The organism is Mesorhizobium sp. FG116 (assembly GCF_057809835.1).
Genome location: NZ_JBMDKS010000035.1, coordinates 1 through 41,300 on the forward strand (window position 1 = coordinate 1; position 41,300 = coordinate 41,300).

The 41,300-nt window shown below is 59.4% G+C and carries 41 protein-coding genes, 1 pseudogene and 2 riboswitches; of the genes and pseudogenes, 14 read left to right on the top strand and 28 right to left on the bottom strand.

Annotated elements, in window-relative coordinates:
• Positions 1–210: 210 nt before the first annotated feature.
• From ACODTY_RS20895 to ACODTY_RS20905, 3 genes are all read right to left on the bottom strand, one after another.
• Complete coding sequence (locus ACODTY_RS20895; RefSeq protein ID WP_488996121.1) at positions 211–669, bottom strand: hypothetical protein; 459 nt, start codon at positions 667–669, stop codon at positions 211–213.
• A gap of 845 nt (positions 670–1,514) precedes the next feature.
• On the bottom strand, positions 1,515–3,587 hold the full coding sequence (locus ACODTY_RS20900) for a tape measure protein (RefSeq protein ID WP_488996122.1): 2,073 nt from the start codon (positions 3,585–3,587) through the stop codon (positions 1,515–1,517).
• Positions 3,577–3,771, bottom strand: a complete 195-nt coding sequence (locus ACODTY_RS20905) for a hypothetical protein (RefSeq protein ID WP_488996123.1) — start codon at positions 3,769–3,771, stop codon at positions 3,577–3,579. The genes ACODTY_RS20900 and ACODTY_RS20905 overlap by 11 nt, the downstream gene beginning before the upstream one ends.
• 119 nt (positions 3,772–3,890) lie before the next feature.
• Between ACODTY_RS20905 and ACODTY_RS20910 the strand changes: the two genes are divergently transcribed.
• Positions 3,891–4,154, top strand: coding sequence for a DUF982 domain-containing protein (locus ACODTY_RS20910; protein ID WP_488996124.1), 264 nt, complete (start codon positions 3,891–3,893; stop codon positions 4,152–4,154).
• Between the two features lie 103 nt (positions 4,155–4,257).
• On the opposite strand, the gene ACODTY_RS20915 is transcribed toward ACODTY_RS20910, so the two are convergent.
• The 6 genes from ACODTY_RS20915 to ACODTY_RS20940 form a co-directional block, all read right to left on the bottom strand.
• Positions 4,258–4,434: a hypothetical protein gene (locus ACODTY_RS20915; protein WP_488996125.1), complete on the bottom strand. Its 177-nt coding sequence runs from the start codon at positions 4,432–4,434 to the stop codon at positions 4,258–4,260.
• Positions 4,421–4,663, bottom strand: coding sequence for a cold-shock protein (locus ACODTY_RS20920; RefSeq protein ID WP_488996126.1), 243 nt, complete (start codon positions 4,661–4,663; stop codon positions 4,421–4,423). Before ACODTY_RS20920 ends, ACODTY_RS20915 begins: the two co-directional genes overlap by 14 nt.
• Entirely contained in the window at positions 4,663–5,313 is a 651-nt protein-coding gene (locus ACODTY_RS20925) for an HK97 family phage prohead protease (protein ID WP_488996127.1), read from the bottom strand. The genes ACODTY_RS20920 and ACODTY_RS20925 overlap by 1 nt, the downstream gene beginning before the upstream one ends.
• Positions 5,313–5,918 (bottom strand): hypothetical protein, encoded by a 606-nt coding sequence (locus ACODTY_RS20930; RefSeq protein WP_488996128.1) that lies wholly within the window; start codon positions 5,916–5,918, stop codon positions 5,313–5,315. The genes ACODTY_RS20925 and ACODTY_RS20930 overlap by 1 nt, the downstream gene beginning before the upstream one ends.
• Positions 5,899–6,447 (bottom strand): hypothetical protein, encoded by a 549-nt coding sequence (locus ACODTY_RS20935; RefSeq protein WP_488996129.1) that lies wholly within the window; start codon positions 6,445–6,447, stop codon positions 5,899–5,901. Before ACODTY_RS20935 ends, ACODTY_RS20930 begins: the two co-directional genes overlap by 20 nt.
• 116 nt (positions 6,448–6,563) lie before the next feature.
• Positions 6,564–7,223 (bottom strand): hypothetical protein, encoded by a 660-nt coding sequence (locus ACODTY_RS20940; protein WP_488996130.1) that lies wholly within the window; start codon positions 7,221–7,223, stop codon positions 6,564–6,566.
• Between the two features lie 1,033 nt (positions 7,224–8,256).
• Here ACODTY_RS20940 and ACODTY_RS20945 point away from each other — a divergent pair.
• Positions 8,257–8,745, top strand: coding sequence for a hypothetical protein (locus ACODTY_RS20945; protein ID WP_488996131.1), 489 nt, complete (start codon positions 8,257–8,259; stop codon positions 8,743–8,745).
• 442 nt (positions 8,746–9,187) lie between these two features.
• Here the strand turns inward: ACODTY_RS20945 and ACODTY_RS20950 are convergent, their stop codons facing one another.
• From ACODTY_RS20950 to ACODTY_RS20980, 7 genes are all read right to left on the bottom strand, one after another.
• The gene (locus tag ACODTY_RS20950) at positions 9,188–11,551 is read right to left on the bottom strand and encodes a bifunctional DNA primase/polymerase (RefSeq protein ID WP_488996132.1); all 2,364 of its coding nucleotides are present in this window, start codon (positions 11,549–11,551) and stop codon (positions 9,188–9,190) included.
• Positions 11,535–11,786 carry a hypothetical protein gene (locus ACODTY_RS20955; RefSeq protein ID WP_488996133.1) on the bottom strand — a complete coding sequence of 84 codons (252 nt, stop codon included), beginning with the start codon at positions 11,784–11,786 and terminating at the stop codon, positions 11,535–11,537. The genes ACODTY_RS20950 and ACODTY_RS20955 overlap by 17 nt, the downstream gene beginning before the upstream one ends.
• 133 nt (positions 11,787–11,919) lie before the next feature.
• Positions 11,920–12,204: a hypothetical protein gene (locus tag ACODTY_RS20960; RefSeq protein ID WP_488996134.1), complete on the bottom strand. Its 285-nt coding sequence runs from the start codon at positions 12,202–12,204 to the stop codon at positions 11,920–11,922.
• Positions 12,201–12,839, bottom strand: coding sequence for a hypothetical protein (locus ACODTY_RS20965; protein WP_488996135.1), 639 nt, complete (start codon positions 12,837–12,839; stop codon positions 12,201–12,203). The genes ACODTY_RS20960 and ACODTY_RS20965 overlap by 4 nt, the downstream gene beginning before the upstream one ends.
• Before the next feature lies 1 nt (position 12,840).
• The gene (locus ACODTY_RS20970) at positions 12,841–12,990 is read right to left on the bottom strand and encodes a hypothetical protein (RefSeq protein WP_488996136.1); all 150 of its coding nucleotides are present in this window, start codon (positions 12,988–12,990) and stop codon (positions 12,841–12,843) included.
• Positions 12,987–13,169, bottom strand: coding sequence for a helix-turn-helix transcriptional regulator (locus ACODTY_RS20975; RefSeq protein ID WP_488996160.1), 183 nt, complete (start codon positions 13,167–13,169; stop codon positions 12,987–12,989). Before ACODTY_RS20975 ends, ACODTY_RS20970 begins: the two co-directional genes overlap by 4 nt.
• Before the next feature lie 285 nt (positions 13,170–13,454).
• Positions 13,455–14,654, bottom strand: a complete 1,200-nt coding sequence (locus ACODTY_RS20980; RefSeq protein WP_488996137.1) for a tyrosine-type recombinase/integrase — start codon at positions 14,652–14,654, stop codon at positions 13,455–13,457.
• 371 nt (positions 14,655–15,025) lie between these two features.
• Between ACODTY_RS20980 and ACODTY_RS20985 the strand changes: the two genes are divergently transcribed.
• From ACODTY_RS20985 to gcvP, 6 genes are all read left to right on the top strand, one after another.
• Complete coding sequence (locus tag ACODTY_RS20985) at positions 15,026–15,529, top strand: type III secretion system chaperone family protein (RefSeq protein WP_488996138.1); 504 nt, start codon at positions 15,026–15,028, stop codon at positions 15,527–15,529.
• A 183-nt stretch (positions 15,530–15,712) separates the two neighbouring features.
• Positions 15,713–16,576, top strand: coding sequence for a cytochrome b/b6 domain-containing protein (locus ACODTY_RS20990; RefSeq protein WP_488996139.1), 864 nt, complete (start codon positions 15,713–15,715; stop codon positions 16,574–16,576).
• Between the two features lies 1 nt (position 16,577).
• Positions 16,578–17,369: a molybdopterin-binding protein gene (locus ACODTY_RS20995; protein WP_488996140.1), complete on the top strand. Its 792-nt coding sequence runs from the start codon at positions 16,578–16,580 to the stop codon at positions 17,367–17,369.
• A gap of 117 nt (positions 17,370–17,486) precedes the next feature.
• Positions 17,487–17,573: riboswitch (glycine riboswitch) on the top strand.
• A 152-nt stretch (positions 17,574–17,725) separates the two neighbouring features.
• The gene (gcvT, locus tag ACODTY_RS21000; protein WP_488996141.1) at positions 17,726–18,826 is read left to right on the top strand and encodes a glycine cleavage system aminomethyltransferase GcvT; all 1,101 of its coding nucleotides are present in this window, start codon (positions 17,726–17,728) and stop codon (positions 18,824–18,826) included.
• Between the two features lie 6 nt (positions 18,827–18,832).
• Positions 18,833–19,201 (top strand): glycine cleavage system protein GcvH, encoded by a 369-nt coding sequence (gene gcvH / locus ACODTY_RS21005; protein WP_488996142.1) that lies wholly within the window; start codon positions 18,833–18,835, stop codon positions 19,199–19,201.
• An 8-nt stretch (positions 19,202–19,209) separates the two neighbouring features.
• A complete protein-coding gene (gene gcvP / locus ACODTY_RS21010; protein WP_488996161.1) occupies positions 19,210–22,020 on the top strand; it encodes an aminomethyl-transferring glycine dehydrogenase in 2,811 nt (936 codons plus the stop codon).
• A gap of 50 nt (positions 22,021–22,070) precedes the next feature.
• On the opposite strand, the gene ACODTY_RS21015 is transcribed toward gcvP, so the two are convergent.
• The 8 genes from ACODTY_RS21015 to cpaB all read right to left on the bottom strand — a co-directional run bounded on the left by ACODTY_RS21015 (position 22,071) and on the right by cpaB (position 29,929).
• Positions 22,071–22,541 carry a tetratricopeptide repeat protein gene (locus tag ACODTY_RS21015; RefSeq protein WP_488996143.1) on the bottom strand — a complete coding sequence of 157 codons (471 nt, stop codon included), beginning with the start codon at positions 22,539–22,541 and terminating at the stop codon, positions 22,071–22,073.
• A 128-nt stretch (positions 22,542–22,669) separates the two neighbouring features.
• Positions 22,670–23,632, bottom strand: coding sequence for a type II secretion system F family protein (locus tag ACODTY_RS21020; RefSeq protein WP_488996144.1), 963 nt, complete (start codon positions 23,630–23,632; stop codon positions 22,670–22,672).
• Position 23,633: 1 nt separating this feature from the next.
• Positions 23,634–24,596 carry a type II secretion system F family protein gene (locus ACODTY_RS21025; RefSeq protein WP_488996145.1) on the bottom strand — a complete coding sequence of 321 codons (963 nt, stop codon included), beginning with the start codon at positions 24,594–24,596 and terminating at the stop codon, positions 23,634–23,636.
• 4 nt (positions 24,597–24,600) lie between these two features.
• The gene (locus ACODTY_RS21030; RefSeq protein WP_488996146.1) at positions 24,601–26,019 is read right to left on the bottom strand and encodes a TadA family conjugal transfer-associated ATPase; all 1,419 of its coding nucleotides are present in this window, start codon (positions 26,017–26,019) and stop codon (positions 24,601–24,603) included.
• Positions 26,016–27,230: a CpaE/TadZ family protein gene (locus ACODTY_RS21035; RefSeq protein WP_488996147.1), complete on the bottom strand. Its 1,215-nt coding sequence runs from the start codon at positions 27,228–27,230 to the stop codon at positions 26,016–26,018. The genes ACODTY_RS21030 and ACODTY_RS21035 overlap by 4 nt, the downstream gene beginning before the upstream one ends.
• 6 nt (positions 27,231–27,236) lie before the next feature.
• Positions 27,237–27,506, bottom strand: coding sequence for a hypothetical protein (locus ACODTY_RS21040; protein ID WP_488996148.1), 270 nt, complete (start codon positions 27,504–27,506; stop codon positions 27,237–27,239).
• A gap of 5 nt (positions 27,507–27,511) precedes the next feature.
• Positions 27,512–28,924: a type II and III secretion system protein family protein gene (locus tag ACODTY_RS21045; protein ID WP_488996149.1), complete on the bottom strand. Its 1,413-nt coding sequence runs from the start codon at positions 28,922–28,924 to the stop codon at positions 27,512–27,514.
• Positions 28,925–28,957: 33 nt separating this feature from the next.
• On the bottom strand, positions 28,958–29,929 hold the full coding sequence (cpaB, locus tag ACODTY_RS21050) for a Flp pilus assembly protein CpaB (RefSeq protein WP_488996150.1): 972 nt from the start codon (positions 29,927–29,929) through the stop codon (positions 28,958–28,960).
• A 190-nt stretch (positions 29,930–30,119) separates the two neighbouring features.
• On the opposite strand from cpaB, the gene parE reads away from it, so the two are divergent.
• Positions 30,120–32,174, top strand: a complete 2,055-nt coding sequence (gene parE / locus ACODTY_RS21055) for a DNA topoisomerase IV subunit B (protein WP_488996151.1) — start codon at positions 30,120–30,122, stop codon at positions 32,172–32,174.
• Between the two features lie 14 nt (positions 32,175–32,188).
• Here parE and ACODTY_RS21060 read toward each other — a convergent pair whose 3' ends face one another.
• Entirely contained in the window at positions 32,189–33,319 is a 1,131-nt protein-coding gene (locus ACODTY_RS21060) for a DUF2336 domain-containing protein (protein WP_488996152.1), read from the bottom strand.
• A 160-nt stretch (positions 33,320–33,479) separates the two neighbouring features.
• On the opposite strand from ACODTY_RS21060, the gene ACODTY_RS21065 reads away from it, so the two are divergent.
• Positions 33,480–33,932 carry a MaoC family dehydratase gene (locus ACODTY_RS21065; protein ID WP_488996153.1) on the top strand — a complete coding sequence of 151 codons (453 nt, stop codon included), beginning with the start codon at positions 33,480–33,482 and terminating at the stop codon, positions 33,930–33,932.
• Complete coding sequence (locus ACODTY_RS21070; protein ID WP_488996154.1) at positions 33,932–34,813, top strand: HpcH/HpaI aldolase/citrate lyase family protein; 882 nt, start codon at positions 33,932–33,934, stop codon at positions 34,811–34,813. Before ACODTY_RS21065 ends, ACODTY_RS21070 begins: the two co-directional genes overlap by 1 nt.
• A 13-nt stretch (positions 34,814–34,826) precedes the next feature.
• Here ACODTY_RS21070 and ACODTY_RS21075 read toward each other — a convergent pair whose 3' ends face one another.
• On the bottom strand, positions 34,827–35,411 hold the full coding sequence (locus ACODTY_RS21075; RefSeq protein ID WP_488996155.1) for a nitroreductase family protein: 585 nt from the start codon (positions 35,409–35,411) through the stop codon (positions 34,827–34,829).
• A gap of 164 nt (positions 35,412–35,575) precedes the next feature.
• On the opposite strand from ACODTY_RS21075, the gene ACODTY_RS21080 reads away from it, so the two are divergent.
• Positions 35,576–36,559 carry a hypothetical protein gene (locus tag ACODTY_RS21080; RefSeq protein ID WP_488996156.1) on the top strand — a complete coding sequence of 328 codons (984 nt, stop codon included), beginning with the start codon at positions 35,576–35,578 and terminating at the stop codon, positions 36,557–36,559.
• A gap of 65 nt (positions 36,560–36,624) precedes the next feature.
• Positions 36,625–36,771, top strand: a riboswitch (FMN riboswitch).
• 82 nt (positions 36,772–36,853) lie between these two features.
• Positions 36,854–37,303, top strand: coding sequence for a 6,7-dimethyl-8-ribityllumazine synthase (locus ACODTY_RS21085; RefSeq protein WP_488996157.1), 450 nt, complete (start codon positions 36,854–36,856; stop codon positions 37,301–37,303).
• A gap of 66 nt (positions 37,304–37,369) precedes the next feature.
• On the opposite strand, the gene thrS is transcribed toward ACODTY_RS21085, so the two are convergent.
• Both thrS and yidD read right to left on the bottom strand, forming a co-directional pair.
• Positions 37,370–39,358, bottom strand: a complete 1,989-nt coding sequence (gene thrS / locus ACODTY_RS21090) for a threonine--tRNA ligase (RefSeq protein ID WP_488996158.1) — start codon at positions 39,356–39,358, stop codon at positions 37,370–37,372.
• 113 nt (positions 39,359–39,471) lie between these two features.
• Positions 39,472–39,846, bottom strand: a complete 375-nt coding sequence (gene yidD / locus ACODTY_RS21095; protein ID WP_488996159.1) for a membrane protein insertion efficiency factor YidD — start codon at positions 39,844–39,846, stop codon at positions 39,472–39,474.
• Positions 39,847–40,115: 269 nt separating this feature from the next.
• On the opposite strand from yidD, the pseudogene ACODTY_RS21100 reads away from it, so the two are divergent.
• Positions 40,116–41,159: pseudogene (locus ACODTY_RS21100) on the top strand (LLM class flavin-dependent oxidoreductase).
• The last annotated feature ends 141 nt before the right edge of the window (positions 41,160–41,300 follow it).

Below are 41,300 nucleotides of genomic sequence, written 5' to 3' on the forward strand. Positions count from 1 at the left end.
CCGGGGTCCCTTTTACATGAAAAAAAAGGGTCCCGATTCCGCGGTCATTGACAACCTGGGCTGCGGCAATCTCGCCGCGCAACAGGCCCACTGACCGCTCGATGCGCTCAAGCGTCAGTGTGCCTATGGAGGCGTGTCGCTTAGTTCGTGCCATAACACGAAATAGGAACGTATTCCTTGGAAAGTCAATGAATGTACACGGTGAACGCGCTATTGCTGTTTATTCGGGGTGATGGCATCTAGGCTCATCACTCGATACCCAAAAAGCGCACTATTTACCTGCTCTCGGGGAATGCCTGCCTGCTCAAATTTCGATGAAACCGAAGCATCCGCCGGGAATGCCCATACCGATCCGTCATAGACGGCGGCGTCGAAGACCTCGTTCGATTTCACTATTCCCAGCTTTGCAATGACTGCACCAAGATCAATCGAGGAGGCATCGATGCGAGTGCCAATTTTAGCCATAGATTGATCTAGCGTATCAAAGCGTTTCATCACTGCGCCTTCTAGTCGTGCGATAGCGGCGTCTACGCCATTTAATCTTTCCGTATGTTTACCGAGAGTCTCCGCTTGGCCCAGCATCTGAGTGAAAATAGCGGCTGCAATTGCAGCAGCAATTATTGACGCACCGCCTGTGATTATTTGATAGAGATTAAGTTTGTTGGCCATTTTTCCCATCCACCTTGAGCATCATGTTCGCTCACATTGTTTAAATTGAGAACAGCCAAGTCTCGCGGTCAACATGGACGTTTTCACCATTTACCACGAGCCCACGCCCACAGTTCGTCCCTCTTCGCCTCGCTTATCCCGCCACCAGCGGTTGACTCGATCTTGCCCATGTCTATCAGAACACACAGTGAACAAAATCCTTGTGGGAAAGACCCCCTCAGTGCGACACAGATGTGCGGCTTCCTATAGATTGATTGGTGCTGGCTGAGGTCTGCGGGGTCTTTGACACAGACTGGAACCGCAGACCTCACACGCCAGATGGCGCTACGCCCGCAGGCGGGAGATGGTTGCACCCATCTCCCGTTCGGGTGCACGACGATACTATATGGTGTTGCCATGATGACAACGGATAAGTCGCAAAACGCAACATTCCGTTGAGTTTCTACACAGCGATTGCAATTTCCACCCGCAACAATGCCGCTCCAATTTTACGAAACCATTCAATCGAGCTTTAGCCAGACCGGCGTATAACGCAGGCATGGCAAAAGAAGATTTCCAGGCAAATTGGCGAGGAGCGCGTCGGTTTCAGTTTGACGAGGAAACGCGCCGGAAACAGGACGCACATTCCGAGTGGCACCCATCACCTGCGGAAATCGGGCCATGGAATGCGCACCAATACAGCGATCGCATTGTGCAACTCCATCCAGAACGACCAGCAGTGCAAGAAGCCCATGAGGCACTGCCAGGGGACACGCCACCGGCAACACCACACAGGATCCGCTACATGCTATTGGTCGCAGCAGTAACGGTGCTTGCGTTTATCGCGGTGGTGGCCTCTTAGAAGCCTACCTTCCCAGTTTCACATTCCGCTGCTGCGCGCTGCGCACGCTCGCCTGAACGCGCGAATCCATCTCGCGATTAACCTTGTTCAAACCAGCCTCAAGTCTCGCCACAGCTGCAGCATCGGCGCCCCGTGCGTCTATGTGGTAGACAGGCGCGAAGGTGGTGCCGCTAGATGGGCTTTGCGCCCCTCTCGGCAACACAACCTCGCCTTTTTGCAAGATCGCAGGAACTTCGTCGGGCTTTAGCCCCGCAACGCCACCGCCATGGTAACGCGGTGCGCCAGCGAAGACGCCGGGATGAACCGTTGTCGACGAGCCGCCGCGGCCTACAGTCCCGCCTTTATGGAACAGGCCAACACGCGCGCCGGACAGGATGCCCGGAATGAACGACGACTGCCCGCCTCCGAACAACGCGCTAAGGAAGCCGCCGCCGGAGCCGCCGCCGCCGAACATGTCGTTCATGGCCATATCGAGCAGCTTGTCACCGATCTTGCCGAGCGCACCCGCTAGCGCATCGGCGGCCGACTTGCCGTCGAGAAGGTCATGGATAAAGCCCCCCATGACATCCTTGCCCAGATCGCGCATTTCTTCAGCGGTCTGGCGTGCTTTGTCTTGGCTTTCAGCCAACTGCTCGGCCGCTACGCTGGCATTGGCATAGCCTTCAGCCAGCGAGTCTATCTGCGCTTCAAGCTGCGGCGTAACCGCAATACCGGCCTTCTGCGCAGCGGTCAGCAAGTCCTGCTTGGCGCGCGCTTTCTCGATCGCATAACCATAGTCATCGATCAGCGGATTGATGCCGGCCATCGCAGCCGTTTCAGCCTGAATGGCAGCCGTGCGCTCCTTGATCTGCTCAATCTCGCGCTGCAGGTCGTCTTGGCGGTCGGCGCGGGAACGGCCGGACTTGCCGCCGGTGACAGGGTAGTCTGCGAGCGTGATTGGCTTAACGACCGAGCCATTGCTCACCGTCAGTTCAGTTCCGGCTCGACTGGATTTAGGCGCTGCGGTGCCTGCAAAAGCGCCATCGATACGATCCTGTATGCGGCCCTGGCCGATGTATGGCTTGGCGCCGAACCGCTCGCCAATCTTCGCAAGTCCGGTGGCTTGGCCGAGGTCCGCGGATGCCTGCACGGCCGCATCAACCGCCTTGTTCAAGTAGTCGATAAACTGGCCAATCGGTCCTTCGGCCGCCCAAGAAAATATCCCGCCGACGTCGCGGATCGCATCAGACAGAGGGCCACTCAGAAAGTTTGCCAGTATCTGGCTGGCGTCGGTGCTGTCGTTGATGCGGGTAGCCACGTCAACAAGCACATTCTGCAACCGGGCGAAGCCGGCAGAGACCGTTATCTCCGATCCCGCCACCTTGTCCCTGAGGATCGCCGCGCCGGTCTCGAATCCATCGAAAAAGGCTTTCGATGATACCTGTCCGTCAACGACCAGTTGTTTGAGCTTTGCGACCGAACCGCCGGCGGCATCGATACCTGCGGCCGCAGCCTGAACGATAGTCGGTGCGCCTTCCAGGATCGAGCTGAATTCTTCAGCGTGGACGGTGCCGGATCCCAGCGCCTGACCAAGCTGGAGCAACGCCCCCGATGCTGTTGTTGCGTCCGTGCCGGCCACGCGCAGTGCAAGCCCAATGTTGTCTGTGAACTTGACGAGGTCGGCGCTCGATACACCAAGTTCCTTCTGCTGCTGAGCGGCCCTACCGTACAAGGTAACAAGTGCTTCAAGTGGAACAGCATTCTTTTGTGCCGACACGAACAGGGAGTCGTAAACCTGCTCAAGCTCCTTGCCGGAAATGCCCGTGGACTTCAACGAGTTCTGAATTTTCGTCGCGCTGTCGAGCAACTGTTGAACGCCCTGTGCGGAGAATCCTGCAGCCACGCCACCGACCAATCCGCGGCCGAAGCTGCCGCTGAACGACATCGACGACGCGACGCGCCTGTTCATCTTGGCGAACCGGCTCTCAATGGCCTTGGCCTGCCGGTTGGTTACGCCCATCGCCTTGTTAAGCGCATTCTCGTATTTCTTGATGTCGGCGCTCAGGCTGACCACGAGTTTTTCAAGGTCAGCGGCCATCACGGACTCCCGCCCAAATCGTCAGAAGATCGATGGCGTCGGGAAGCCGGGCGGTTTCAGACGCCCAAAGGGCAAGCGCGACGGTTATCAGCGCGTCTGCGGTGATTGTCGGATCAATGCCAAGCGCAACACACGCGCCGGCGATGCGCGACGCAGAAGCGTGCGCGATGTCAAAGTGGTCCATGTTTTATCCTATGAAAAAGCCCGCAGCCGACTGGCCAATGTTGTCGGTTCAACAAACCGCGAGCGTGAAACTTCCGACCGGATTGCGCGTTTCAGACACCAAGAGTTGGAGTCGCTGCCATGTCTGAAGGTTGGTTTTCGGCCCCCGTGCCGGTCACAGTGGGGCTATTCGGAAGCATTCGAAACATATTCAACGCCCGCGATGCGGATGAGATCTTACGGGAGCGGATGGCCGCAAACGGTTCCATGACCGTTCGTGCTGCACACCACGCCTGTCGTGCGGCAATGGAAGACGCAACGAAGGCAACTGCCGCCAGAAATGCTTTCATCGCTGCCGCGAAGGAGACGCATATTCTGGCGAATGATGAGCTATCAACGGAATAGTTTGTGGCACATAGGGTCAACATTTGAATTGTGGATGCGCACACAATGCTCCCACGCCGGTCCTAGGGACCACGAGGTCTGGAAGATCGAGGTCCGGGGTGGGTCATGCCGGTCGATCCGACCTCCACCATCGACGGCCTCCCTCGCCGCTGCGGTGAGCAAGGTCGCGTAGCGCGTTGACGATCTCGGCCTTGTCGATATGGAAACGCTCAGGATCGCCGTGCGACGGCACCAGGAACTGAACTGCAGTGGCGAGCCGTTCCAATTCAGCCGCAAACACGACGCGCCTCGGTCACCGCTGCGGATATGAGCCGCACGTTTCGCGCATACTTGCGGCCACGGGAATCCCGTTCGATATCGAACGAGAACTCGTCACCGTGGAGAGGCGCTGTCCGCCGCGGCATTTTGGAGATGTGAACAAACACGCCGCCGGCACTGAAATCGTCCAACGTTTTGAACCAGCCGAAGCCCCGCGCCTCGTCCCATGAGGTTATGCGTCCTTCCGCCATTAGTTATCTCCCAATTTCTGGAGCGCCCGCATCAGGGCGACGTGCGCACCATCGGCCAGAACGCGGCGAGCCTTCACGTCATCCCTCAGACTCCCGCGCTGGCGGGTGTCGATTACGTCAATAAACGCCTGCCGCACCGCACCCGCCCGGCAGATGGAAATCTCATCGAGGTCGCATTCGTGGATGAACTGGACACGCTCGCCCGCGACCGTCTTGAATTCCCGCGCCAGCAGCTTGTAACCGGCCGACATCGCAGTGAGCTTGCGATTTCGCACCTCGGTGGTCAGGATCGCCGGCGGATTGTTGAGCCTAAAAGCCAGACCCGTGTCGTCAGACATCAGTTCAAGATTTCCGTCTGTCGATGCGATCTCGCTGCCCTTTTCGTGGGCAATCCAGAAACCGACGCGCTTCCGGCTCGCAAGGCTAGCGTCAAAACACCCCTTCACAAAGACGTCGACGCCGCCATTGAAAGCATGGGGCTTATTGTAGCGGACAACGTAGCCCTGCAGCGCGTCGTTGACGCTGCTCGACTTGACGACCGACAATCCGCCGCGGACCTTTTGAGACACTCCGCCGACCGAAAGGATTGGACCTACCGAGTATTGAATCTCCGGCAACTCCGCGCGGGTTTCATAGTACTCTCTCGCCATCACAAGTAACCTTCCGGGACCTCTTTTTCCTTGACGTATCCGCGCTTCACCGCATCGCGAAACGCATAGGCAGCGTGGTCGTCACGCTTGCCGGCAACGCCGAAAAGGTCACGGCCAAAATCGTGCAGCACGCCGCTCTCGATGCCCGCGCGCTCCAGCCGCTGGCGCATGCACGCGAAGCGAACATGAGCGCGGGCAGCGTTGGCGATGTGAAGGTAAAACTCAGCGGCGCATTCGCGTTGCTCCGGCAGAAATTCTGACGCAACCAAACGCGAGGCGCGCGAACGCTCCTCTCGGATCTGGGCAGATATCTCATGCAACGCGTCGTTGACCAGTCGACGGCGTTTCGCGATCTGGGACATCTTCTCCCGCGTGGCCAGAGGCGGCTCGTACTCGACGCCGCGCAGGAGTGCGTCGACGGCATCACGGTGCGCGTCGCGATTCATTTCCAGGTTGATTTCATCGCGGATGGTGGACGATTCTTGGTCGAGGCGGGACAGTTCGGCGCGTAGAGTCGCTTCGCGCTCCAGGAGTTTCCGAAGCTCCTCGGAAACGTCCTCGGCCGCGGGAATTGGCTTGTCGTAATTAATCGTGGCTTTTGCCATTTGTGGTCCTTTCTATCGGAAGGATGTCGCGCGCAATTCGAGCGACGACAGCCATTGGAATGTTGAAAAAGTAAGCGGCGCCCGCTGCTTTGCTCGGCGTCGCGCGGTAGTTCCGGATCAGCGTTTCTGCGCCGTAGTGTCGAATTCTGATGTCGACCATCTCCGCGTCGGGTGCGATCAGGATTGAACCTTCCCGAAAATTGATATCGCCATCGCGCCAGCCTGCGGCCCGTTCGATAATGGCGACGATCTCGCCCTCTGCGGAAGGTTCGCCGTCGCCAAGCAGTAGCGGCAACGAGCCGACGCGGTCGCCGGTGTCGACCGCCTTGCCGGGTGTGCCTGCGGAAAGCGCTAGCAATATTCGGGCAATGTCCCGTGGCGTCGTCGGTGGTGAGATGGGGCGCCCTGTGCCGATCCTGTCGCGAGCCTTTAAGGCTGCGACGACTTGCCGGATAAGCGCGGGCGCCAGTTGAGTTTCGCGCGCAACAATAGAGATGACATCGCGCGAAAGAACGCGCTGCTTTTCCATTTTCTGGCTTTCGTAAATTGGAGAGGAAAAGAAAAGCCGCCCGAAGGCGGCTGAGGTGCTGCTACTAGGGAAGATGACTTCCTATTGTTACCGTAATGGCAACCGATGAAACGGCACTAGGCCGCCGACTTTTCTTTCAGTTTTGGCATTTTTTCGCCGGTGATGCGGGAGACTACCTCCCACGCCTCGCGAATTGCGGCTTTCATCGCTTTTTTGGCGCCGTTCCTAGACGTCCCGTCAATCGCCGCTATTCCGGTGTAGCTGTTTCGTGCGAGTGCGGCATCGATGAGCATCATCGAGCGTTCCGACATTCCGGCCCGAAACTCTTTTTCCATTTCCGACCTGCGCACCTCTTGCGCAACATGGTGCTCAGGGGCGGTTGCTTTGCCTTCGCCGATACCTTTGGCTTCGCTATAGATGCTCAACGCCCCGTACACGCGAGCACCCATTGCGCGGTACTTTATCCACGTCACTCGCCCCCAATCGGTGCGGTCGCACGCCGCAGCGAGCTCCCGTATATTCGCCCCGTTCATTGGCGCCAACGAGCGCCACCATGTGGATCCGTCGCTGAAATATTGCTGAGTCGGTAACGCAGCTACGCCGCGAAGTGCGAGGTAGCGGTCGGTGTAAAGCCCCTCCCGTTCTTCCCTCCGATGCTTCGCTGCCAGCTTGCATCCACCAGCGCCGCTGCGCTGGCGAAATTTGAAGGCTCCGTCGGGAAGACGCCCTGTATCGGAATACAAGTCGACGACAGCCTCTGCTTCGTCCTGCTCCATGGCGTAGTCCAATCCAAAGCCGTCACCAGCTTCGAGGTCGGCGCCATCCGCTAGGTTGTCGTTGGCCGCTGCGGTCCCAGATGGCGACAACAACTGGCCCACTGAACGAAGGACAAAAGCCGACTCGACGTCTCCTTCGGCCACAAGCCTGGATAGGATGTCACCTTCATATTGCCGACTGGCGCCCGGGTTGGCCTTTCGCGCGATGTAGTCGTCGTCGGGGCCGTAGTTTGGCTCGCCGGTCCAGCGAGCGCTCGGTCGATTGTCGTTGGCAGCGGTCGAGCCTATCCAGTATTGCCTATCCGTCTGAGGCTCCGTCCGTGCAACCTTACGATTAAGACTTTGCGATGTAGTCCAATCACCCGGCACCGTTGGCCATGTGCACGGCCTACCGCGTGACTCGTAGTTGTCGTTGGCAGCACACGCTTCGCGCCAGCCCCTTAGGGTGGATGGCGACGTGTACAGGCGATGGCCCGCCGGCAGCGCGGCAGTTCGGTTGAATGTCAATGAAGTCCCTCTTAGTAGCTTTGCCGTTCGTAGCCGGCGCGCCGCCTGCTTGGCAGGTCGGCTGTGATGGTGGTGTATGTGGGGGAGTTAGGGTCGCAAGAGGCCAAACGGCAACGGCGGTGGAGAAATAAACTTGGGCTGCGGTTTGATTAAAAATCAAAACTGAGAAAAAAAGTTGCGCGTGGCTACCACGCCGGTCCTTAGCCAAACCGATCTCCAAAGATCGGATGGGGGGGGCTAGGTCCACACCCCGGCAGGCATCGCCCGCTCCTCCCGCTGCTTCGCGCCATCGTGTTGGTGGGTAGCTCATTCCTTTTGTCAGACCATGACAATATCTTGGGTAAGAATTCCAAGACCGTGGTTCAGTTTCAGGTATTGGGCAGGAAAAAAGCGTAGTATATGGAAGGTCGCCTTTTTCGGAGGATGACCGAATGACCTACCTTCAAATCGCTTATCTTATGATTGGAATTTCTTACTTGGCCGCAACGGCGGCGTTATGGCTGGGTCATTGAAATAGCAAAGCGTTATGGAAACTGAGAAAGAATACGATAGCCGGATCAGGAGTGCCGAGCGCGAGCATGATGCGCGCCGTAAGGCCATTGAATCTACTGGCAACCAAGTGCTGTCTTTCGCCAATGCAGCCATGCGTGCGCCAGCGTTAGTGGCTGCAGGCGGTGTCGCCGCTGCACTTGGCTTTTACAGTGCTAACTTCTCCCGCCTGGCAAGTGATCCGACTAATTTGGCTACCTTTAACAGTATCCTTTTCTGGCTTTTCATGAGTCTTCTGCTCACTGTGATAGCTCCGGGCCTAGCTTATTTTAGTCAGATCTTCTTTTCCGAAGCATTTTCCAAGGAAAAGTATCACTGGCAGCATCCATTCGTGGAGGAGACGACTGCATCAAAACGGTGGAATGTGGCCGCTCATGTAGCAAGAGTAGTGGCGATTCTCGCCGTTGTTGCTTCGATCGCGTGTCTAATCGCGGGCGGCTGGATGTTTTTGAGACTGGTCGGGTAGGTCCAAAATCCATTGCAGGTCGACACTAGGCCGCCTCGTTTCTCTTCCTCCCGTCATCATTATCAGGACGCAGATCCGGCCGCTGACGGAACAGCTCTTGCCAGCTAATGCGGCGGCCAAGCTTAGGTCTGGCCACAGTGACAGGGCGACCGGTCATGTCGCGTGGTTCATCGGTGGTAGCGTCAGGCATGCTGGCTCCTTGCGGGCAGTTTCTTCCTAAACTCAAAAAAGAAGAAACTGCCCTGATTTTATGTTGAATATCAATGGCTTAGAATGAGAAAGCCAGTTTCTTCTTTTTTCTGAGGGGTAGAAGAAAAACGAAATCTCCCCCAAATGCCAAAGAACAAGAAGAAACTACCTTTTAGAGAATTAACTCATTGATTATATGTTGTTTTCGCGTTTGAGTTTCTTCTTTTTGGGCAAAGAAGAAACCGGAAGAAACTCAACCTCTCCACACCAAGCGCAGCTTCTTCCGGCCGCCTTTGGTTCCCCCGGCAGACTGTTGTTCGACCTCTTTGACCCGACCGGACTCGATCATATCGCTCAGCACCTCCTCACGGAGTTGCCGCCCAAACCTCTTGGGAAGTTTGTCGATGACAACGCTTCGGGGCAGGCCAGCGTCTCCAGCCTTCTGCAACAGCGCTGCGATGCGCTTGTACATTTCCTCCCGTTCGTTATCGGCAACAAACTCCTCGACGGCGCGAACCATGTCGCCGACGCATACCGTCGCCAAGCCTGACGCCCACTGCCATTTTGGTAGGTCAATAAGCGGCCGCGTCCTGGTCTTGCCTTCTCGCTTGGTCGAGGCGATCGCCACGATCAGCGCCAGTTTGATGGCATGCTCGGTGAGCCGGTGAATGAACGGCGCTACAAGCTCTGTCGCTTTCCTCGCAGCATCGACTTCATGCTCCTTAAAGGTCTTGCGCGCGGCTTCGGCCTCGTCGGTCCATTGGACCACTGTGGCGGGCAGCGGCTTCTTGCCACCCTCGCGCTCGGCATCATCAAGTATCCGGCCAAGACTGCGAGGCCCGTCGATCTTCGTCTGTATTCCTGCGATCGGATACAGCCGCTCCACCAGCTCCCGCGGCACATCATCAACATGGCGCTGAGGCTCAACCATGTCCGACTCGCCCACAACGTTGAACAGCAAAAGCCGGGGCAGCAGGCCATCTTCGGAAGACGCAGATGACAAGGCTGACCAGAACTGCCCCGGCGTTGCCGTTCCGTAAATATTCAGATTGGGGTTTTCTATGCGTACCGCCTTCATTTTCGCATATTCGGCGCCTGCAAAGCTGGTTGCGGAAGCCGAAAAGAAATCGCGAAGATCCACGGATATGCCGCGTTTGTGCTCGCCAGCCCTCTTGTCCAGAATATCCTTCATCAATCCGCCGAACTCGTCGACCAGGCACACCAGCGAAGGCCAGCGCTCCAGAGCGCTACGCAATGCTGAGGCGGACATGATGCGTGCCGGTCCAAAGTAGCGGTCGAGATAGCCGTCGCCGTGAGTGCGAATTCGGTCGAGTTGATCCCGTGCGTGCTGCTTTCCAAAGCCAGACTCCGCAAGCGCAACGATGTAACAATTGGCACGAGTATCGCGCGCGGTTGTGCTGTACCGTCGACCTCCGAGCGCAGCGATAAATGCCAGTACGGCACCCAGCGCAAGCTCCCGTGATGGCTGTTCGGCTGACGACACAATCCAGTCGGTTAGGTCTTCGACAAGACCGCCTGGGTGGGTGAAGTCGGTAAGCGTGGTCCCTGTCTGCAGGATTGACGGAAGCTTTGTGTCTGCAAGTTCCGGCGGCTCATCGTCATTGTCTGCAGTCAGCGAAACCGACGCCCCACCGAACCGCACGGACACAGGCCGGCGCGCCTCCCAGCCCAAGTTCGCAGGATCGATGCCCATCTGGCTGCAGAGCCAGAACGCCGCGTCCTTCGGATTTGCGGCACCGCCATAGTCGACTACGAGTTGAATCGGTGTTGAGGGTTTCTCCTCGCCGAAGTCCTGTATCCCGTCAGGGTGAATGCTAATGTCTTCCTGAAGCGGTCGGCCAAGTTCCTTGCTGGTGACTCGCCAAGCGCCGGTTCCGGCTTCGCGAGTTGCGCCACTGTATAGGGTAGGCACCCACGCCTCTGGCCGCGCCAGGGCGGCGGTGTTGACGCGCTGCCAAAAACTGCCAGTTGGTGCGGCGTGGGTAGGTTTCGAGGCAACCTTGCGAACCGGCTCCCCAACCTCGGAGAGAATGGCTTCGGCGTCTGCCAAGAAGGCGTCGACGTCAGCCGGCTCAATCGCTGGCAGATCATCGAACGGAACAGTCAGCGGATCGCCACCCATCCACGTGTACGGCTTTCCGGTTCCGGCGTGGTTGCCGAAGGCGACGAACTGCTGCCCAACGCCGAGCACTTCGATCTGGCACTTTTCGCCGTTGACCATGTATTCGGCGGTCGCCAGCTTCTTACGCGGCTCGGTCGCACGGAACATAAAGAGGCACTTCGGAGCCTTCCCCGTTCGACAGGGTGCAGGTGATGCGCCGGGGATCTGGAGCAGGCGCTCGATGAGCTTCTCCGCGGTCGCAGGATCCGGCGCATCGATGTCTATGGCTACGACCTCGCCGGTGAGGATGCCTGTGCTCGGATGATCCTGGTGCTGATGGGCCTTGCGCGCTACCTCGGCAACATCCTGCGGGAAGTTCGGCCAGCCGGTGATCTTGGGGCCTTTGCCCTTCACAGGGACGTAACGATAGCCGTTCTCTATCAGGTTGACGCGAAGGTCGACGAGAGGGTCTGTTTTTTTAGCGATGGCGGTCATTGGCGGTCGCGCTCCCATATGCGTCGATGATGATTTGCTTCAATTCAGCGATGGCGCCAGGAGCGAAGCTTAGGGCTGAGGTGCCGTTGGCATTAGGTGAGTAGATGCGCATGTCGCCATTGGTCGCGCGGACCAGCCGAAGGCCGTTAACGCGAATGTCCGGCGTCACCTGTACGCAGGCGAGCGCAAGAGTGTTTCCCGGCCCGTTGAGCCGAGTCAGCGATAAAAGTTCCATGTGTTGCTTTTTCCGATTGTATTGAGCGCCCTATGGGCGCGGGATGGCCGCTTAGTGCGGCTCTTGGTTGTTATGGTAACAGTATCTCACATTTTTAGAATATTATTCTAATAATTCTCTTATAATTCCACTTCTAAAGAATACTATTCTTCATCGGTATGGGCCTCCCCCGCTTGTCGAATACCGTTCGCCGCTCCTTCTTTGCGATACCATCATGGCTCCTGATATCGGCGCGGCGGATTTCTGCTATCGTCTCTGGCGCAGATCCCGTGACCTTGTAATACTCAAACACCCAGCCCGTCTGCCAGTCGTAGTCCGCCTCCGCCAAGGCGCGCCGAATTATGGCGGGAAGCTGATCGAGGATTTCGAAGTGCCCCGGCTCGTACTGTCCGTACCTCATGTTTGCGTCCCGCTTCATCGCGGACTCTCCATCGTCTGCATGATGTAAGTTTCCGCCCCGATCTCGCGCAGGGCGTCAACACGCAGGCGTTCCGGCAGAACTCCCCAAGCGGCGTAAAAGTCCGACAGCACTAACTCGTCATCGGCGTTTTGATTGATATGTGGCTTCTCTGCCTTTCGACGTGCGGCTCTCATTGCGGCTTTCACCTCCCGCTCGACGTCCCACTCGGTCGCTGGCTTTTCGACGTTCGTGCGAGCGGCACGAACTTCGGCGGCGATCGTCGAAGTCTTGATTTTTTCTCCTCCGACGATGCGATCAACCAGCCGCTCGCGGACTTCATCAGGAACCGACGGAGCGGCCAGTTTCATCAGGTTGCTGGGAGAAGTTTGCGAAAAAATTTCGCGTCGCTCACCGAAAACTTCGGCAGCTCGAATAAAAAGCTGGGCCGATCGAACGCTAATTCCGCACTCCAATTCGCACCATCTGGCGAAGGTGGCGAGATTGACTGCGCCCCGTGCTTTCAGAAGGTCGCGTCCGGTCGCGATCATGTCGGTAGCCGTCCGCTTAAGCCGCTTGCGGATACCGACAGCGCACAGGCGCAGGACGGACGAAGCGTCCGGATCAAGGTCTGTGTAGAGGAAACAGAGCGCCATGCTATGCCTCCGCAGCCTCTTCTGCCATCTGCCTGATTTCCTCGTCCGTGAAAACGTGACAATCCTCCAGCATGTCGTCGAATTCGCCGGGTTCGGCTTCGCGAACGAAATGGCGGTCCTCGGTGGCGTCGAATCGTTGGGGAAGCTTCATGCCGCCGCCCTCTCCGCAATGCGCTGGTCAATCCAAGCCTCGACCTCGCTGCGCACGAAGGCGACGCGCCTCTCTCCAAGTGAGACTGCGACAGGGAACCGCCCCTCGGCACGATACCTATTCAACATGCTGCGGCTAAGCGAAGTCATCCTGGCGGCGTCGTTCAACGAAACGAGCACCGCGTTGTCATTTGCGTGTTGCAAGTGGTCCTCCTTTGAAGCGCACAGAATCCGAGCGGAATCAGGGCGCAGTACGGGTGTGATGAGTATCGGTGGAGAAAGCCGGACGGACTGTCCGGGTTAAACACCGACAGGAAGGGCCGGCGCCTCGTGCATCTGGAAGCACGTCCATCTCCAGGAGGAAGCCTCCCGACGCAGCGGGCATTCCCTTTCGGGCGCAAGGCTACGAATTCGCGAAAACATCGCTATGAACGATATAGGCGAAATGGACGAAAAAGGCAAAATTTATTTTTTCTTGCCCGAGCAGTACTCGGACCAATCCACCATAAGCGCCCTCCTCCGCTCCAACGCATCGGAACGCGCATAGCTTCTCTCGACGGCGTCTCCGACTGCGTGGGACAGTGCCGCCTCCGCAACCTCCCGTGGTGCTTGTGCTACCTCTGTCGCCCAATCACGGAACGTCGATCGAAAACCGTGGACGGTGAATGCGCCGCCCCCGGCTGATTTGAGCGCCTTCGCCAGCGACATATCGGAAAGCGGTCTCTTATCCCGTACGCCGGGAAAGACAATGTCGTTAAGGCGCTTCGTCTTCATGGCGCGCAAGATCGACATAGCAGCGTCGGAAAGCGGCACGCGATGTGCCTTTCCGCCTTTCATCCTGCCGGCGGGGATCGTCCAAACAGCGCCATCGAGATCAACCTCATCCCAGGTCGCGCCTCGCGCTTCGCCGCTGCGGCAGGCCGTCAGGATTGTAAACTCCAGCGCCCTCGCCCCGATTCCGTCGATTGCAGCTAGCTTCTTCATAAAGGGCGAAACCGCCACATGTGGCAACGCGGCATGGTGCGTCGTCCGTGTGAGCGCGTCGGGCTTGTGCAAGACATGCTCAAGATTGCCCTTCCACACGGCCGGATTCTCACCGCTGCGCAGCCCTTCGACACGCGCCGAGTCAAGAACGCGCTCCAGACGCTCGCGCAGCTTTTCCGCTGTCTCTTGTTTTTCACCCCAAAGCGGCCGAAGGACGGCAAGCACCTCCGTTACGCCAATGTCGGTCAGCGCCTTGCCACGGATCGCCGCCGCATGGTTGCCGAGCGAGTTTCGCCACCCCGCTTCGGTCTTCGCTCCGCGCCAGCGATGGGCTTTCACGGCAGCGTCAATATAGTCGTCGGCATACTGGCCGAACGTCTTCACGTTGGCAGCGGGGCGCGCAACTTCGATTGTCTCGACGGCACGATGTTCGGTTGGGTCAATGCCCTGCCGCAACAGATGCCGCGCAGCTTCAGCCTTCTGACGCGCTTCGGCAAGCCCGATGGTGTGCAGCGGTCCGATGCCCATTTCGCGGCGCTTACCGTTGTGGCGGTAGTCGAGGATCCAGTAACGGCCCTGCCCTTTCGTGACCAGCCATAGTCCGCCGCCATCGCGCAGCTTTTTCGCCTTGCTGGCGGTAATCTGCTTTACTGTCAGGACGTTCCGAGTATGGCTCCCCATCGTGCCTTTCCCCGCTTTTTCCCCGCTATTGGGTAATGCGCTAGCTGTAGACACTATGGACGCAATGGACAAGCAGAATGTTTATTTTCAGGTAGTTACAGGCAATATGGTGGACGTTATGGAACGTCATGGACGTTAAAAAATATCCGGCCCGGGGAGCCACTTCCGATCAGGAAGTTGATACTTTCCAGATTTGAACGACTAACCCCCTTCATTCGATGCGAGTTGCCGCGTCTTCGCTGCCATTTGGCCTGCACATGCCCAGTGCCCTAGCCGGTCCGATCTAGCCCAACATCACGCAGCCCGGAGGATGTGCATCTCTGCAAGCTGGTGCTAATATGGAGCTCGGCAATCCTTGAGGGGGGACGACGATGTCGCGGCATACCTTCCTGACAGTCTTGTTTGCTCTTGCTGTTCCAAGTGGTGCAGCCGCCGAAACCTTCACTCTTGTTCAGGACAAGCCAGCGGCTCCCGCCTTGCTCGACGGCGTAACGGTCGATGAAATGGAAGGCATAATGAGCAAAGCGGGCTACCAGGCCAAAGTCGGCGTGGACAGCGAGAATAAGCCCATCATCGACAGCAAGGCCTCCGGCTTGAATTTCTGGGTCTACTTCTACAATTGCGAAGGCGACCAGCAGAGATGCCGACGCGTCCAGTTCGAAACCAGTCTAAAGACCGACAAGGCGATGCAGGACAAGGCCCTCGAGTGGAACAACAAAAAGGTTGCAGGTCGCGCTACCAACAGCAAGGACAATACCTATTTCGACTATCTGATCGACTGCGGCGGCGGCGTCTCAGCCGATAACCTTTCGCAAAATCTCGAGCGCTTCGATACGCTGATGAGCGAATTTACGACCTATATCGGCTGGCATTGACTTCCAGCGCCGGAAACGATGCCCTTCATGGGCATCGAGGGACGCGCTTGGCGCAGCCTTCCTCTTCCACACATATTCGTGAATAACTGAAACAGCATCACCCCTTTGCACGTATTAAAGTGTCGGAACCACAAGGCATGGTTTCACCTGGCCGTCCGAGGGATTTTCGACATGAGTGCCACCTTGCGCAGCACCGAAATCGCCGAGTTAGACCCATTGGAAAAGGGGCCGCTCGTCTACCGGCAATCCGCATGGACGCGGCTTACCCACTGGCTCTGGGCCATCTCGCTGCTATTTCTGCTGCTCAGCGGCCTGCAGATATTCAACGCCCGTCCGCAGCTCTACATCGGCGCGGAATCAGGCTTTACCTATGACAATACGATCCTTCGCATAGGCGCGGTCGACTCTCCCGAAGGACCTCGCGGCTTCACCGAAATCTTCGGTAAGCGATTCGATACCACAGGTGTCTTCGGCTGGTCAGGACCGCCCGGCCAGGAACGGCAGAGAGCCTTCCCTTCGTGGCTAACGGTGCCCTCCTATTACGATCTTGGCACTGGACGCGTGATCCATTTCTTTTTCGCGTGGCTTTTATCAATAACACTTCTCGTTTGGCTGGTGGCCAGTTTGCTCAATGGACATTTCAGGCGTGACCTCGCGCCTCGCGCCAGTGACCTGCGCAAGCTACCACGCGATATTGCCGACCATGTCCGACTGAGATTCCATCACACCCACGACTACAACGTGCTGCAGAAGCTCGCTTACGCCGGTGTGCTGTTCATACTCATGCCGCTGATGATCCTCACCGGCTTGACCATGTCGCCAAGCATGAATTCCGTGCTGCCGTTCCTGCCTGATCTGTTTGGCGGCCGGCAGACCGCGCGGACCATCCACTTCGTCGTGATGCTGATGCTGGTCGCGTTCTTCTTCATTCACATGGCGATGATCCTGGCTGCCGGCCCGCTTAACGAACTGCGCTCGATCGTCACCGGCTGGTATCGAACCGATCCACCCGCCCCCTCGAGGCCGAACACCAAGCGCGGGGCGTGAGATGGGTAAAATCATGCTCAACCGCCGAAAATTCCTCACAGCAGCCGGCATTGGCGCCTCCAGCGTCGCGCTCACGGGATGTGATGTCTTCGACAACCAACTGCGCATTGGTGCGCCACTGCGCAGCTTTCTCGAAAACGCTAACGATTTGACCTGGCATACGCAACGCTTGCTTGCCGGACGCGATGCCCTTGCGCAGGAGTTCACCGAGGCCGACATCCGCCAGCCTATGCGGCCCAACGGCGTTACCGCCCCGGATGACGAATTCTACAAGGGTCTCATGGCCAAGGATTTTGCCGACTGGCGCCTGGAGGTGGGCGGCTTGGTGGAAAAACCTCTGACGCTCACGCGCGATCAGATCCTCGCCATGCCCAGCCGCACGCAGATCACACGTCACGACTGCGTCGAAGGGTGGAGTTGCATTGCCAAGTGGACCGGCACGCCGCTCGCGCATGTGCTCGACGAAGCGGTGGTCAAGCCGGAAGCACGCTATGTCGTGTTTCATTGCCTCGACACCATCGACCGCAGCCTATCCGGCGAGATCAAATACTACGGGTCGATTGATCTCGTTGATGCGCGGCACCCGCAAACCATTCTCGCCTATGGGTTGAACGGAAAGCCGCTGCCGGTAGAGAATGGCGCGCCCCTGCGCGTTCGCGTGGAAAGGCAGCTCGGCTACAAGATGCCAAAGTACATCCACAAGGTCGAATTGGTATCTTCGTTTTCGTCGATCGGAGGCGGGCGCGGCGGGTATTGGGAAGACTACGGCTACGATTGGTATGGCGGCATCTGAGGAATAGTCGTCGCGAATTATGTCGGTGATAAAAACACTTAGGCCAGCATGTCGCCTGGAGGTGACAAGTCGTCGCGACTAGGCTATGGACTCACGCGTCGGAGGCTGATTTGGCCTCAACTGTTTGCGGGAGAGAGCAGCGAAAGCTGCCGCCGAAGGGGAAATAGCCCGAAATCTCTCAGGCAAAAGAACCGTAGGCAGAACGACACTCTGGAAAGTCGGGGCTTCGAAAACCCCGCGCCGAAGGTGTAAGCGCCGCCGACAGAGTTCCGGTTGCGCGAGTCTCTCAGGCTTCAGACAGAGGGGCACGGACTGGCCGCACGTTGCGGTCGATTTCGTGTTGTTCTGGAGAAGTCATGGCAGGCGATGAAGTAAGACACCTACCCCTCGAAGACTTGCACATTCAAGCTGGAGCGCGCTTCGGAGCATTTGCCGGCTGGCACATGCCGCTGACCTATCCGGCCGGCGTCATGAAGGAACATTTGCATACCCGCGATCATGCGGGCCTGTTCGATATCTCGCACATGAAACTGTTCGAGGTGCGGGGCAAGGATGCCGTAGCCTTGCTCGACAAAGCTTGCCCGCTGCAGGCGGACGCGCTCGCAATCTCGCAATCGAAATACACGCTGTTGCTCAACGAGGCCGCCGGCATCATCGACGACCTCATCGTCACGCGGCTCGGCGACGACCGCTTCATGGTGGTGGCGAACGCCGGCAACGCCTCCGAAGATGAGGCACATCTTCGGAAGCTGGCCGGAGGCCTTGCCGTCACGATTGATCCGCTCGATCGCGTCTTCCTCGCCCTACAGGGTCCCGATGCGTGGGCGGCACTGTCGCGAGCCGGCATCGAAACGGGCTCGCTCCTGTTCATGCATGGCATCGAACCGCGCGAAAACTGGTTCATGACCCGCTCCGGCTACACAGGCGAAGACGGGTTCGAGGTCGGCCTTCCGGAAAAGGATGCGCGCGAGCTTGTAACCAGGCTTCTCGGAGACGATCGCGTGGCATGGGTCGGCTTGGCAGCCCGCGACAGCCTGCGTCTTGAGGCCGGCTTGTGCCTGCATGGCAATGACATCACGCCCGAGATCAATCCGGTTAATGCGGGCTTGATGTGGGCCATTCCGAAAGAAATACGCGTCTCGGGCAAGTTCGTCGGCGCGGATGCGCTGCGGGCGGTTTTGGCGCGCGGCCCACTTCAAAAGCGGGTCGGCCTGAAGGCAGAAGGTCGGCAGCCGGTGCGTGCGGGGGCAGCACTGGTAGATGCCGAGGGCAAAGCCGCCGGACATGTGACTTCCGGCGGCTTTGGCCCTTCGACCGGATTTCCGGTTGCAATGGGGTACGTCGCCGCTCCGCTTGCCGCCAACGGCACCCAAATTTTCGCAGATGTGCGCGGCACCAAGGTGCCGCTCACCGTCCACTCCCTTCCGTTTTTTCCTCATCGCTACCGCAAAGGATAAATCCTCATGGCAACGACGTATTTTACCGAAGACCACGAATGGCTCCGCGTTGAAGGAGACGTGGCAACGGTCGGCATTACCGACTACGCGCAGGAACAGCTTGGCGATATCGTGTTCGTCGAAATCCCTCAGGTCGGCAAAGGCCTTACAAAGGGCGATACCGCAGTCGTGGTCGAATCGGTCAAGGCAGCATCCGACGTCTATGCGCCTGCCGACGGTGAGGTGACGGAAGCCAACGAAACTCTGGGCTCCGACCCGGCTCTCGTCAATTCGGCCGCCACCGGCGACGGCTGGCTCTGGAAGATGAAACTTTCTAACAAAAGCCAGCTCGACGGCCTCATGGATGAAGCCGCGTACAAAGCCCATATCGGCTGAATGGTGGCATCATGACAACGGCACCTTACCCTTTCACGGCCCGCCACATAGGGCCGGGCCCGGATGACACTCGCGCCATGCTTGCCACGATCGGCGTTCCGTCAGTCGAGACGCTGATCAGTCAGGCCGTGCCTAACTCGATCCGGCTGGAGAACCCGCTCAACCTGCCTGCCCCCGCCAGCGAGGCGGATGCATTGGCCGAGCTATCGGCGATAATGGCGAAGAATACCGTTCTCAAGAGCTTCATCGGCACCGGCTATCACGGCGTCAACGTGCCGCCCGTGATCCAGCGCAACCTGTTCGAGAACCCCGCCTGGTACACGGCCTATACACCCTACCAGGCAGAGATCAGCCAAGGCCGGCTGGAGCTTCTCTTCCACTTCCAGACACTGGTGACGGAGTTAACCGGCCTGCCGGTAGCGTCGGCTTCGCTTCTGGACGAGGCAACCGCCGTCGCTGAAGCCGTTGGCATCGCCTGGCGCTTCCACTACGGCAAACGGCCAAACATCATCGTCGCCGGTTCGCTGCATCCGCAGGTTCTGGATGTCGTCAAGACGCGCGCCGAACCACTGGGCATCAAGGTAGAAGGCGATAAAGCCGACGAACAGACGGCTGCTGTCATCGTTCCGTGGCCGGATACGTTCGGTGTTTTTGGCGATTATGCAGATATCGTGGACAAGGCTGCGGCGGCCGGCGCGCTGGTCATTGCGGTTGCCGACCCGTTGGCGCTGACGCTCGTCGAAGCGCCAGGCAAACAGGGAGCCGACATCGTCGTCGGCTCGATGCAGCGCTTCGGCGTTCCGATGGGCTTCGGCGGACCGCATGCTGCCTATCTCGCTGTCTCCGACAGGCTGACGCGGCTTATTCCGGGACGCCTCGTTGGCCAGTCGGTCGATGCCCATGGCCGCCCAGGCTACAGACTGGCATTGCAAACGCGCGAGCAGCATATCCGTCGCGACAAGGCGACCTCAAACATCTGCACGGCGCAGGCACTTCTTGCCAACATGGCGGCCGCATATGCAATCTGGCACGGGCCTTCGGGTCTGCAAGGCATTGCAAGCCGTATCCACGCTCTTGCTGCCAGCCTCGCTGACGGTCTCAAGGCCGCAGGCTTGAGTGTGGTGGGTGAAAACCGCTTCGATACAGTGACGGTTGAGATCAAAGGCAAGGCCGCGCAGATCGCAAAGGAAGCCGAAAAGGGTGGTCGACTGCTGCGCGCTATTGATGCAGATCGTATCGGCATCAGCTTCGACGAGACGTCGAACCAAAACGATGTCGCTGCGATTGCTGCATTGTTCGGAGCCAAGGCGGGAAAATCTTCCAGCACCATGCCCGGAAAGCCGCGCGGCAAGGAATTCATGAGCCAGCCGGTATTCCATGAGAACCGTTCGGAAACCGACATGATGCGTTTCCTGCGCAGACTCGCCGACAAGGATCTGGCGCTTGACCGCGCGATGATTCCCCTCGGCTCCTGCACCATGAAGCTGAACGCAGCCGCTGAAATGATGCCGGTTAGCTGGCCGAGTGTCGCGAACCTGCACCCGTTTGCGCCCAAGGCGCATTCGACAGGCTATCGCGAAATGATCGACCAGTTGGAAGGCTGGCTCTGCGAGATCACCGGTTTCGACGCCGTGACCCTGCAGCCGAACGCCGGCAGCCAGGGCGAATATGCGGGCCTGCTTGCCATTCGCGGCTACCACCTTTCGCGCAATGAGGGGCACCGCAATATCTGCCTGATCCCCTCCTCCGCACACGGCACCAATCCGGCCAGTGCGGCGATGGCGGGCATGTCGGTGGTTGTTGTTCGTTGCACCGAAGATGGCAACATCGACATCGAGGACCTGAAAGCCAAGGCTGCCGCCAACGCGGCCAATCTGGCGGCGTTGATGTTCACCTATCCCTCGACGCACGGCGTGTTCGAGGAAGGCGCGAAGGACATCTGCGCCATTGTCCACGAACATGGCGGCCAGGTGTACTTCGACGGCGCCAACCTCAACGCTCTGGTCGGCCTTTCCCGCCCCGGCGACATCGGCGCCGACGTCTGCCACATGAACCTGCACAAGACCTTCTGCATTCCGCATGGCGGCGGCGGTCCAGGCATCGGACCGATCGGGGTAAAGGCACACCTTGCGCCTTATCTGCCCGGTCATGTGACCGAAGGCTCGGCACATGCCGTGGCTGCCGCACCATTCGGAAGTGCTTCCATCTTGCCAATCACATGGATGTATATCCGTATGATGGGTCCGGACGGGTTGAAGCAGGCAACCGAAATGGCCATCCTGTCGGCCAACTATCTGGTGGCGCGTTTGGGCAACCACTATTCGGTTCTTTACCGGGGCCGCAGCGGACGCGTCGCGCATGAGTGCATCCTCGACACCCGCGTACTGAAGGAAAGCTCGGGCATTACTGTCGACGACATCGCCAAACGGCTTATCGACTACGGTTTCCATGCACCGACAATGTCATTCCCGGTCGCGGGGACATTGATGGTGGAGCCAACCGAATCCGAGCCGAAACGCGAGATTGACCGTCTTTGCGAAGCGTTGATCGCGATAGCTTGCGAAGCCGAGAAAGTGGAAAAAGGCGTGTGGCCCAAGGACGACAATCCCCTCGTAAATGCCCCACACACAGCAGCCGAGGCGCTGGCCGGCGATTGGAAGCGTCCCTACTCGCGGCTTGAGGCAGCCTTCCCCGCCGGGGACGCCGACACCGGCACCAAATACTGGCCACCGGTCTCGCGCATCGACAACGTCGCGGGCGACCGCAATCTCGTCTGCTCCTGCCCGCCGGTTACCGAATATCTCGGTGCGGCCGAATAATTGAAAAAGGCCGGCGCTATGCGCCGGCCTTCTTCACTCGCCCCCGCGATTTATGCCTTGTCGAGCAGCGCCAGATTGGCATCAACGACCGTGGTATCGGCCATGGCATTGCGCGCCTCAAGAAAAAGCGCCCTCGCCTTCTTCTTATTTCCGCGCAACAGTTGCGAATAACCCATGTTGTTGATGATCTGCGGCTTGCGGCCGGCCACCTTCAAGAGTTGATCATAGGCACGGTCGGCAAAGTCGAAGCGGCCAAGTTGATCGTATGAAGCGGCAAGACCCATCCATGCCTCGGCGTTGTCCGCCTGCAGTTCAACCGCCTTTCGGAAGTGCTTTTCTGCAAGTCCGTAGTTGCCATCACGGAACTGGGCCTTACCAGATGCAAGATCGGACACCTCTACGCTTTCAGGCATAGCGTCGATCGCAGTCGTCTTCGTCGCGTCTACAGAAGTTGTCGTACAGCCTGCCAGTGCGATGGCGGCAACCATCGCAGCCGTTGCCATGAAAAGTCCGTGACGCATGCCCCTGCCCCAATCGCCCGCTTCGGCGGGTCGTTTTCGTATCGTATATTAGAGGCGAGCGATTAAACTTCGGTGCCAAAGTGCGCGCAGATTAACACGCCCTGCAAAGCGCGCATTAACCATCCAACTTACTGTGAAGTCATCTTCACGATGATCGGTATGATTGCGATCATCAGCACCACAGGCAGAATGCACACGGTGACCGGCACCGACATCTTTGCGGGAAGCGCATGCGCCTTTTCTTCGGCAAGGGACATGCGCTTGTGCCGCATTTCGTCCGAGAACACCCTGAGCGCCCCGGACAGGCTGGTTCCGAGTTCTTTCGACTGTTGCAGCAAGGTGGCGAAAGAGCGCACTTCATCCAGGCTTAGCCGGTCCGACAGCGCCTTCAGCGCATCGTCCAGACTGCGCCCGGCGCGCAATCCCAAGGAGACAAGCTGCAGGTTCTGGCTGAGCGACGGATAGGTGTTTGCAAGCTCGCGCGATACCCGTTCGATCCCTGCTTCCATGCTCATACCCGCATCGGAACACACGATCATGAGATCCATGAAATCCGGGAACCCGTTGCGGTATTCGCGGGAGCGCTCGCGGATTTTCTGGCCGAGCACCAAGCCTGGAAGGAAATAACCTGCTGCGCCCGACATGATCACCAATGCCCAGCGGCTGGTGGCCGTGGCATCGGCGTTGGCCAGCCATTCATTGAAGATGAATGCGGCCAGTGCCGCGCCTATGAAACAGCAGAATCGTATCAGGAAGAACATGCCTGTGGCGCGCGGGTCCATATATCCGGCTTGGATAAGCCTCATGCGCAGTCGCGCAACATTTTCCGGATCGCTGCGGGCGTAAAATTCCTGCGCAGTCCGCGCCGCTTTTTCGCGCACGGCACTCGTGTTTCTTTTGGGTGCCGGTTCGTTCTGCTGCTGAGGCGTCTTGTCTTCCACGCGCAGCCTGCGCTTGACGTCGTCACGATTTCCCTTCGCAGCTACCAATGGCCAAACCACCGCCCCACCGCCCGCGAGAAGCAGCAGAGCCGCCACCGGCATCAGGGATGTCGGTCTCAACAAGGCGAGGAATTCCACGAAGCTTTCCATCTCAGAACTTGAAGTTCGACATTTTGAACATCATGGCGTTGCCCAGCATCAGCCAGAAAATGGTTCCCCCGATCAGGTACCATGTCATGGGTTCATCCCAGACGTCACGGTAGAACTCCGGCATCATGACCATGATGCTGGCGAACAGGAGCGCCGGCACCGCCGTCAAGATGTAGGCTGACATGCGGCCTTCGGTGGAAATGGCGCGCACCTTGCGGCGCAACTTGCCACGTTCGCGAATGGTCGCCGAAAGCCCGTCGAGGATCTCGCGCAGATTGCCGCCCGAACTGCTCTGGATCGCCACCGCCGTCACGAAAAGCGGGAGGTCTTCGTGGCCGACGCGCTCGAAAAGCGCGTTCAACGCCGAAACCAGATCGGAACCGAATGTCACCTCGTCGGCAATGACGCCGAATTCTGTGCCGATCGGATCGGGCATTTCCCGCGCCACCATGGAAATCGCAACCGGCACGGGATGCCCTGCCTTCAAGCCGCGCGTGATCAATTCAAGGGCCTCGGGCAACTGGATGCCGAAGCGCTTCAAGCGGCGCTTACGGAGCGACTGCAAGGCCATGACCGGGATGATGGCGGCAGACACCACGAACAGGCCAAGACACCCCAACAGCGGCAGCCCTTTGGAGAACGCCACTACACCAATCCCGAATGCAATCGCCGAGGTGATCGACAGGAATTTGCGCGGCGGCATGCGCAAGCCTGACTGCAGGCGCAGCGCGCGAAACCTTGCCGGCGAAAACAGCGAAGCGCCGCCCTCTATGCCGCGTTCCTTGCGCAACTGGATCAGCACCTGTTCCTGGCTGATCTTGCCCGACTGGAGCTTCATGCGCCTGTTGATGGCCGTGCGCTTGTCCGCCCTTCCGGCAAATAGCAGGTAGCACGCCTCGGCGATCATGATGCCGGCGAGCGCCGCCGTTGCATAAACTACATAGATCGCCGAAAAGCCTTCCATGCGGCTACTCCTGCGGCTTGCCCGGCTCGAAGTACTTGCCGGGAAAATCTATCCCCATGGCGCGAAGGTCCTCTAGGAAACGCGGCCTGATGCCCGTCGCTTCAAAATGCCCAAGGATCTTGCCGTCGGGCTCGATGCCGGTGCGGACGAAGCGGAATATTTCCTGCATCTGAATGACGTCGCCTTCCATGCCGGTCACCTCGGCGACGCTGGTCACCTTGCGCTTGCCGTCAGACAAACGCGTCAACTGTACGATGATATCGAGCGCGCTCGATATCTGGCTGCGAATGGACTGCACGGTCATCGGCATCCCGGTCATGCCAAGCATCTGTTCGAGACGCGCAATCGCGTCGCGCGGCGTGTTGGCGTGAATGGTCGCCATTGAACCTTCGTGGCCGGTGTTCATGGCTTGAAGCATGTCGAAAGCTTCTTCGCCGCGGCACTCACCGAGAATGACGCGGTCGGGTCGCATGCGAAGCGCGTTCTTGACCAGATCGCGCTGCTTCAACTCGCCCTGCCCTTCGACGTTGGCCGGACGCGTTTCCATTCGCGCTACGTGAGGCTGCTGCAATTGCAGCTCGGCCGCATCCTCGATGGTGATGAGGCGTTCGTCTTCAGGAATGAAGGCCGACAGGGCATTCAGCATCGTGGTCTTACCGGTGCCGGTACCGCCCGAGATAATGGTGGTCTTGCGCGCATTCACGGCAGCCGCAAGAACCTCCGCCATATTCTGGGTAATGGCGCCGAATTCGACCAGTTTGTGCAGGCCAAGCTTGTTCTTGGAGAATTTTCGGATCGAGACCAGAGGTCCATCGACCGCAATCGGGCGGATGGCGGCGTTGAAGCGCGAACCGTCCTGCATGCGCGCATCGACCATCGGCTGCGATTCATCAACGCGACGACCGACGGCCGCGACGATCTTGTTGATGATACGGAGCAGGTGCGCCTCATCCTTGAACGGAATGTGGACCTGCTGCAGCTTGCCCTTGCGCTCGACGAAGCAGTTGTGATGGCCGTTGATCAGAATATCGTTGATCTCGGGGTCCTTCAGCAGAGGCTCCAGCGGCCCCAGCCCAACCATCTCGTCAACGATATCATCAACCAGAGCGTCCAGTTCAGCGACGTTGATCGCCATGCGCTCATGGCGCGTCTTTTCCGAAACGAAGTCGTGCACCTGCCGACGCATCTCTTCTTTAGGCAAACGCTCGAGCGCCACGAGATTGATCTCGTCGAGCAGCATGCGGTGGATGCGCACGCGGGCGTCGAGAACCTTGTCTGCACCCTTGGCAGTCGCCTCGGATTTCGGAGCGGTCGACTTGCGCGTCGTTGGAATGACGATGGCATGGCTCGACGCCGGAATTTGTTCGACCGGACGCTCGGAACGCAGATCGCGATTTTGCAGCGTGGAAAAACGGCTGCTCATCCGGCCTTCCTTTTCAGCAGCCCTTTGCCGATCCCAAACAGGGATCGTGTTTTCTGGGGCGCGGCGGCGACCTCTTCAGGCAAGATGATCTTTTTCAGGTCCTGAATGACATTGGCGTTGGGATCGATCTCATGCAAAGGCACCCCGCGATCGACCGCCTCGCGTACCAGCCGGTAGTTGTTGGAGATACCGCCGACAAAATGCTCGCCAAGTATCTCCTGCACGTCGGCCTGCTTGATGCCGTTGTCGAACATCTTCTGCTCGAAGCGGTTTACGATGACGTTCGGCCTGACTTCCTTGCCAACTGTCTGGTGAATGGCCTGGATCAGTCGCTGCGTGTGGCGCAGGCACGGCACCGTCATTTCCGAAACGATGTAGAGCTTGTTGGAGCCTAGCAGCACTGTTTCCGTCCACGGGAACCAGGTGCGCGGCATATCGATAACGACGTTGTCGAAATAGGCCGATACAAGATCCAGCATGCGTACGACGACATCGGTCTTGAACGAGCGCATGTCGGCCGGATTTGAAGGTGCGGCCAGAACGCAAAGTCCGCTCTCATGCTTCGACAGCATGACATCGAGCAATTGCCGGTCGAGGCGTTCGGGACGGTTCTCGATTTCGGTTATGTCGAAGCGCGGCTCAAGGTCGATATATTCTGCACAGGCGCCCTGCTCGAAATTGAGATCGACGACACAGGTCGAGGCGCCGCGAGAAGTCGAATTGTGGAGTTGAAAGGCGGTCTGAAGCGTCAGGGTCGTCGTGCCCACGCCACCCGCCGCCGGCAGGAACGTGTAGATTTGGGATTCCGTCTGCTGGCTGTGCCCCGTGCCTTGCAAGGCAGCAACGACTGAGCGCACGAGATCAGCGGTCGAGATCGGCTTCACCAGAAAGTCCGAAACCTGGAGCTGAACAAGGATACGCACCGCCGCCGCATTGAATTCCTGCGTCACGACGACGACCGGCACGCGTCCTTCCAGCCGGCGCATGATGCGCTGCAAGGCGCTCATCTCGTCCAACCTCGCCGCATCCATATCGACAATTATGGCGCCGAGATCGGCTTCCTGCACTTCTCCGCGAACATCAGCCAAGTTCTTGTCCACGGTAACCAATTGGATCACCTCGGAGGTAGCGAACGCTGCACGCGTATCCTGCTCAAAGGCCTTGTCCGTGGAGACAAGCAGGATTTTCTTGGTCTTGATCTCATTTGCCATTTGAAATCATCCGCCCGTAGTCGTCGTCGCCGCCTTGGCGGATGCTGCATCATCAGCCGGGCTCGTTTGGGTGCTCGCGCGCTGCGCCGGCACCTTCAGTTTCGTATTTTGGACGCCGTACTGCCACGGATCGACGACTTGCATGGCGGTGTTGGCGGCGATCGCGTCACCCGCGCCGGTCGTCAGGCCGTCGGTTCGCAAGTAGTCGTCTTGAGCACAGCCGCCGAGGCCGACACACATCAGCAACACCACGCTGGAGAGGTGAATACGCCGCATAACGGTCACTCCTTGGGCAGGTCGAGGAAATGCCCGACCCTGGTGACCGGTGCAGCAGTTTCACCGACCGCGGCGGTCTTCAATTCCTCGGTATTGCCGAGGAAGTAGTCGACATTGCTCGCAGCAACCGTCTTGTCAGTTGGCACGAGCGGCTTCTTCGAAGGGTCGATCGGCTTGACTAGGTAAGGCGTCACGATGATCACCAGATCGGTCTCGCGCCGTTGGTAGGCCTTTGACGAGAACAACGGGCCGAGCACGGGCATCTTGCCGGCACCGGGGATGCGTTGGGTGATCTGGTCGTTCTGGGTCTGAAGCAGACCGGCAAGCATGAAACTCTGCCCGCTCTTCAGGTCAACCGAAGTCCGCGCACGGCGCACGATGAAGCCGGGAATCGAGATGTTGCCCAGAGAGTAGGAAGCCGAGGCATCGATGGAGGACACTTCCGGTTCGATGTCGAGACTGATCAGGCCGTCCTGCAGCACAGTCGGGGTGAAATCGAGGCTGACGCCGTATTTCTTGTAGTCGACGGTTATCTTGTTGTCGTCTTCGGCAACAGGAATGGGGAACTCGCCACCAGCAAGGAAACTGGCCTTCTGGCCTGACCGGGCTACCAGGTTCGGCTCGGCAAGGCGACGAGCGACACCGCGATCTTCGAGCGCTTTGATAGCCACGTCCGCCGACCAGCCGTTGCTCAACAGACTGCCGACAATCTCGCCCGCTGGCACGGACGTAGAAGCAGCCGGATCGGAATTGAAGCCGATGGAACCGGCTGCACCGGTATAGCGAACGCCGAGCTTGGTCCCCAGTTCCTGTCCCACCTGTCGGTTGATCTCGACAAAGCGCACATTGAGCTGCACCTGCTGCGAAGAGGAGATGTTGACCGAGTTGATCACTTCTTCTTCGCCGGAGAATCGCGTCGCGATCTTGCTGGCCTTTTCGGCCGCAACCGCGTCTTCCGCCTCGCCCGACAGCACCACGCGGCCATTGGCCGAACCAACCTTGATGTTGGCTCCCGGAACGCTGGCGCGAATGGTGTTTGCAAGCTGTTCAGTATCGAGCGTGACTTCGACGTCAACGCTGCCGACCAGTTGCTTGTTCTCGTCAAACAACGCAATTCCGGTGGTGCCCAGGTTGTTGCCGAGCACATAGAACGACTTGTCGGTCAACGGATTTACGTTGGCGATTTCCGGGTCACCGATGACGATCTCGTAGAACGCGGCATCGGTCTTGATGGTTTTAGGCTTGCCCTTGGCAACCTTGACCGTCGTCGATTTCGTGGCCGAGATCCTGACGATGTCGCCACCTGCGACCGAAGGCGCGGGCAGCGCCAGAATGCTTGCCACGGCGAGTGCTAGAGCACCAAATGGCACACGCCGCGCCACCCGCCAATCTTCGAAAACCCCGCCCAACCCCAGCATTTGCTCGTCCCCAACCGGCCCCCGCCGGCAAACTCAATTTTGTTCCTGCGGCAATTCCTGCTGCATGACCTTGTATTCCTGAGCAACGAGGCCCCGGGTCACGATCACCGTCTTCATCTTGGGCGCATCCGCATCCGACCTACTGAACAACGCCCCTGCCGCCGACTGGGCACCCGCCGCAACCGAACCACCGAAAGAAGAGATTGTGGTGAGACCTCCGTCCGAGGCGTCAGCGTCTGTTGCAGAGCGCAGCGTCAGAGACAGTGTTCCCACAGTGCGGGCAAGCGCCACCTTGCGAGCGCCCTCCTCATTCACTTCGATTGTTACCGAGCTGGCGATCTGTGGGGTGGTCTGGCGCTCGTCGGCACCCTGCCCGACCGTGAGCACCTTGGCGCCAGCGACAACGATTTCCGTCGTAACTGTTGAGCCAGCGGCACCATCGGCGTTCTTGGACACTTCCTCAATGGCGCCAGCATCACGCGTCAGCACGACATCGACGCGATCCCCGGGCGCAATGAAGCCGCCGACCCCTGCGATCTCGTCCGTGCGGATGGTTACGGCTCGCATACCAGGCATCAGCATATTGGAAAGCGTAGCGCGACCATTCGGGCCGGAAAGCTTGGCGAGAAGAACTGGTTCGTTAGGCTCGATCGGCGACAGCACCACACGCTTGCCTTCCGACAACAGCGCATCGACGCTGTTGAAAGCTCCTTGCGGCAGCGACGCCTGCGGCCATGGAATTTCGGAAAGCTGCGCGGCTTCCAACTCCATGCCGTAGCGCAACGGCGCGTTGGCAACGACGATGGTCTTGAATTCCACAGCCGGTTGCTGCGGCGGAGTGACCGACGATGTCTTGACGATGTCGGCTTCAGCCTGGCTCTTGATCCAGAAATCGGCAGCGAAGATCGAGATCGCGCCGAAAACGGCCGCAATGCCGATCATCGTTATGACCTTGCCCCTCACGCCAAACCCCTGATGCGCCCGTTCTTTGTTCGTTGGGGTCACGCTACGGGCTATTCCTAAAGATTCAGCGATCCAGAATATAAGCATTCGATCTAATTTGCGTGGCTTGGTTATCGAAAGGTTTTGCGGTAGAAGGCCGACAAGCCACGAACGGACCATGAACCTCGGTCGCGCCCTCGGCAAAAGCGTGGCACTATCATCAGTGATTCGCAGCATCGGATTCTTCTCCCGCATGGACGACAGCAACGATCTTTTCGGCACCCTCGACAAGCCGGCTCAGCCCGTTCGTGCTCCAGCGCGACCGGCAGACCCGCTGGTTCAGGCCGCGAAGCGCGCGCTTCCCTTGAAGGACGGCGCGGAAAGCTATAGCGCAGCCGACATCGAAGTGCTGGAAGGCCTCGAGCCCGTACGTCGGCGGCCGGGCATGTATATCGGCGGCACGGATGAGCGGGCCCTACATCATCTGTTTGCCGAGGTGATCGACAACTCGATGGACGAGGCCGTTGCCGGCCACGCCACCTTCATCGAAGTGGAACTCTCAGCAGACGGGTTCCTGTCCGTGACCGACAATGGTCGCGGCATTCCTGTCGATCCGCATCCAAAGTTCAAGAAGCCCGCGGTCGAGGTCATCATGACCACACTGCACTCCGGCGGCAAATTCGACTCCAAAGTCTATGAAACTTCCGGCGGCCTGCACGGTGTCGGCGTTTCGGTGGTCAACGCGCTGTCCGATCACCTCGACGTCGAGGTAGCGCGCGGGCGAAGGCTCTATCGCCAGAGTTTCTCGCGCGGCAAGCCGCTTGGCGAACTGGAACATCTCGGCGAGGTTCACAATCGCCGCGGCACCAAGATCCGTTTCCACCCCGACGAGCAGATTTTCGGCAAGGGCGCGACCTTCGAACCGGCGCGTCTCTATCGCATGACGCGCTCCAAGGCTTACCTGTTCGGAGGCGTGCAAATCCGCTGGAGTTGCGATCCGTCTCTGATCAAAGAGAAGGACACCACACCAGCCAAAGCCGAGTTCCATTATCCGGGTGGCCTCAAGGACTATCTCAGCGCATCGCTTGGCGACGACTTCCAGGTAACGCGCGAAATTTTCGCCGGAAAGACCGAGCGGCAAGGCGGACACGGCTCGTTGGAATGGGCGGTTACATGGTTTGGAGGCGACGGCTTCCTCAGTTCCTATTGCAACACCATCCCAACCGGCGAAGGCGGCACGCATGAGGCTGGCTTTCGAAACGTTTTGACGCGAGGCCTGCGCGCCTATGCGGACCTCGTCGGCAACAAGCGTGCGTCCATCGTCACCTCGGAAGACGTGATGATCTCGGCAGCCGGGATGCTTTCCGTGTTCATCCGCGAGCCGGAATTCGTCGGCCAGACCAAGGACCGACTTGCCACCATCGAGGCGATCCGCATCGTGGAAAGCGCCATCCGTGATCCATTCGACCATTGGCTGGCATCCAATCCGCAGGAAGCTTCGAAGCTGCTCGACTGGGTCATTGCCCGCGCCGACGAGCGTGTCCGGCGACGGCAGGAAAAGGAAGTGTCGCGCAAGAGCGCCGTGCGCAAGCTGCGCCTTCCCGGCAAACTGGCCGACTGCACGCAAAATGCAGCGGCAGGCGCTGAACTGTTCATCGTCGAAGGCGATTCGGCTGGCGGTTCGGCCAAGCAGGCGCGCGACCGCGCCAGCCAGGCCGTGTTGCCGCTGCGGGGCAAGATCCTGAACGTTGCCAGCGCCGGCCACGACAAGCTGACCGCCAACCAGCAGATTTCCGACCTGATCCAGGCGCTTGGCTGCGGCACACGCTCGAAATACCGCGACGAGGATTTGCGCTACGACCGCGTCGTCATCATGACCGACGCCGACGTCGATGGTGCTCACATCGCGTCGCTGCTGATCACCTTCTTCTACCAGGAAATGCCCAACCTGATCCGTGGCGGACATCTGTTCATGGCGGTACCGCCGCTCTATTCGATCCGCCAAGGCGGCAAGATCGCCTACGCGCGTGACGACTCCCACAAGGATGAATTGTTGCGCACTGAGTTCACCGGACGCGGCAAGGTCGAGATCGGCCGCTTCAAGGGCCTCGGCGAGATGATGGCTTCCCAGCTCAAGGAAACCACGATGGACCCGAGAAAGCGTACCTTGCTCCGGGTCGACGTGCTGGACGAAGAGACAGCCACCAAGGATGCCGTTGATGCGCTGATGGGCACGAAGCCGGAAGCGCGGTTCCGCTTCATCCAGGAACGGGCGGAATTCGCCGAGACCGAAGCACTCGATATCTGAGGCTTGATGCTTCGCTAGGCAGCAGCGATTGCCAACGCATGGCCGCGAGCATTCTCGCGCAGCGCTTCAAGGTGGATGGACTTAACCAGCGTGGCAACATCGCCTTCGGCTCGCTGTCCACCCAATTCCTTCAGCATCAGCCAGCTTACTTCCTGAACGCCGGCGACACGCTTGCCGTTTGCTACCTCGCGCCAGATCTTGAGAGCCCGTAAAATCACCGCGTGGGTAACCTCGGTAAGGCCGGCGCTGCGGAACAGCGCTTGCAAAGCGACGTCCGTGCCGGACCCGAGGAGCGCCCTTATCCGCTGCTCCGACTGCCTTGTCAGCACGAGAAGGGATGTGCCGAAGAAATCGATCTTACCGTGGGCGACCGTGCGGATCAGGAAGCTGGTGGTGAGATCGCCACGCAACCGCAGATGCTCGACCAGCGCGGAATGTTCTTCCGCCTTAGTGCCCTCAATCAAGGTCAGCGAAGCCTTGATGCAGGCGTCGCGTGTGATGCGTTCGGCTCTGGCGGCTCCCATAAGCGCCAGCACAAGCGGCGCGGTCCTGAGCGCTTCACCGATCTTGACCAGCAGCATGTGGCGGCAATCGGCGGGCAACCTCGCATCGGCTATCAACGCCTCGCGGACCGACGGCACATGCCCGAAGCGCTCTGCCATGCGTCGGAAGCTCAAAGACGCGATATCCGCTCCGATATTGGCGAGCAGCAGTGAGCAGGCTTCCGCTTCTCCCAGTTCGGCGATGGCGGCGGCAACCGGCATTGATACGGATGGCCGATCCGCGATCATCTCCTGCGTTGCCTTCTGACCAGTGGCCACGCGATCGATCAGGTCGGCATCGGTCAGCAACGGCGACCGGGCAAGGATCAGATTTGCAACTTCCGGCACGTCGGAAGCGAGCGCGGAGATGATCTGTATCGGCGCATGATGGCTCATTGAAAGGGCGTCGGCCATGGAGTGGCGCACTTTGGATGACGTGTCATCAAGCAGCAGCGTCAGGGCTGCCTCGGCGGCGCAACGATCCTCGAATGGCAGCGTGGAGTTGACGTAGGCTCTCGCCAGCGCGCCGGCTGCCGCCGCTCGCTCCGAAACCCGCGCTGTCCAAACCCATTTCAGAAAATGCGAAACCACCGCGTTTTGCATTGTTTCCCCTCAAGGCACCAGCCGTTGGGCAACATTAGGCGGCAATGAATTAATAAAGCGTTCACCATGTTCGTTAGGAAGCCGGATACCATTCGAGCGTGGCAGTCGACTTGCAGGCAGGGAGCCCAGCGCCTATCAACTGACACAAAGGAGACTGGCGATGGCAGGGCTTTATCTGGAAGAACTCAAGGTCGGGCACGTCTTTCAACACACGCTACGAAAGACCGTGACCGAGAGCGACAACATGCTGTTTTCGGTGATGACGCTCAATCCGCAGCCGCTGCACATCGATTTCGATTTCGCATCCAAAACCGAGTGGGGCAAACCACTGGTGAACTCGCTTTTCACACTCGGCCTGATGATCGGCATCTCGGTAAACGACATCACTGTCGGTACCACCGTCGCCAACCTTGGCATGACGGATACGACCTTCCCGCACCCGGTGTTTCACGGCGACACGATCCGCGTCGAAACAACCGTGATCTCCGTACGCGAATCGAAATCCAAGCCCGACCGTGGCATTGTTGAGTTCGAGCACCGTGCCTACAATCAGGACGGTGCGCTTGTCGCCAAATGCACGCGGCAAGCAATGATGCGCAAGAAGCCGGCCTGATGAGATCGCTACTTTTCGTTCCAGCCGATTCCGAAAAGAAGCTCGAAAAGGGCTTTGCGTCCGAAGCCGACGTCGTCATCATCGATCTCGAAGACTCGGTTGCGATCGAGAACAAGGCAGCGGCGCGGCAGACAGCGTCAAGCTTTCTCTCGGATAGGCGTGAAGCGCTCAAGCCAGCGATCTATGTCCGCGTCAACGACCTTTCCAGCGGTATGACCGATGACGATCTGGCTGCGCTCGTTCCCACCCGCCCGGCGGGCATCATGCTGCCGAAATCAAACAGCGGTCGCGATGTGCAGCAACTGTCGGCCAAGCTCAGGGTTCACGAAGCCGAAAACGACCTGCCAGACGGAGCCATCAGGATTCTGCCGATCATCACTGAAACGGCAATCGGCGTTCTTTCCGCATCGACCTACTCAAGTGCAACGAGCCGTCTGTCGGGGCTGACCTGGGGCGCAGAGGATTTGTCGGCGGCGATTGGCGCCCGCACGGCTCGCGATGAAAACGGTCGCTATACAGACGTTTTCAGATTTGCCCGCACCGTGACAATCCTTGCCGCCTCCGCAGCAGAGGTTGCCGCTATCGACACGGTATTTCCGAACTTCCGCGACATGACCGCGTTCGAGACCGAGTGCAGGGAAGCCGAACGAGACGGCTTTACCGGCAAGATGGCAATCCACCCGGCACAAGTGCCTGTGATCAACGCTGCATTCACCCCTTCGGTAGAGGCATTGCAGCATTCTGCCGCTGTCGTGGCGGCATTCGAGGCTGCCGGCAACCCCGGCGTCGTCGGTATGGGCGGCAAGATGTATGACCACCCGCACTTAAGACTGGCCGAGCGACTTCTCGCTCGCGCCAAGGAGCTTGGGATAACGGCTTAGCCGGACAGACCGGCTATTCCTGCCATGGCCCGGAATAGTCGCTGTAGAGCGTCGCCGGGTCGGGCCGAGGCCGTTCCTGTGGTGTCCCGTCGAAAGAGCCGATGTGTACGAACCCGATCACACGTTCGTGCGGCGCAAGCCCCAGGATCGCCCTGCCCTCCGGCACGTCGGAATACCAGTTGGTGATCATGTTAGTGCCGTAACCTAGGGCATTGGCCGCGATCATGAGGTTCATCGCGGCCATGCCGCCTGACAGGAACATCTCCCACTGCGGTATTTTTGGATTTTCCTTCGGGGATGAGACAACGCCAATGACCAGAGGCGCACGCGAAAAACGCGCCAGCTCCTGATTTCGGCGACCCTCGGGCAACGGTCCTTCCCGCTGCTCTGCAAGCTCAGCCAGCTTCTTGCCAACTTCCTCGCGCGCACCGCCCCGATAGACGATGAAGCGCCATGGCGCCAAGCGGCCATGGTCCGGAACGCGCGAAGCTGCCGCCATGATCTTCGCGATTTCCACGTCGCTCGGGGCCGGCTCATGCAGATCGGAAATCTGCACGGAACTTCTAGCCAGCAGGAAGTCTAAGATTGGCGTCATCATGGGCGCGTTGTCCTTGAAATATCCATTGGTATTGGCTGGGGCCAGTCCTCGGAAGCGAGGCAGCCTGGGCTTGAGAGCGGCAGGGCCGCGATGAATACACTCGCCTGAGGGGCGGATGCTGTTAGGCCTTGAAATTGCCACCGCCTTGGGCTTCAACGCAAGGCATGTTTGCAGCGGTTCGCCATCTTTTGAAGACCGTCCTCCTGGCTGCCTTACTAGCAGCAACGGTCACTCTGGCCGGCGCACAGTCTTTCGATCTGGACAACAAGGCTCCCGATGCGCTTGAAGGCCTCAAGTTGCCAGGCGTTTCCAGCTTTGCTCCGCCGACCACCGACACGCCTCTCGCACTTGGAGCGGGTGGCCAGATTACGCTGAGCGCCCAACTGACCGACAAAGGCGCGGAAATTACGCGCGGCATGGTGTGGCGCGTGTTCAAGCCCGAAGCCGACTCCAACGGCAAATTGCCTCTGGTCGCATCTGCACATGGTGGAACTGCGATATTCCAGCTCGAACCCGGCAGTTACCTTGTGCACGCTTCCTATGGACGCGCCGGCGCAACCAAACGCATCACGGTTGAGAAAGAGCCGCACCGCGAAAGTCTCGTGCTGGACGCCGGCGGTCTGGAGCTCGACGCTGTCTTCTCCGGCGGCGGCCGTATTCCGCCAAAGAAGCTGCGCTTTTCCATCTATGAAGCGCAAGCCGCGGCGAATGGCGAACGGGCGCTGATAATTCCCGACGTCCAGCCGAAAACGGTGGTTCGGCTTAATGCCGGCACCTATCACGTTGTATCGACCTACGGAGCTGTGAACGCGATCATCCGTTCAGACATCCGGGTCGAGGCCGGCAAGCTGACGGAAGCAACGGTCGAGCATCACGCTGCCGAAGTGACGCTGAAGCTGGTGCGCGAGGCCGGCGGTGAGGCGATCGCCGATACATCGTGGTCGGTTCTGAACGAGGCCGGCGAATCGATCAAGGAAAGCGTTGGCGCTTTTGCACCGATGGTTCTGGCGGAGGGCGACTACACGGCCATCGCCAAGAACCGCGACCGCATCTACCAGATGGATTTCAAAGTCGAGTCCGGACAGAATCACGAAATCGAAGTCGTCGCTTCCGAAGCCTCTGCGATCGATCCTGAAGGCGCAGACTAGGCCCTCTGGTCCAACCTCCCATTCCCGGCGACACTTGCTTCCGCCTTGCAGGCATGACAGTTAAGCCTTGTTCTCAGGGCGGGGTGAAACTCCCCACCGGCGGTATGTGGGGTTGACCCCATGAGCCCGCGAGCGCCTTCCAGCGGGAAGGGTCAGCAGATCAGGTGAGATGCCTGAGCCGACGGTTACAGTCCGGATGAAAGAGGACATGCAAGCGCCGCCGCATATGATGCGGGCGGAAAGCTCGCATGTGATCGCCTTGGGTGACGTGTCTGTTGCTGAAAGGAGATCACCATGACACAAGCCCACTCAACATCGACCCGCTACGCATTCATCAAAGCCAACTGGCACAAGGACATCGTTGACCGCGCGCTTGACGGATTCACGCAATTGATCCCCCGCGCCGCAGTTGACGTGTTCGACGTTCCCGGCGCTTTCGAACTCCCGCTTGTCGCGCGCGACCTGGCCTTGTCAGGCCGGTACGCCGCCGTTGCGGCTGCCGCCTTCGTCGTCGATGGGGGTATTTATCGCCACGATTTCGTTGCCAAGGCTGTAGTGGAAGGACTGATGCGCGTCAGTCTCGACACCGGCGTGCCGGTGCTTTCTGTTTCGTTGACCCCGCACCACTACCAGGAAACCGAGCATCATAACCGCATCTTCCGCGAGCACTTCGTCCAGAAGGGACGAGAGGCAGCCCAAGCCGCCCTCATGATCGGCGAGACGCGGGAAAAGCTCGCGGCTTGATCCGGCTTACGGAAACGGCGAACGGCGATGGAACATTCCATCGCCGTTCCCGATGACTAGCCAAATTTACGATGCACGCAGCCGTTTCAGATCGGGCGGCACGGCCTCGTCACGCAAGGCGGTGATCGCTTCGCCAAGGCCGAGCGAAACCTGATCGCGCGAGCCAAGACGGCGCATGTTCACCGTCTCCTCCTCAGCCTCGCGCTTGCCGCAGACCAAGATCACCGGCACCTTGGCAAGGCTGTGCTCGCGCACCTTGTAGTTGATCTTCTCGTTGCGCAGATCGACTTCCGCCGACAGGCCGGCCGCTTTCAGCCTCGCAACCACCTTGTTCGCATAGTCGTCGGCGTCGGAGGTGATCGTCGCGACCACCACCTGCACCGGTGCGAACCAGAGCGGCATCTGACCGGCATGGCTCTCGATCAGGATGCCGAGGAAGCGCTCCAGCGAACCGCAGATGGCGCGGTGGATCATTACCGGCTGCTTCTTTTCCGAATCCGAGCCGATGTAGAAGGCCCCGAAGCGTTCCGGCAGGTTGAAATCGACCTGCGTCGTACCGCATTGCCACTCACGGCCAATGGCGTCCCGAAGCGTATACTCGAACTTGGGACCGTAGAAAGTGCCCTCGCCTTCGTTGATGCCGGTCTTGATGCGGTTGTCCTCACGCGCCATGCGGGCAAGAGCGCGGCGAAGAATATCCTCGGCATGGTCCCATGCCGCGTCGGTGCCGACGCGCTTCTGAGGACGGGTGGCGAGCTTGACCACCACTTCCTCGAAGCCGAAGTCCTTGTAGACCGACATCATCAGATCGTTGATCTTCATGATCTCAGCTTCGAGTTGGTCCTCGGTGCAGAAGATGTGCGCATCGTCCTGCGTGAACGCGCGGACCCGCATCAGACCATGCAGCGCTCCGGATGCTTCATAGCGATGCACATTGCCGAATTCGGCAAGGCGGATCGGTAGATCGCGGTAGGACTTCAAGCCATGCTTGAAGATCTGGACGTGGCCGGGGCAGTTCATCGGCTTCAAGGCGAAGATGCGCTGGTCGGCTTCCGGGTCCTCGGGATGGGTGAAGGCATGGGCGGACTTAACCGCGAACATGTTCTCCTGATACCAGCCCCAGTGGCCCGACGTTTCCCACAGCGACTTGTCGAGCACCTGCGGGGCGTTGACCTCCTGGTAGTCGTCGCCGAGACGGCGGCGCATGTAGGAGATGAGGTTCTGAAACATCTTCCAGCCCTTGGCGTGCCAGAAGACGACGCCCGGCCCTTCCTCCTGGAAGTGGAACAGGTCCATCTCGCGGCCGAGGCGGCGATGGTCGCGCTTTTCCGCCTCTTCCAGCATGTGCAGATACTGGTCGAGCTCTTCCTGCGTCGCCCAGGCGGTGCCGTAGATGCGCGTCAGCATCGGGTTATTCGAGTTACCGCGCCAGTAGGCGCCGGCAACCTTCATCAGCTTGAAGGCGTTGCCGATCTGGCCGGTCGAGGCCATATGCGGGCCGCGGCAGAGGTCGAACCAGTCGCCCTGATTGTAGATCTTGAGGTCCTGATCTGCCGGGATCGCCTCGACAAGCTCGACCTTGTAGGCCTCACCCTTGTCGCGAAAGACCTGCTTGGCCTTGTCGCGCGACCAGACCTGCTTGGTGAACGGCTTGTTGCGCTGGATGATCTCGCGCATCTTCTTCTCGATCACCGGGAAGTCTTCGGGCGTGAACGGCTCGTTGCGGGCGAAGTCGTAATAAAAGCCGTTGTCGATCACCGGGCCGATGGTCACCTGCGTTCCCGGCCACAATTCCTGCACCGCTTCCGCCAGCACGTGCGCGGCATCGTGGCGGATCAGTTCCAGCGCGCGCGGGTCGTCACGAGTGACGATCTCGACCTTGCCGGACGCGCCGAGCGGATCGGAAAGATCGCGCACGGTGCCGTCAACAGCGTAGGCAACCGCCTTCTTGGCCAGCGACTTTGAAATGGATTCGGCAAGCGCAGCGCCGGTCGTAGCGGCGTCATAGTCGCGCACGGAGCCATCGGGAAATGTGAGGGAAACGGAATTCGACATTTTTCTTCTCCTATCCAGTCCCGCAAACGAGCGCGGGTGGTTACTAGCCGGATGCGTCCGGCAACGGGCGGTGTTTTAGTCAGCGAAATGAAGGCCGTAAAGCCGGCAAACGCCTAGTTTTCAGCCTCGCCGCGCCTTTTTCCTATGGCCCAGTAGCGCCAAGGCGTGAACCAGCGATAACGCTGCTCCAGCATTTCGGGCACGCGGTCGATGCCGCGGGTACCGCCGGGGCCGCAGCGCATGACCCGGAAAAGACCCATCCAGCCACCGGCCCACAGTCCATGCCGGGCAACCGCTTCGTGGGCATATTCCGAGCAGGTCGGCAAATGCCGGCAGGTGTTGCCGACGAAACCCGACAAGGTGAGTTGGTAGAGTCGAATGATCGAGGTGCCAAGCACGCGGCCCGGCGTCTTGCGCCAGGGTCCGGCCCAATTGCGCCCTGCCGTTGCACCGCTTGGGGACGGCTGATGGGGATGGCTATGCGTCAAAAGCTGCTGCCTGCGTTTCAGGCCTTGTAGATGCGGCTTTCCATGTCGGAATTCAATCTCTGAACGCTGTTGCCGGGCGCGCTCGTCAATCTGGCGTGAACGGTCCGTTGCCAATGCGGCCGGTTTGAAAGAGGCCTTGCCGGCCTCTATGTATCGAGCCAAGTCAGCCGCAACCTCTCACCTGTTTGCGTCGGCGTTGTTCAAGGCGCCGACGGCAAGGAGAGTGTGCGCCGCAATCATGCCGGCGATGCCCGGCCAGGAGAGACACCATGTCGGGTACCATCGAACTCGGACTTGATACATTCGGCGACGTCACATTCGGTGCTGACGGATAATTGCTGCCGCAGGCGCAGGTTATCCGCAATCTCGTCGACCAAGCGGTTCTGGCCGACGAACTCAACGTCGACTTCATCGGCGTGGGCGAGCACCACCGCGACGATTTCGCCGTCTCGGCTCCCGAGGTCGTATTGGCCGGCATAGCTTCGCGCACGAAGCGTATCCGGCTTGGCTCGGCCGTGACTGTGTTGAGTTCCGATGATCCGATCCGCGTTTTCCAGCGCTTTTCGACGGTGGACGCGATCTCCAACGGACGCGCCGAGGTCATCCTCGGGCGTGGATCGTTCACGGAATCGTTTCCGCTGTTCGGGTTCAAGCTCAGCGACTACGAGACGCTTTTCACCGAAAAGCTCGACCTGTTCGCCGCCGTGCTGAAGCAGGAGCCGGTGACATGGCAAGGCTCGACGCGGGCGCCGCTCAAGGACCAGCGCATCTATCCGCCGCTTGAGAACGGCACGCTGAAGACCTGGATCGGGGTCGGCGGCAGCCCGGAATCGGTGGTTCGCGCGGCGCGCTACAACTTGCCCATGATGCTTGCCATCATTGGCGGCGACCCCAAGCGCTTCCGGCCCTATGTCGATCTCTATCACGACGCGCTCAACCAGCTTGGCGGGCAGCAATTGCCGCTCGGCGTGCATTCGCCGGGGCATATCGCCGAAACCGACGAGCAGGCGCGCGAGGAATTGTGGCCGAGCTACAAGAAGATGCACGACCGCATCGGCGGCGAGCGCGGCTGGGGACCAACGACGATTGCCAGCTTCAACTCGGAAGCCGATCTGGGCTCTCTCTATGTCGGTTCGCCCGAAACGGTGGCGAAGAAAATCGCCAAGACCGCAAAGGCGCTCGGCGTTGCACGCTTCGACATGAAATATTCGTCCGGCCCGATGGAGCATGCGAAAATGCTGAAGAGCATCGAACTCTACGGCACCAAGGTCATCCCGATGGTGCGCGACCTGCTTGCCAGCGACGGGGGCTGAGACCTCGGCCAAGCGGTGGGGCATACCTATCCATCGCCACGCCCGGCTAAAGCCGTCTGAGGTTCTTTGCCCCGCCTTTAAGCTCCCTCGCTACGCTCGTCGCTGGCGGGGACCCCGAGGAATGGCCAGACGGCTGGCCAA

What these genes read in the sequence shown, in the direction of transcription:
- ACODTY_RS20965 (WP_488996135.1), bottom strand. Translation starts at nt 12,839, where the DNA reads ATGGCGCTCTGTTTCCTCTACACAGACCTTGATCCGGACGCTTCGTCC.
- ACODTY_RS21015 (WP_488996143.1), bottom strand. Translation starts at nt 22,541, where the DNA reads ATGCGTCACGGACTTTTCATGGCAACGGCTGCGATGGTTGCCGCCATC.
- ACODTY_RS20920 (WP_488996126.1), bottom strand. Translation starts at nt 4,663, where the DNA reads ATGGCGGAAGGACGCATAACCTCATGGGACGAGGCGCGGGGCTTCGGC.
- ACODTY_RS20925 (WP_488996127.1), bottom strand. Translation starts at nt 5,313, where the DNA reads ATGGCGAGAGAGTACTATGAAACCCGCGCGGAGTTGCCGGAGATTCAA.
- ACODTY_RS21045 (WP_488996149.1), bottom strand. Translation starts at nt 28,924, where the DNA reads ATGCTGGGGTTGGGCGGGGTTTTCGAAGATTGGCGGGTGGCGCGGCGT.
- ACODTY_RS20910 (WP_488996124.1), top strand. Translation starts at nt 3,891, where the DNA reads ATGTCTGAAGGTTGGTTTTCGGCCCCCGTGCCGGTCACAGTGGGGCTA.
- ACODTY_RS20970 (WP_488996136.1), bottom strand. Translation starts at nt 12,990, where the DNA reads ATGAAGCTTCCCCAACGATTCGACGCCACCGAGGACCGCCATTTCGTT.
- ACODTY_RS20995 (WP_488996140.1), top strand. Translation starts at nt 16,578, where the DNA reads ATGGGTAAAATCATGCTCAACCGCCGAAAATTCCTCACAGCAGCCGGC.
- thrS (WP_488996158.1), bottom strand. Translation starts at nt 39,358, where the DNA reads ATGTCGAATTCCGTTTCCCTCACATTTCCCGATGGCTCCGTGCGCGAC.
- ACODTY_RS20980 (WP_488996137.1), bottom strand. Translation starts at nt 14,654, where the DNA reads ATGGGGAGCCATACTCGGAACGTCCTGACAGTAAAGCAGATTACCGCC.
- ACODTY_RS21060 (WP_488996152.1), bottom strand. Translation starts at nt 33,319, where the DNA reads ATGCAAAACGCGGTGGTTTCGCATTTTCTGAAATGGGTTTGGACAGCG.
- ACODTY_RS20960 (WP_488996134.1), bottom strand. Translation starts at nt 12,204, where the DNA reads ATGAAGCGGGACGCAAACATGAGGTACGGACAGTACGAGCCGGGGCAC.
- ACODTY_RS21070 (WP_488996154.1), top strand. Translation starts at nt 33,932, where the DNA reads ATGAGATCGCTACTTTTCGTTCCAGCCGATTCCGAAAAGAAGCTCGAA.
- ACODTY_RS20900 (WP_488996122.1), bottom strand. Translation starts at nt 3,587, where the DNA reads ATGGCCGCTGACCTTGAAAAACTCGTGGTCAGCCTGAGCGCCGACATC.
- gcvH (WP_488996142.1), top strand. Translation starts at nt 18,833, where the DNA reads ATGGCAACGACGTATTTTACCGAAGACCACGAATGGCTCCGCGTTGAA.
- parE (WP_488996151.1), top strand. Translation starts at nt 30,120, where the DNA reads ATGGACGACAGCAACGATCTTTTCGGCACCCTCGACAAGCCGGCTCAG.
- ACODTY_RS21065 (WP_488996153.1), top strand. Translation starts at nt 33,480, where the DNA reads ATGGCAGGGCTTTATCTGGAAGAACTCAAGGTCGGGCACGTCTTTCAA.
- ACODTY_RS21080 (WP_488996156.1), top strand. Translation starts at nt 35,576, where the DNA reads ATGTTTGCAGCGGTTCGCCATCTTTTGAAGACCGTCCTCCTGGCTGCC.
- ACODTY_RS20940 (WP_488996130.1), bottom strand. Translation starts at nt 7,223, where the DNA reads ATGGAGCAGGACGAAGCAGAGGCTGTCGTCGACTTGTATTCCGATACA.
- ACODTY_RS20905 (WP_488996123.1), bottom strand. Translation starts at nt 3,771, where the DNA reads ATGGACCACTTTGACATCGCGCACGCTTCTGCGTCGCGCATCGCCGGC.
- ACODTY_RS20895 (WP_488996121.1), bottom strand. Translation starts at nt 669, where the DNA reads ATGGCCAACAAACTTAATCTCTATCAAATAATCACAGGCGGTGCGTCA.
- ACODTY_RS21040 (WP_488996148.1), bottom strand. Translation starts at nt 27,506, where the DNA reads ATGCGGCGTATTCACCTCTCCAGCGTGGTGTTGCTGATGTGTGTCGGC.
- ACODTY_RS21030 (WP_488996146.1), bottom strand. Translation starts at nt 26,019, where the DNA reads ATGAGCAGCCGTTTTTCCACGCTGCAAAATCGCGATCTGCGTTCCGAG.
- ACODTY_RS20955 (WP_488996133.1), bottom strand. Translation starts at nt 11,786, where the DNA reads ATGGAACTTTTATCGCTGACTCGGCTCAACGGGCCGGGAAACACTCTT.
- ACODTY_RS21075 (WP_488996155.1), bottom strand. Translation starts at nt 35,411, where the DNA reads ATGATGACGCCAATCTTAGACTTCCTGCTGGCTAGAAGTTCCGTGCAG.
- ACODTY_RS20985 (WP_488996138.1), top strand. Translation starts at nt 15,026, where the DNA reads ATGTCGCGGCATACCTTCCTGACAGTCTTGTTTGCTCTTGCTGTTCCA.
- ACODTY_RS21085 (WP_488996157.1), top strand. Translation starts at nt 36,854, where the DNA reads ATGACACAAGCCCACTCAACATCGACCCGCTACGCATTCATCAAAGCC.
- ACODTY_RS21035 (WP_488996147.1), bottom strand. Translation starts at nt 27,230, where the DNA reads ATGGCAAATGAGATCAAGACCAAGAAAATCCTGCTTGTCTCCACGGAC.
- ACODTY_RS20930 (WP_488996128.1), bottom strand. Translation starts at nt 5,918, where the DNA reads ATGGCAAAAGCCACGATTAATTACGACAAGCCAATTCCCGCGGCCGAG.
- ACODTY_RS20935 (WP_488996129.1), bottom strand. Translation starts at nt 6,447, where the DNA reads ATGGAAAAGCAGCGCGTTCTTTCGCGCGATGTCATCTCTATTGTTGCG.
- ACODTY_RS20950 (WP_488996132.1), bottom strand. Translation starts at nt 11,551, where the DNA reads ATGACCGCCATCGCTAAAAAAACAGACCCTCTCGTCGACCTTCGCGTC.
- ACODTY_RS21025 (WP_488996145.1), bottom strand. Translation starts at nt 24,596, where the DNA reads ATGGAAGGCTTTTCGGCGATCTATGTAGTTTATGCAACGGCGGCGCTC.
- gcvT (WP_488996141.1), top strand. Translation starts at nt 17,726, where the DNA reads ATGGCAGGCGATGAAGTAAGACACCTACCCCTCGAAGACTTGCACATT.
- ACODTY_RS21020 (WP_488996144.1), bottom strand. Translation starts at nt 23,632, where the DNA reads ATGGAAAGCTTCGTGGAATTCCTCGCCTTGTTGAGACCGACATCCCTG.
- ACODTY_RS20945 (WP_488996131.1), top strand. Translation starts at nt 8,257, where the DNA reads ATGGAAACTGAGAAAGAATACGATAGCCGGATCAGGAGTGCCGAGCGC.